Origin of the sequence: Pontixanthobacter gangjinensis (genome assembly GCF_009827545.1) — a bacterium.
Lineage (GTDB): Bacteria > Pseudomonadota > Alphaproteobacteria > Sphingomonadales > Sphingomonadaceae > Pontixanthobacter > Pontixanthobacter gangjinensis.
This window is the reverse complement of the sequence record NZ_WTYS01000001.1, coordinates 173,015-230,685: the sequence shown is the minus strand read 5'-3', so window position 1 is coordinate 230,685 and position 57,671 is coordinate 173,015. Positions and strand designations below refer to the sequence as shown.

Genomic DNA, 57,671 nt, shown 5'->3' with positions numbered 1-57,671 from the left:
CCCGATGCTTTGTCGAATTCATACTTCACCGGTTCGCCGCCAGTGGGTACTTCGATGATGACGTTAAGGCTCTCTGGCGGATTGTCGCCAATGCTGATTTTGCTGATATCCATAGGCGCGCCCTTAGCGGTCACTGACAGCATCGCCAAGAACGAAAATGCTGCAATGCGGCAAGGCGCAGATATTGCGGGGTGATTATTGCGAGTGTGGTCGCACTCGCCTAAGCGGCGATTATGAGCAGCAAGACACCACATGCGATACGCGGCACACAGGATATTTTCGGACCCGATGCAGAGGCATTTGCGTTCGTGGTCGAAACCTTCGAACGCGTGCGCAAGCTTTACCGTTTTCGGCGGGCAGAAATGCCGGTTTTCGAAAAGACCGAAGTTTTCGCGCGTTCGCTGGGCGAAACCACCGATGTTGTGTCGAAGGAAATGTACAGCTTCGATGATCGCGGCGGGGAATCGCTGACGCTGCGGCCAGAATTTACCGCCGGAATTGCGCGTGCCTACATCACCAATGGCTGGCAGCAACATGCGCCGCTCAAATTGGCAACGCACGGTCCTTTGTTCCGTTACGAGCGACCGCAGAAGGGCCGCTACCGCCAGTTCCATCAGATTGATGCCGAAATTATCGGAGCAGGTGAACCGCAAGCCGATGTCGAACTGCTCGCAATGGCCGACCAGATGTTGAAGGAGCTGGGTATTGAAGGCGTAACGCTGCACCTCAATACGCTCGGCGATGGCACCAGCCGCGAGGCGTGGCGCGCTGCGTTGATCGAATATTTCATGGCGGTCAAAGACCAGTTGAGCGAAGATTCGCAGGAGAGGCTTGAGAAAAACCCGCTGAGGATTCTCGATAGCAAGGACCGGCGCGACAAGCCGTTTTTGGCCAATGCACCCAAGATTGATGACTTTTTGTCAGACGAAGCACGGGCATTTTTCGGCGCTGTTACCAGCGGGCTGGATGCAGCAGGGGTAAAGTGGGTCCGCGCCGAAAGCCTGGTGCGCGGACTCGACTATTACCGTCACACAGCGTTCGAGTTCATCCCCGACGTAGGCAGTGCGGCGGCATCGGCTCTCGGCGCACAAAGTACAGTGCTGGGCGGCGGACGTTATGACGGATTGATGGAGGGCCTTGGCGGTCCGGCAACGCCTGCGGTCGGCTGGGCTGCGGGGATCGAGCGGCTGGCGATGCTGGTGGGGGAGAAGAATGAGCTTGTAGCAGATGTAATTGTAGTGGTCGAAAATGACGAGATGCTCTGCAAGGGAATTGCAGCTGTAAGCGAGTTAAGAAAACATGGGCTTGTATCCGAACTTTTTGCGAGCGGTTCTCCGCGCAAACGCTTTACCAAAGCTTCCAATGCGAGTCCGCGGGCGATATTGTCTTTAGGCGGTGAAGGAATGTCAGACGCCCCTGCCCGAGGAGAAGAAGGGATTGTTTACAAGGTCACTGAAATACTCCTCGCCGCCGAGATTTTGTCAAAATGACCATCACCGCTGACCGCCTCCGCCAGATCACAAATCGCTTCGCTGAACTTGAGGCGCGGATGGCTTCGGGTACCTTGGAGGGGGAGGAGTTCGTCAAGGCCAGCCGCGATTATGCCGAGCTTGAACCTGTTGCGAAACTCGCCATTGAAGTCAGCGAGATCCGAGCTGAAATCGCTGAGCTTGCGGTGATGACCGAAGATCCTGAAATGAAGGCGCTGGCGGATGAAGAGCTGGCTCAATTACGGCAGACATTGCCCGAAAAAGAACGCGCACTGTCCATCGCGATGCTGCCGCGTGACAGCGCCGACAGCCGCCCTGCCATGCTCGAAATCCGCGCAGGCACCGGCGGCGACGAAGCGGCCTTGTTCGCGGGCGACCTCTACCGGATGTACGAGAAATATGCTGGCGAAATGGGCTGGAAGGTTGAGCCAGTGAGCATGAGTGCGTCCGATGTGGGCGGCTTCAAAGAAATTGTCGCCAATATTCAGGGCACCGGCGTGTTCGCCAAACTGAAATTCGAAAGTGGTGTCCACCGTGTTCAGCGCGTTCCGGTCACTGAAAGTGGCGGGCGAATTCACACCTCGGCGGCGACCGTCGCGGTCCTGCCGGAACCGGACGAGGTCGATGTTCATATCGACGCAAATGATCTCAAAATCGACATCTACCGCGCCAGCGGAGCGGGCGGTCAGCACGTCAACACCACCGATTCCGCTGTGCGCCTGACTCACTTGCCGACCGGACTGGTTGTAATCCAACAGGATCAGCGCAGCCAGCACAAGAACAAAGACAAGGCGATGCAGGTCCTGCGCACGCGGCTGTACGATTTGAAGCGCGCCGAGGCACACGGGGCCGAGGCGGAAGCGCGCAAGGCCATGGTCGGCAGCGGCGACCGCAGCGAACGTATCCGGACGTATAATTTCCCGCAAGGGCGCGTGACCGACCACCGGATTGGTCTGACGCTGCACAAATTGACCGAAGTGCTCGAAGGATCAGGTCTGCCCGAATTGATCGACGCGTTGATCGCTGAAGACGAAGCTAAGCGGCTCGCCACGCTAGAATCATGAATTCGGTTGCCGCCACCTTGCGCGAAGCGGCCAATCAGCTTGGCGATATCTCTGACACAGCGAGGCTCGATGCCGAATTGTTGATGGCCCATGCGCTTGGCATTTCGCGTTCTCAAATGCTCTTGAGCGGGTCTGGCTTGGAAGTCCCGCGGCAATTCGCCGATTTGCTGCAGCGCCGTACAAATTATGAGCCTGTTGCCTATATCCTCGGTCATCAGGAGTTTTTCGGCCGCGAATTTTTAGTCACGCCCGATGTACTGATACCGCGCCCCGACAGCGAGACCATCATCGAAACCGCTTTGGCTAATTGTCAGCCGGATGCCCGGATTCTTGATCTCGGGACCGGGTCAGGGGTGTTGCTGCTGACTCTGCTGGCTGAACTGCCACAATCCACCGGGATAGGGATCGATGAATCGCTTGCCGCAGTCTCTGTTGCGGCGGCCAATGCGGCCAAGCTAGGTGTGGCGGATCGCGCGCATTTGATCCATGCCGATTGGACGGAAGATGGCTGGGCTGATGCGCTTGGCCGATTCGATCTGATTGTTGCCAATCCGCCCTATGTCGAAACGACAGTCGCGCTCGAAAAATCGGTCGCTGATTATGAGCCTGCAAAGGCGCTTTATGCCGGGCCAGACGGGCTCGATGATTACCGGATTCTGGTCCCACAATTGCGAAACCTACTCACCCAGCAAGGTGTCGCGGTGCTGGAGATCGGCTATCAGCAAGATGTGTCCGTTGCCCGGATCGCGCAGCAATCCGGTTTCCAGACTGAGCTTCATCGCGATCTTGCCCACAGGCCGCGCGCGCTATTGTTGCGATAAAGGCTTGGCAAAGGCGCAAACAGTGGTTACCTCCTACTTCAGATCAGTGGTTCGCAGTGTTTTCGTTCCGAACCCGGTCTAGCTCCAACATTTGCGATACGCGTGCACACGGGTGCTTTGGCGAACGGAACAGGCAAATTGCAGATGGGGCAGCGCGGTTCGCGATAATTCAATCGCGGCGAGGGCTCATTTGACCAGGCCGGCATATTTCACGCCGCCAATGGTCGCTACCGGGAAGAGAATTCCTTGAATAACAATCGTAACAATAACAGCAATCGCCGTGGCCGCGGTCGTCCAAATACCAATCGCGGTCCAGCAGGTGGTAATCAGGCCAACCGAATTGATAATCGTGCGCGCGGAAATGCGGCGCAGATGCTCGATAAATATAAAAAGCTGGCACAGGACGCGCAGCATAATGATGATCGCGTACAGGCAGAATATTATCTGCAATTCGCCGATCATTATTTTCGTGTGATTGCCGATAATAAGGCGCGGCAGGACGAATCGCGTGCGAAGCGTCAGGACGAACGCGGTGATAATGATGGCGACAATGCTGAAGGCGGCGACAATGAAGATCGCCGGCCTAACCAGCGGCGCCCCAATGACCGCAATACCAATGATCGGCCCCGTGAAGATCGGCCCCGTGAAGATCGGCAGCAACACGGCCGCGGACGTGGCCGAAGCAGGCGCGATGAAGGTGTCTCGGAGGGTGGTGATCGCAATGAAGGCCAAGCCAAGGACGAAGCTCAGCGCGACGACGCAATCGTAACTCGCGAAGTCAAGCGGCCTCGCAAGCCTAGAGTTGCCAAACCCAAAATGGATGCGGGCAGTGGCGAGATTGATGCAGCGGCGCTTCCGCCATCAATTGGCGCTCTATCCGAAGAAGCGCCGGAAAAACCCAAGCGTGCGCCGCGCAGGCGTAAGCCGGCCAGCGACGATAATGCGGCTGAAGCGGTTAGCTGAAGCTTGACCGTTTAGGTCGCCGGCGCGGAGGGGCGGAACATGACTGTCCTCGCAAAAGCGCTTGAATTCGTTTCCGATTGGCCGCGCCTTTTTGCGCTGGTGTTGGGCTTGCTTGCTGCAACTGGCTTTCCGCCGCTATCCGCTTGGCCATTGACCCTTTTCGCGATGGCGGGGCTTGGCTGGCTGGTTCTGCAGGCTGAAACACGCAAGCGGGCGGCTTTGCTTGGCTGGCTGTTTGGGGTTTCCCATTTCACTCTGGCGAACAATTGGATTGCCACCGCCTTCACCTACCAAGCGGAAATGCCCGCGGCTTTGGGCTGGCTTGCTGTACCTCTGTTGTCGCTTTATCTTGCTGTCTACCCGGCATTGGCATGCTGGTTGGCCAAATGGTTAGTGTCTGGCGATAGGCTTGGAATGTTCGCATTTGCGTTTGCGGGCAGTTGGACAATTTCCGAGTGGCTGCGCAGTTGGGTGTTTACCGGCTATGCTTGGGACCCTCTGGGCCTTGTTTTGCTGGGATCGTTTGATCGTCCCGGTGCTGCGGTTATTTTGCCTTGGCTTGGAACTTACGCGCTGTCAGGCTTGGTTGTATGCCTTGCCGCCGGTCTGTTGGCGTTGATCCAATCGCGCCGCTTTGTGGCCACGATTGGTGTGACAGCGGCCATGGCCGTAGCGATGTATTTCCCCGCTCCGGAACGCGAGGAAGGCACCCTCGCTTTTACCCTGATTCAGCCGGATGTACGGCAAGAAGTGCTCGACGATCCCGCGCAATTTGAAGGGCATTTTCTGCGATCAGCGTCGCTTTCAGTTAAGCAACGCGACGTTGGAAAACGTTTGCTTCTTTGGCCCGAATCGGGCGTTCCAGACTATCTTCGCGACGGCTATCCGCAACGATATTATGACCAAATGACGGCAGCAGGGGACCCCCTCTTTGCGCGCCTTCGGTTAGGAAAAGTCGCTGGTGACGGTGGTTTAATGCTGACCGGAGCTGTCGATCTCGAATTCGAGGATGGCAAGGTGTCGGGCGCACGCAACGCAGTCACTGCGATAAATTCAAATGGCCGGATTGTCGCCGGTTATGACAAAGCGCATCTGGTCCCTTACGGCGAATATCTGGCTTTGCGCTGGTTGTTGGAACCGCTTGGCGCAACGCGCCTGGTCGCAGGCGCAATCGACTTCATTCCCGGGCCTGGCCCGCAGACGCTTGAACTGGGTGAATGGGGCAAAGCCGGCGTTCAGATTTGCTACGAAATCATTTTTTCCGGTCAAGTTGTCGATGCGGAGAACCGACCTGATTATATATTCAATCCCTCTAATGACGGTTGGTTTGGCGCGTGGGGTCCACCGCAGCATCTGGCGCAGGCCAGAATGCGGGCAATCGAAGAAGGGCTTCCAGTCTTGCGCTCGACCACCACCGGCATAAGCGCTGTCATTGATGCCAATGGCGTGGTGCGGAAATATATCTCGAAGCATGAAGCGGCTCGGATTGATGGGATTGTGCCACCGGCCAAAGAGCCAACGCTGTTTTCTCGGTTTGGCAATATATTGCCGCTTTCCTGGGCAATTCTCTCAATCATCGCATCGATGGTTGCAACACGCTTCCGGCGCAGCTAGGACCCGCGCAAGACATAAAGATTTCTTTATATGGTGCATCATGCGTAACAGTTTTCTCTTCACTTCAGAAAGCGTTTCCGAAGGCCATCCGGACAAGGTTTCGGACCAAATCTCGGACGCTATCGTCGACCTATTCCTCGGCATTGATCCCGAGGCTCGGATTGCTTGCGAAACGATGACGACAACCCAATTGGTTGTACTGGCTGGTGAAATTCGAGGTCAGGGTATCTATCAAGACGGTCAATGGGCCGATGGAATTCCCGAGAAAATCGAAGCAGCAGTTCGCCAGACCGTCCGCGAGATCGGCTATGAGCAAGTTGGCTTCCACTGGAAAACCCTCAAGTTCGAGAACAATTTGCACGGTCAATCGGTCGATATCGCGCAAGGCGTTGATGCTGCCGATGACAAGGATGAAGGCGCAGGCGATCAGGGCATAATGTTTGGCTATGCGTCGGACGAGACCCCTGACTTGATGCCAGCAACACTCGATTACAGCCACAAGATTCTTGAACAGATGGCGGCCGATCGCAAATCGGGCAAAGCGCCATTCTTAGAGCCTGACACCAAGAGCCAAGTGACATTGCGTTACGCCAATGAGCGTCCTGTTGAAGCAACTGCAATCGTCGTTTCAACCCAGCACGCGCCGGGATACTACTTCCATAACGGCGAAGGCGATGAGGCAAAATATGCCGAGCTTCGTGATTATGTGAAGGGCGTGATTGCTGACGTGCTTCCGGCGGAACTGCTGACCGACAACACGGTCTATCACATAAATCCGACCGGAAAATTCGAAATTGGCGGACCAGACGGGGACGCCGGATTGACCGGACGCAAGATTATCGTCGACACCTATGGCGGCGCAGCCCCACATGGCGGTGGCGCATTCAGTGGTAAAGATCCGACCAAGGTGGATCGTTCGGCAGCCTACATCACGCGCTATCTGGCAAAAAACATTGTTGCGGCCGGTTTGGCTCGGCGCTGCACGATCCAGCTGTCTTACGCGATTGGTGTGGCAGAGCCTTTGTCGATTTACGTCGATCTGCATGGCACTGGCAGCGTTGACGAAAGCCGGATTGAGGCGGCCATCCCCGGGCTGGTCAAACTTACGCCTAGGGGTATCCGCACGCATCTCGGTCTTAATAAGCCGATCTATCGCGGTACGGCTGCATATGGTCATTTCGGCCGCAAGGCTGAGGGCGATTTGTTCCCATGGGAGCGGACTGATTTGGTTGAGAAGCTGAAAGCCGCACTGGCCTAGTCCGGTTGGATTGCTTGCAATAAAGGCGATCGGTCCTGTCGGAACGATCGCCTTTATTATTTGCCTAAGGCTAAGCGGGGTGCGCTGGCTCAGCAGGCTGTCCGTGCATGGCCGCATCAGCCCATTGGCCTTCGCGGAACCAGGTTCCGACTTTCCGGCCAAATTTGGCAATCGCATTCATGTTGAAGAAGTGCATTGCACCGAGCACCAGCACAGACAGGCCGATTTTGCTGGAGAGGAAGCGAATGGCACCTGCAGCATCGTCCGGCGGATGGCCGAATTGAAGAGCCAGCAGGATGAATCCCAAATTGACCAGATAGAACCCGACCACGAGTAAATGGTTGGTCGACCGCGCCAGTTTCTCGTCATGCCCGAAACAGTCGATCAAGAAGATCTCTCCATTTTTGGATAGGGTGCCAGCGACCCAAATGGTTAGTCCGATGCTGATCACCAAATAGGCGACGTAAATTACAATTGCAGTCATCATAAACTCCTGTTCTTTCTGTAATTAGAGAAATACGTGTTTCTAAGTTTGCCTGGTCTGGTTTGCTCCTTTTAGTTTGTGTGGATTTTAGTCTTTCGACTTACCGGGTAGGAAGCGCGAAACTTTCGAGCCGAGCTTCATGAGTGTGACCAACGTAGATTTAGGCAGGCGCCGGACATCGTCATACCAATGGCCGAGCGTGCCGATAAATTCATGCATCCGCTGGATACGCTGGGTCACGTGTTCGGGTACATCGGTGCGGCCTTCTAGTTGCTCTGCCAATCCGCCGAGCATCTGGATGGTAGGGTCAATTTCACGCTTTTTCCGCTCGCTGACGATTTTCATCAGCATGTCCCATAAATCGGTCTCGGCAATGAAGTGGTCGCGCCGATCGGCCTCGACATGCACCCGCCGGACGATTGCGTAAGATTGGAGTTCTTTGAGCGCAGTGGAAACATTAGACCGCGCTAGCCCTAGGCCGATGGTGATCTCTTCAGCATGCAGTGGACGGTCTGAGAGATAAAGCAGCGCATGAACCTGCGCGACAGACCGGTTCACGCCCCAATGATTGCCCATCTCCCCCCAGTGAAGGATAAAAGACCGGACTTCAGGGATTTCGAGCAATTGCTCCATGATTCATCCATTTCTGTTGGAACAGAAATACCCGAAACATATTCGCGGTCAATGTGATTTTAGGCTGGGTAGTGTTGCGTTTCGTTCAACTGTCCCAACTGGACCAGATCGACACATTTTCCTCGCCGAGCTTCGGTGACGCGCGGCCAAACGCGAGATCGGCGCCCGAAAAGACGAACGGGCTGCGCACCCCAGGCACACCGTCGGTTTCGATTTTCATCCCGCGGGCGGCAACTTGGGGTTCGTCAAAGACCTCATCGATCCGGTTAATAGGGCCTGCTGGCACGCCCGCCAGTTTGCATGCGGCCATTAATTCAGCTGAATTCCATGTACGGACCTCATCAGCGATCTCTTTGTCCATCCAGCCCCTGTTTTCGATCCGCCCGGGGTTGTCTGCTAACCGTATGTCTCCGGCCAGATCATCTCGCTTCAAAACGTGCATCATTTTCACAAAGAGCCGGTCATTGGCGGGCGCAAGAATCACATGACCGTCTGCAGTGGCGAATACCCCATAGGGTACAACCTGCGCATGAGCATTACCCATGCGTGGCGGGTTAGCCCCGGTGGCAAATTGGCTGAGCGCCTGACTCGCCAGGAGCGCGATCGAGCAATCGAGCAGCGACATATCGATATGCTGGCCGGTGCCAGTCCGCTCGCGCATCATCAAAGCGGATTGGATGGCAATTGTGGAATACAGACCGCAGGTCAGATCTGAAATTGAAATACCCATTTTCATCGGATTGCCGTCAGGCTCTCCTGTTAGCGACATAAAGCCACTCATCCCCTGCACGACAAAATCATATCCTGCTTCATGAGCGCGGGGTCCGGTTTGTCCGAAGCCAGTGATGGAACAATAGACTAGACGCGGATTAGCAGGCTGGAGGCTTCGGTAATCGAGCCCGAACTTCGCCAATGTTCCGGTCTTGAAATTCTCCACCACGACATCGGCTCTGCTACACAAATGACGAACGCTATCCAGATCGGCTGGGTCATTGAAATCGGCCACAACGCTTCGCTTGCCGCGATTGCAGGCGTGGTAATAGGCTGCCTCTGGTGCCTCGGCCCCCCTATCAATCCAAGGTGGGCCCCATTGGCGGGTTCCGTCACCGTCAGGGCTTTCGACCTTGATCACATCCGCACCAAGGTCCGCCAAAGTCTGCCCGACCCAAGGGCCAGCCAAGACTCGCGCAAGTTCGACAACTTTCAGGCCGCTTAGCGGAAAGCGGTCATCGTTCATGCCCAATTAGGTGACATAATGTGCGGTTGTCTTTGAAGCGACTTCTTTTGCGGTCACTTCGGGAGCGAGTTCGATAAGCTTGAACGGGCTAGCGTGATCATCGCGTCTGAACACGGCAAGGTCGGTCACGATCATATCAACCACATTGGTCCCGGTGAGCGGTAGTGTGCAAGCGGGAATGAACTTTGGATCACCGTTCTTGCTGGTGTGCTCCATCACAACGATGATTTTCTTAACCCCCGCCACCAGATCCATCGCGCCGCCCATACCTTTGATCATTTTGCCGGGGATCATCCAGTTGGCAATATCGCCGTTCTCCGCGACTTCCATCGCGCCAAGAACTGTCAAGTCGATATGCCCGCCACGGATCATGGCAAAGCTAGCCGCGCTGTCAAAATAGGCCGAATGCGGAAGCTCGCTGATCGTCTGCTTGCCAGCGTTAATCAAATCGGCGTCCTCTTCGCCCGCGAAGGGAAAAGGACCAATGCCGAGCATGCCGTTTTCGGATTGCAATGTTACTTGCATCCCTGCGGGGATATGGTTGGCGACCAGCGTCGGGATACCAATGCCCAGATTGACGTAATAACCGTCCTGCAATTCCTGCGCTGCTCGGGCAGCCATTTGATCACGGGTCCAACTCATTGCGGTCTATCCTTCGGGATTTTGATTTGGTGTGATGAGCGGAAGCGGCGTTATGAACCAGCCAGCTCCAATCAACGATTCAAGTGGTTGCGCAGTGTTGGCGTCTTTCAGATAAAGATACAGCTCGTCAAAATCGGCTCGTGTATCTCCAGCAATCGCCAATAAGCAGTGCGTTTCGGCCAGTTCTTTGCGCCGCGCTTGTTTGCGGTCCTCGATCCGGCGCATCAGCAACAATCCGTCACGCCCGACGGGGTCCATGCTGCTTGCTACCAAAGCCTTGCGCACGGCACCTGCCTGAATCGCAGACAGCTCGGAAATCCAGAAAACCTCAATCTCTTGCGCTCGCAGCGATGCCAGCAATTGTGAAAGCGCGGGGTTGGGCTGTGCCTCAACACCTGGGTCAAAAACGGCATTCTCTGGATCCAGATCAATTAAGACTGCTGGTGGCCGGATGCTGCAATCGGTCCGTATCGGGCTGAGCGTGCCTGGGGCTGCAAGCAATGCCGATTGCCGTGAACTTTGCACAGGATCACGCCTCGCTTGCGAATCGACATAACTATACAGTGCGTCATATGCCCTGAAATCTGTCGGCCCGTATGTTGGTGCGGACTGCGTCACACCTGCGGTTATCGGCGGCGTGCTGGTTGTTGTTGTTGTTGCAACGATCGGCATGGAAACCGCTTGGACGGGCGCAAATGCTTCTTCAAAACGGGGTTCCGCAGTAGGTGCTCCTGCGACCGATGGCTCTTTGTACCCAGTTGTTTTCGGCAACCTGGCGGGAAGTTCGGTGGTCTTTGAAGGTTGGCTCTTCACGGCCACTGCATTTGGGGCTGATTCTGCAAAAGCCCCGGCAATTGTAGGATTTTCTGCTAGCAGCTCGGCAGCGGGCAGAGGATCGGCAACCGTTTCTTCGGAGGTTGCTTCAGCCAATCCTTTCGCAGCAATGGCTGCCTCGACAATCACAGTTGGATCTGCCTGAACAGGATCATCGCTGCTGTCGCCCAATCCGATTTTATCCTTGCCAAACATTGCCCCGCCAGCGGCAACAGGAATCAGCGCCGCGACGCAGCCGCCGAGCAATGGTAACAATGCCAGAGAGGCGGCAAGACGAAGAGAGGCTGGTTTCACGGTTAAGCCTTCCGGTTAGGCATCGGCACGTTCGCGTGTGGTGACGAATTCGATCTTCTTGTCATAGGGCGCGCCCACCACCATTCGTTGCACATACACACCGGGCAGATGGATGCAGTCGGGATCAAGCGAGCCTACCGGCACGATTTCTTCGACTTCAACCACACAAATTTTGCCGCAGGTTGCGGCAGGCAGATTGAAATTGCGCGCAGTCTTGCGGAACACCAGATTGCCGGTCTCGTCCGCCTTCCATGCCTTAACGATCGCAAGGTCCGCGAAGATTCCGCGCTCGAGGATATAATCCTGCGGACCGTCTGGCCCATCGAAGCTTTTGACTTCCTTGCCGTCGGCAACTTGGGTGCCGACTCCGGTCTTCGTATAAAAACCCGGGATGCCTGCGCCGCCAGCGCGCATTCGTTCGGCTAATGTACCTTGCGGGCAAAATTCGACTTCGAGCTCGCCAGCCAGGAACTGCCGCTCAAATTCCTTATTCTCGCCGACATAAGACGCGATCATTTTCTTGACCTGCTTAGTGCGGAGCAGCTTGCCGATGCCTTCATTGTCGATCCCGGCATTGTTGCTGGCAAAAGTAAGTCCAGACACGCCGCTGTCGCGAATCGCATCGAGAAAGCGCTCCGGAATGCCGCACAGTCCAAAGCCGCCGGATGCGATTAGCATGCCATCGCGCAATACGCCTTCGAGAGCAGTTGCAGCATCAGGAAAAATCTTGTTCATTCAGTCCTCCAGCGGGAATAACCTCCTTTAGAATGACGAATGGACGATGTCACCCCAGCCGAAAGGGGGATGGAATGCCGCTCCGCTCAACTTCCCTGCGCATGTTGCGACGCAACAATTAAAAATCGAAAGCGAATAATCTACGGGGGCATCACCGAGAAATTCGGATAAAGCCATTATTTCACAGCAGCTTACATTTTGTTGCACAAAATGCAACTGACCATGCTCTTTTCGCACTTGCACAAAAACCGCCTATCCGCCATTTAGATAGCGCCTTTCAGGCATCCTCTCCCAAACTTTTATAGCCCGGTCGGCAACGACCGGGCTTTTTTCTTGTCTGGCAAGTAAGGGTGCGTTTTCTTCAGTCCGCGCAGCAACATAGGCTGGCTGAGTTTGTGGGCTGCGCGGGGCTCTGGATTGCATCGTCATTTGCATCATTGCCATACGCTACCTAGCTAGAGCTTTCTATTTGTTCCGATATACAGAAAGCAGATGCCCGATGGCCAACGCTAAAGCGACTGAAGCAGAAAAGAAGAAAGACAAAAGCGTGCGGTTGCAAGTCGCAGCAGCGAGGCAGGAAGAAAGCGGTCAAGGTATTGCGCGAATGCCGCGCTCTGCGTTTCAGAAACTTGGCATTACTGAAGGTGACGTGGTCGAGATTACTGGCAAGCGAAGCACGGTAGCGATCGCAATGCCCGCCTATGACGAGGATCAGTCGCTCGACGTCGTCCGGCTCGACGGTCTGCAACGCGGCAATGCCGAAGCGGGATCTGGAGAGCATGTAAAGATTAGCGTGAGCAAATCGCAAGCAGCCACGCGAGTGGTTTTCGCACCGGCGCAGCGCGAAATGCGACTGCAAGGTCCGACCCAGGCGCTCAAGCGCAATTTCTTCCGCAAACCGATTGTCACAGGCGACTTAGTGGCCACCACGGGCCAGCAGCCGGTCCAGAACATGCCGCCACAAGTGCAGCGTATGTTCAATGCGCCAGCCTACGCGCTTACTCAAATACGTTTGAGCGTTGTTTCAACCACTCCCAAGGGTATCGTTCATATTGACGAGAACACCGAGGTCGAATTGCGGGCCGAATTCGAGGAGCCGCGCGATCCGCGTGCGGGCGTCAATTATGATGATGTCGGCGGCATCGGTGACACGATCCAGCAATTGCGCGAAATGGTCGAATTGCCGCTGCGATATCCTGAATTATTCACTCGCCTTGGTGTTGATCCGCCCAAGGGCGTGCTGCTGCACGGCCCTCCTGGCACCGGTAAGACTCGGCTTGCGCAAGCGGTCGCCAACGAAAGCGACGCGGAATTTTTCACCATTAACGGCCCAGAGATCATGGGATCGGGCTATGGCGAGAGCGAGAAAAAGCTGCGCGAAGTGTTCGAGGAAGCCACTCGGGTTGCTCCGTCAATCATCTTTATTGATGAAATCGATTCGATCGCACCCAAGCGCACGCAAGTACCGGGCGAGGCCGAGAAGCGGCTAGTTGCTCAATTGCTGACGCTGATGGACGGGTTGGAAGCTAGGTCTAATCTGGTGGTTATTGCCGCAACCAACCGACCCGATGCAATGGACGAAGCGCTCCGCCGTCCTGGCCGTTTCGACCGCGAAATCATCATCGGCGTGCCTGATGAGAAGGGGCGCCGCGAAATTCTAGCGATTCATACCCGTGGAATGCCGCTCGGCGATAAGGTCAATTTGGACGAGCTTGCCAAGACAACGCATGGTTTTGTCGGCGCCGACATTGCGGCGCTCGCCAGAGAAGCGGCGATTGATGCGGTGCGCGGAATTATGCCGCGTTTGGATTTGGATGAACGCACGGTCCCGCAAGATGTGCTCGACGATCTGTGTGTGACGCGGGAAGATTTCCTGTCGGCGCTCAAGCGTGTGCAACCATCCGCGATGCGTGAAGTAATGGTGCAAATGCCCAATGTCGGCTGGGCTGACATTGGCGGCGTTGATGATGCTATAGACAAGCTCAAAGAGGGCATTGAACTCCCGCTTAAGAACCCTGAAGCATTCGAGCGGCTCGGTATTCGCGCAGCCAAGGGCTTCCTGCTCTATGGTCCTCCCGGCACTGGCAAGACCTTGCTAGCGAAAGCGGTGGCGAAGGAGGCCGAAGCCAATTTCATCTCGATGAAAAGCTCCGATTTGCTGTCGAAATGGTATGGCGAAAGCGAACAGCAGATTGCCCGGATGTTCCAGCGTGCTCGCTCGGTTGCGCCGTGCGTTGTGTTTATCGACGAAATTGACAGTCTGGTTCCCGCTCGCGGTAGTGGGCAAGGGGAACCGCAAGTCACCGGAAGAGTGGTCAACACCATCCTTGCTGAAATGGACGGGCTGGAGGAATTGCAATCGGTGATTGTCATCGGGGCAACCAATCGCCCTGCTTTGGTCGACCCTGCCTTGCTGAGACCAGGCCGGTTCGATGAGTTGGTCTATGTTGGAACGCCCGATGAAAAGGGGCGCGAGCGAATTTTATCTATTCATTCCGCTGACATGCCTCTCGCCAAGGATGTGAAGTTGGCTGATGTAGCAAGCAAAACCGCGCGCTTCACAGGGGCTGATCTGGAAGATGTCGTGCGCCGTGCCGGTCTCAACGCTCTGCGCCGTGCTGGCGGTGACGTGAAACAAGTCACCGCAGCTGATTTTTCCGAGGCGCTTAAAGATTCGCGCGCCACAGTCACGCAAAAGATGGAGGACGAATATAAAAAGATGCGGGGCGAGCTGAAAACGCGCGCTGCGCAGGTTCAGCCCATCGGCTTCGTTCATGACGGGATGTTCGAACCGACCCGTGATAAGAAGCACGGCAATATTGAAGACTAATTTGCAGGTAGATTAATTACCCATAGCACGCTGGTTCGCCGCCTCGACTTCAAGCCGGTGGCGGATCAGCGCATGCGGCATTTCCCTGCGTAGCCAATCGATCATATGTTCGCGCACTGCGCAGCGAAGCGCAAACAATTCGCCAATTGTCTTGGCGCTCATCGAGAGGCGCAATTCAATGCTTTCTGGGTAGGCTTCGGTCATCAGCAGCGCGACCGTGCGGCCATCCCAATTCTCTTGCTCTTCGACAAAGCGGGTAAATTCGGCGCGGATCGGTTCGATTTCTGCCGCTGGATCGAGATGGAGAAAGACCGGACCAGTCAACATCTCGCTCTTGCGAGACCAGTTTTCAAAACTGCTTTCGAGCACTTGCGTTGTGGGCACGATAATCGCCCGCTCATCCCATGTGCGCACGGTAATGAAGCTCATGCGGATTTCCTCGACGCGCCCCGTATGGCCATCGACCACCACCAAATCGCCGATCCGCAGTGGCTCGGTGATTGCCATTTGCAGGCCGCCTATCAGCGACTTGAGCGCAGGCTGAGCGGCTGCACCAATGGCCAATGCGGCAAGGCCGGCTGATGCAAGCAGCGTTGCTCCGATTTCGCTGACACCGGGAATCCCCAGCAGCATTAGCCCGACGGTGATAAAAATGATTGCGAACGTCGCCGTGCGGGACAGTATCGAAATACGCGTCCGGCGGCTGCGGACAGCAACAGGATCCTCCGATGCCTCAAGCTTGATTTCCATCGCAGCAGTGAAGGATTTGACCAAAGTATAGGCGATCCAGCCGAGCAAAGCTGGGCGAACGAATTTGGCAAGCGGTTCCCATACAAATGCGAGCGATGCGTTCGCCTGCGCCACCAGCGTTATGGCGATTGCAATCAGCGACCATTTTATCGGTCTGCGAATGCTTTCAATAATAAGATCATCAGCGGAGCTTTCCGATGCCGCAGTTATCCGCCGCAATATCGCAAAGACAATGCGGTAAATGAAATAGGCGGCACATACAGAAAGCACCAATGCGGCGGCTGCGATGGCCACATCTTCCCAGATTATGGTCCAATTGGTCGGGTTTAACTGGTCGAGCATCGAGCGGCCTTAATTTTCTTCAGGGATTTTTAGAGAGAGCGTAGCCTATCAATGCGCTGCGCCCCAACTTGTGCCCGAACCGATTTCGATTCCCAGCGGCACATCCAGCTTTACCGCCGGCTCTGCAGCCTTTGCCATAACGTTTCTGATAATTGATGTCGCCGCCTCAACATCGCCTTCTGGCAGTTCAAACACCAATTCATCGTGGACTTGCAGCAGCATCCGCACATGGCCGAGGCCAGCAGTGTCGAGCGCCGGCATCATCCGCACCATGGCACGCTTGATAATATCGGCGCAGGTTCCTTGGATCGGTGCATTGATCGCGGCGCGTTCGCTGCCTTGGCGTTCGGCCTGATTTTTGGAGTTGATCCGCGGGAACCAGGTTTTGCGGCCAAACAGAGTTTCCGAATACCCGCGCTCGCGCACCGTCTCCAGCGTTTCAGCGATATAGCGCTGGATGCCTGGGAACCGTTCGAAATACCGGTCAATCATCGCCTGCGCCTCATCGGCTTCGACTCCGAGCCGCCCTGCAAGCCCCCAACGCGATATGCCGTAGAGGATGGCGAAATTGATCGTCTTGGCTTGCGCGCGGGTTTCGCGATTGACCTCGCCATACATTTCGCGTGCGGTGCGCGAGTGGATATCCTCGCCCTGTTCGAAGGCCTCTTTCAGCGAAGGGACGTCCGCCATATGCGCCGCCAGCCGCAACTCAATTTGCGAATAATCGGCGGCGAGCAATACATTACCCTCGTCCGCAACAAATGCTTCGCGGATTTGCCGGCCGATTTCGGTCCGAATCGGAATGTTCTGCAAATTTGGATCGGTGGAGGACAGCCGGCCTGTCTGTGCACCAACTAAGCTGTAGCTTGTGTGCACGCGGCCAGTGTTGGGATTGATCGCGGCTTGCAACGCATCGGTATAGGTCGATTTAAGCTTCGCCAGCTGCCGCCATTCGAGCACCCGTGTGGCAATTCCCGCGCCCTGTTCAGCGAGCTTTTCTAGCATGGTCAGATCGGTCGAATATTGCCCGCTTTTGCCTTTGCGTCCGCCCTTATAGCCAAGCTTGTCGAACAGAATTTCCCCCAATTGCTTGGGGCTTCCGATGGAAAATTCCTGTCCTGCATCTTCGTGAATTTGCGTTTCTAGCGTCCCCATGGTGGTCGCAAATTCTTCAGACAGCCGCGACAGTTGGGCGCGATCAACTTTGATGCCATGCCGCTCCATCTGCGCCACTACGGGCACTAAGGGCCGGTCGACCCGCTCGTATACTTTGGTGCCTCCCTCTATCGGTAATCTCGGTTTGAGCAGCGAGTGGAGGCGCCAGGTCACATCGGCATCTTCTGCCGCATATTCGGTTGCCCGGTCCAGCGGCACTTCGCCAAAAGGGATCTGCTTTTTGCCGGTGCCGCAAACGTCCTTGAAGCTAAGCGGCGAGTGGCCAAGATGCCGGACGGACAATTCATCCATTCCGTGACCGCCGCCGATGCCTGCTTCCCCGCGGCCTGCGTCCAGATCGAAACTGATGATCATCGTGTCATCAATTGGCGAAATCGGGGTGTTGTAACGTGCCAGCACGTTGAGGTCATATTTGATATTCTGGCCGATTTTCAGAACGGCATCGCTGGCCAACAGCGGGCGGAGCGCCTCCAAAGCTTCCTCGCGGTCGATCTGCTTCGGCTTCTCGGTGAACATATCGCTACCGCCATGCGCCAGCGGGATATAGCAGGCCTCATTTGGTCCTGTCGCAAGGCTGATTCCAACTAGATCGGCTTGCATTGCGTCGAGCGCGCTGGTTTCAGTGTCGACCGCAATGACACGAGCCGCGAAACATTTGGAGATCCAGCGGTCCAGCGTTTCGCGATCCTGAACGCATTCATAGGCGCTCCGGTCAATCGGCGTCATTTCGGGCGAAGCTTGGCGGTTGCCCTTTTCTGTGCCTGCTACGCCTGCGGTAATTGCCTTGGCCGGGTTAAGATTGGTTGTGCGCTCTGGACTGCCGCTACCCGTATCCAAACGGCGCAGCAGACTGGTGAATCCATGCTTGGTGAGGAATGTCGCGAGCGGTTCGGGCGGCACCCCGTCTAACTTGAATGATTCGATCGGCACTGGCAGATCGCAATCTTCCTTCAACGTTACCAAAATGCGGCTGAGTTCTGCGTCGGCGCGGTGTTCTAGTAGGCGCTCTTTCAGCTTGGATTTCTTCATATCCGCTGCCGAATCGAGCGCGGCGGTAAGACTGCCATGCTCCTGGATCAGCTTGGTCGCGGTTTTCGGACCGACGCCATAGATACCTGGAATATTATCGACCGAATCGCCCATCAGCGCGAGCACATCGCCAACCAGTTCAGGTGCAACGCCGAATTTCTCAGCCACTTCGGGGATCGAAATGCGCTGATTCTTCATTGTATCAAGCATGTCGATCTTGCCAATCGATTCGCTGCCTTCACCGATTAGCTGCATCAAATCCTTGTCGGATGAAACGATGGTGACATCCCAGTTCTGTGCGGCTGCCGCCCGGGCATAGGATGCAATCAGGTCATCGGCCTCCAACCCCTGCTCTTCGATACATTCGAGGCTAAAGGCGCGCGTCGCATCGCGAATTAACGGGAATTGCGGCACCAGATCTTCGGGCGGGGGCGGGCGATTCGCTTTGTATTCAGGAAAAATATCATTGCGGAAGGAATGACTCGATTTGTCGAGAATCACCCCGAGGTGTGTTGGCCCTTCTGCCTTGTCCAAATCCTCCGCCAGCTTCCAGAGCATGGTCGTGTATCCGTAAACCGCGCCAACGGGCGTCCCCTCAGGGTCAGTTAGCGGCGGCAACCGGTGGTAAGCACGGAAAATATATGCGGAACCATCGACGAGATAGAGGTGCTGTTTTTCGGCCATAGACGCTATCTAGCAGTGCGGAGCCGCTTGGTCAGCTTACTTGCAGAAAGTTTTGCGCAGGGAAAATATAGCGGGATTATAACGCTTTATCAAAAATAAGGCAGAAAAAAGGCAGAAAATGGTCGATGCCTATTGCGCTGACACATTTCTGCCATTATTTAGCACTCACGAAGTCTGTCCACGTGGGAGATTTCGCGTATGGCCAGAACCGGCCGTGCGATATCCACTCGCTGTTTTAAGGAATTTATACATGCGTAAGATCGTATTTGCTGCCGCAGCTGCCGGCGCCGCTTTGACTCTCGCTGCTTGCTCGGAAACTGCCGATCAAGCTGGTGAAACTGTAGACGCAATGGCTGCTGACACAGAAGCAAACGTAGAAGCTGCTGGCGACGCTGTTGAAGGCGCTGCTGAAGCAACTGCTGAAGGCGCTGAAGAAGCTGCTGTTGAAGCAGAAGCTGCTGTTGAAGGCGAAACTGAAGCTGAAGCAGCTGCTGAATAAGCGCTCGCTTTAGAATTACGAAAGGGCGGTACCGCAAGGTGCCGCCCTTTTTGTTTGCCCAATTGGCGGAAAAGCTAGTCCGCCGCCCTGTTGCTAACCGCCATTGCGGTATTCTGCGTTTGTCCAGTTCCGGCTGCTGCCGTCCGAATATCCGTCATACAGTGCCTTAGCGATCTGTGCGATGCGCGCTTCCCGCTTGAGGCGGGCGCCTTGGCCGGTGACATAAATCGCGACTGCAATCGTCCGTCCGTCTGGCGTAATGAAAGTCCCGATATCGCTCGACGTGTTGTTCAGTGAACCCGTCTTATGCGCTACGTTTGCCGAATCGGGCAGCAGAGCGGGTATCCGGCGCTTACCGGTACGGCATCGCTCCATTGCCCCGATGATCACGCTGCGCGAACTGGCCGATAAAAAACGGCCTTGATACAATCCGGTCAGAAACTGAACCATTACCTTCGGTGTGGCACTGTCGCGTTCGTCGATATGCGCAACCGGATCAAATTCTCCATCATCGCGCACCAAAGTGGCGATGTCGCGCGTCAACTGGAATTCGTCCATCCCGTTGCGGCGCATCCAAGCGTTCACGGCGCTAGGGCCGCCTACAACATTAAGCAGCGCATCGGTGGCCGAATTGCTGCTGCGGGTGATCATAATTTCAATCAGATCGCTTGCGGGCAAATAATTCCCTTTTCGCACGGGCGCCTTGAGCGATGAATATTTCGCGGAACGTACGGGAACCAGCAAAGGAAATTCGCTCGAAAGGCTCCATCTGCCCCGCTCGACCCCTTCTAGGAAAGTTGCTGCGATTGCCAACTTGCTGGTGCTGGCCATCGGGAAGCGCTGGTCGCCCAGAATCGATATCGCCTGACCAGTCGACAAATCAACCGCGGCCACGCCGATCCTGCCCTCATCGCCATCAGCGATCTGGGCAATTCGTCGTTCAAAACCGCTGTCGTAGACAGCATCGAAGCTTTGCGGAGTGCGTTGCTCGGTTCCGAATGATCGGTCGAACGCCGCCTGAAAATCGGTTGATTGGGCCTGTGCCGGCGCAATCGCTGCAATGCCAAGCGCAAACGCAGCACTAAGCTGCCCGAACATCTTTGATCCTAATCGCATGACCGCGTGAATACCCCTAGGATGGTTTGTAAATTCTTAACGCGGATCCTAACGACGCAAGAATCCGCGATGCAACCATGATAGCGGTGAGAAGTGTTATCGGGGCGACCAAATCATGCGTCAGGCCGCAATAATCGCTTTCTCAATTCGGTCCGTCGGCTCGCCAGTCATGGTTTTGGCGATCTCGCCGACCAAACGCTTCTCCAATTCGGAGTGATAATGCCGGCGCATTTCGCCCAGTGTCTTTGGGTCAGCGATCACCAACAGGTCCGAGATATCACCGCTGAGCGCTTTCGAATTAAGCCATTCGGCAGCCGCCGTTCCATGCGCCAATTCAGTCAGGTCAGTCGCGCCTGTTTTCTGACCGCCATCGTCTTGATGCTTCACCCCGGCGCTGAAATTGGTCGCGTCCAGATCAGGCTTAGCTACCTGCTTCAATTTTGGCTCGAAGATCTGGCCCGTGTTCTGCATGACTATGAAATTTTCACCATCGACGATTGCAACATGGGCATTATTCGGCAGTTTCATTAAATTCTCCTGATTGTATAATGCTCTAACGTTCGAGAGCCCAATTCGTTGCCGGGTTTTCGAGGTTTTCTGATCCGCTGCGGAATGATAGTATCATTGTATGAAAACAAATTGGACCATCGGTATTATCGGAGGCAGCGGCCTCTACCAGATTGATGCGCTGGAAGATGCGCAGTGGATCAGGGTGAATTCCCCCTTTGGCGAGGCATCGGACGAAATCCTGTGCGGCCGGATTGGCGATGTGCAGGTGCGTTTCCTTCCGCGCCATGGTCGCGGACACAAGATACCGCCGAGCGAAGTGAATGCGCGCGCCAATATTGATGCGCTGAAGCGGGCCGGATGCACCGACATCCTCGCCATATCGTCGGTCGGCAGCCTGCAGGAAGAATTACCGCCCGGCCATTTCGTGGTGGCGGACCAATTTATCGACCGGACAAAGACACGCGCCTCCAGCTTCTTTGGCACAGGCATGGTCGCCCATGTCAGCATGGCTGAACCCGTATGCGAACGGATCAGCACTTTTGCTGCGGCGGCAGCGACCCGGGCAGATGCCAAAGTCGCCCATGGGGGCACCTATCTGGCGATGGAGGGACCACAGTTCTCGAGCCGCGCCGAAAGCCATCTTTACCGAAGCTGGGGCGCCGATATTATCGGTATGACTGCAATGCCCGAGGCGAAACTAAGCCGCGAGGCGGAGATGCCTTACGCGCTGGTCGGCATGGTCACCGATTATGATTGCTGGCGTGAAGATGCGGCCTTTGTCGAGGTCAGCGAAGTGATCGCGCAAATGAATGCCAATGGCGAAACTGCAAGGCGGACAGTCGAGGAGTTTATCGGTGCGCTGCCTGCAGAACGCGAGGCGTCACCGCTCGACACAGTCCTCGATTTTGCGGTGATCACTGCACCAGATGCGCGCGATCCAGCATTGCTGGCGAAGCTGGATGCTGTGGCTGGGCGGATTTTGTGAGTGCTTTTCTGCCTTCATAGCCCCGGATCATGTCCGGAGTTGACGGTGGGTGAGTTAGCCAAGGAGCTAAGCCGAGCAGCTGGCCCCGCCCAGTACGCAGAACCGCGCACAATGCGGGTGGTTGAGCGACACGTCACGTGACGCCTCTGCCAACGTCGCACCCATATCGAAGCCGGCATCATAGGGAATTAGCGTGCAAGCCGCGACGCGCGGGGCGGCTTCGCCCTTGCGGTGGACGACCATGCGGCTGGTGGCGCACATGATGTCGGCCGGTGATTGGCCAAGGATGCTCCAGCACTCAGTGGTAATCTCGGCAATGTCTTTGGTCTCGTCCATTTCGGGGAACAGGACCATTCGTGCCGGGTCATGCGCATCGATCCGGATATTATGCGCCGTGAACAATTCTGCATAGCCAGAACGGGCCTGTTCCATAGTCTCGCCGGGAAGCAATCGGCCCGCGACCGCGATGGAAAAGCCATTGTCCGACAGCCATTTCAGGCCGTTAATGGCTGCATCCCAACTGCGCGGCCCGCGTTCGCCTTCATGGCCAGCCTGCGTATGATGATCGAGGCTGACGCGGATTGTCAGCTTGCCGCCGAAGCGTTCTTTCAGATCGAGCAGCGCTGCTTCATGCCGGCGCATCGGCTTCATCGCATTGCTGAGTACCAGCGCGTCAAAGTCGCGCTCCAAAGTATCGGTCAACATTGCGACAAATTCTGGATTCATGAACGGCTCGCCGCCAGTGTAGCCGATTTCGGAAGTCGGCAGGCCAGTCGCGGCAATCTCGTCCAGATAGGCTGCAACATGATCGCGGCTGATAAAGACCAGCGCATCATTGGTCGGGCTGCTTTCAATATAACAGGTGGCGCAGGCAAGGTTGCACAAAGTGCCGGTGTTGAACCACAGCGTTTCCAGCTTGGTCATGGGAACCGACGCGCGCAGTTCGCCCTTCGCGGTCCGCACGGGATCGGAGAATTTGGCCTCTGGCAGCGCCTCGGCCTCAACCCGAAAAGGGGAGGGACCGGTAGGCGCGTTGCGGCCTTTTGTGCGGGCGTCGGACATTCGGATACTCTCGCTCAGCTAAAGGTGCGGCGCATCTTGGCGACGAAACCGGCATATTTCTTGGGCAGCGAACCGAACACGGTCGGCTCCCAGGCAGAAAACGCTGCGGCCTTCGATATCTCGCTGCGGGTAGGGTAGGAAATGATTGCGGAACCAAGCGCAAAGCTGCTGCTTTTGCCGGTGATCGCTTGGGTGAAGGGCAACAGCAATTCGCCGGCATTCTTGCCGCAAATGCTCGCGCCGACCACCTTCTTGCCTTTGAACATTACTTTCAGATGGCCCTTGGTCGAATCCTCGGCGATGGCGCGTTCATTGTCGGCAAAGGCTTCTTTCACCACTGTGATTTTGTCGCCGAATTCCTTACGTGCCTCTTCCTCGGTCATGCCAATTTGCGCGACTTCGGGTTCGGTATAGGTGCACCACGGCAACGCCTTCCAATCGACCTTGGTTGGAATGCCGGTGGTTATTTCCAGCGCAACGTTGGAACCTTCATAGCCCGAGACATGCGTCAGGCGCGGCCCCTCGCGGCAATCTCCGATGGCGTATATGCCCTTGACCGAAGTGCGGCGGCGGGCGTCAACCTTGATGCCGTTACGGCCCAGCTCCATGCCCAATTCCTCCAAGCCGTAACCTGAAACCCGCGCGCTACGGCCAACCGCGATCAGTAGATGCGATCCGGTTATTGTTTCGCCGCCATCGGTATGAACGCTGATGCTACCTTCGCTACCTTCTACCTTCATGCCTTTGCCCGCGACGAAGCGGACGCCTTCGTCCTTCATCACATCAACCACGACTTGAACCGATTCGCGGTCATCACGGCTCATCGGCGTACCCGGTTCGATCACTGTGACTTCACAGCCGAGGCGGCGGAAGCTTTGCGCCATTTCCATGCCGATCACGCCGCCACCAATAATAACGAGGTGTTTCGGTTGCTCGGTCAGTTCGAACAGGTTTTCGTTGGTCAGATAGGAAACGCTATCAAGGCCCTCGATTGGCGGAACAAAAGGTTCTGAGCCGGTCGCAATAACAATACGCGGGGCCTTCAACGTGCGTCCGCCAACTTCGACGGTTTGTTTGCCGGTCACTGTGGCGCGCCCCAACATAACCTCGCAGCCCATTTCCTCGAATGTTTCTACCGAATCATGCGGCTCGATATGGGCGATGGCGTCGTGAATATGCTTGTGGACACCGGCCCATTCGACCTTAGGCGCAGCGAGTTGAACACCGTAACGCTTCTCCTCGCGGGCTTCCTGTGCGCGCTTGGCTGCCGTTATGATTGCCTTGGAGGGGACGCAGCCATTATTCAGGCATTCGCCGCCCATCTTGTTGCCTTCGATCAAGGCAACCTTCAGTCCAAATAGTGCGCAGCCACCCGCTGCGGTTAGGCCAGCGGCTCCGCCGCCGATTACGATAACATCATGGGTAAATTTCATTGTGGTCCCTCTGTAACGGGCTATGGCGCGCAAACGAACCCTTTTGTGAAGCTCGCGTCATTGGTAATGGCCTGGCATTCGCCGGAACGGGACTGGAAGTTACATGAATATCGAAAATAGCCGCGACTATTATGGCAAGGTTCTAGGCGGATCGGATGATCTGAAAACCGATGCCTGCTGCACCACAGAAGCGCCGCCGCCAGCCATTATGGACGCAATGATGAACGTTCATGAGGAAGTGCGAGCGCGTTACTACGGCTGCGGCCTCGTCAGCCCGCAAGCGATTGAGGGCGCGCATATTCTCGATCTGGGGTCTGGCAGCGGTCAGGATGCCTATATTCTCGCGCAGATTGTCGGCGAAGCGGGCACTGTCACCGGAGTGGACACCACACCCGAGCAGCTGGCCGTGGCGAATGATCATCTGGAATGGCACCGCGAGAAATTCGGCTACGCCAAATCGAATGTGATGTTTGTCGAAGGCGATATCGAAAAGCTCGACCAGCTCGATCTGCCCGCAAATCACTATGATGTGATCGTGTCGAATTGCGTGATCAATCTCGTTGCCGACAAACATGCAGTGTTTTCGGCCGCTTACCGTTTGCTGAAACCGGGCGGCGAGCTGTATTTCTCCGACGTTTATTCCGACCGCCGCGTTCCTACGCATTTGCAAAGCGATCCGGTGTTGCACGGCGAATGCCTTTCGGGCGCTCTGTATTGGGGCGACTTTATCGACCACGCCAAGAAAGCAGGCTTCCTCGATCCGCGCCTCGTTTTTAGCCGGCCATTGGCAATTGGTGACAAGGATGTCGCGGCCAAATTGGATGGGATCAATTTTCATTCGGCTACTTACCGCCTGTTCAAATTGCCCGATCTGGAAACGCAATGCGAAGATTACGGCCAGGCAGTAATTTATAGGGGCACCATTCGCGGACAGGAACGCGTGTTCGAACTGGATGAGCACCACCATATTGAGGCAGGCAAAATCTTCCCGATTTGCGGCAACAGCTGGAAGATGCTCGCAGACTCGCGCTTTGCCGAGCATTTCACCTTTATTGGCGATTTCAGCACTCATTACGGCATTTTTCCCGATTGCGGCATTGCCGCGCCGTTTGCTGATGGTGCCGGCGAAAGTTCTGCTTCCGCTCCGGCTGCTTGCTGTTGAAGATATTTCTGACAGGGGCCGCCGGATTGATCGGCGGAGAGGTCGCTGCGCGCCTGCTTTCCGCGGGGCACAGCGTAACTGCGCTCGTTCACAATAATCGGGATATTCGCGCCAACGACAGCATCGAAATTTCGCCGCAGGAAGTTGTCGCGGGAGATGTCTCCGCGCCTTTGTTCGGCTGGGAAAAGGCCGAGTGGGACCGGCTGACCGGAAGCCACGATCTGCTGATCCACTGCGCGGCAACCGTGCGGTTTGATCTCGATGACGAGACTTATCGCAAGGTTAATACAGGTGGCGCGGCCAATGCCGTGGAATTCGCACGGTCGGGCGATATGCCAATCCTCCATGTGAGTACCGCTTATGTTTGCGGCACTCGCAACGGACCCATCCTCGAGAGCGACCGGCTACCGGAAAGCGGCTTTGCCAACGGGTATGAGGCCAGCAAGGCGTCGGCAGAAAAGCTGGTTCGGGCCAGTGGAGTGCCGTTTGCAATTGCGCGCCCCAGTATTGTTGTGGGTGAAAGCGTAACTGGCCGCATTCGCCAGTTCGACACAACCTATGCCGCGTTCAAATTGATTGCAGAAGGGCGCGTACGGCACATGCCGGCGCGCGCGTATGCGACGCTGGATTTTGTTCCGCTTGACCATGTCGCGGCAGGGATCGTTGCGCTGGCGCAGAATATGCGCCGCGCAGACGGTGCCATCTGTCATCTGGTTTCAGGGCGCCCCATTCCCGTGGGCATGTTCACCGATGGGATCGCGGCTTTTCCGCAGTTTCACCGACCAGAATTGGTCGAACCAGAGAGCTTCGACCCGGCAGCATTGCCTGCGCTGGAGCGACGCCTCTACAAACGCGTGGCCGGTCTCTATGCGAGCTATTTTCAGCGCGATCCGCATTTCGATGATCGCGTGGCGCAGGAAATGACAGGTTTGGTCTGTCCGCCAACGGGCGCGGAATATTTACACCGGCTGATCAGCTATTGCATCGATGCTAGGTTCTTGAAGGGGGCTCAGGAAGAGGCGGCGGAGTGAGCACTAGCGAATGTCTGGATAATCCTTCGCCATCCGGCTGCGTGCTCCCACAGCCCATAAGATCCCGACCTTGAAGTAAATCCAGTTGGCTTTGAGCGGCCCCCAAGCTGCGATGCGCCTATCCGAAGTTTCGACCCAGCGGCGGACCAGCTTTATTTTGCCAAGCCGTGCGAATTTAACGCATAAATCGGCTTCCTCCATCACAATGTCCCCCGGCGTGCAGCCACCAATTGCGAGGAATTGGGCGCGGCGGAAAAACATCGCGTGATCGCCAAACAGCAGCCGTACCCCGCGCACAAACAAATGCGGGCGGGTGATGAGCGGTGCGTACCAAGTCTTGATCCAATTGTGGAACGTTGTGAACCAGCGGGTCTTCTGTGGACCTTTGATCAGCGGCGTGAAGCTGGCGAGAGCAATCTTGGGATAGGCCAGCGTGTCGCTGATCACTTGGACCATGTCGGCAGGCGGAACCGTATCGGCATGAAGAACGCAGATCTGTGTGGCCGTGCTCGCCTCAACGCCGGCGTTGATCTGGACCGCTCGCCCGGGCTCGGTTTCGAGCAGTTGGTGCCCGGCTCCTCGGATCAAATCACAAGTTGCATCGCCGCTGCCGCCGTCGACAAACAGAATTTCGGCAGGTTTCGGGTTAAGGCCGTCAAGGACCTTGAACATCGCCGGCAGAGCGGCTTCCTCGTTCAGCACAGGAAGGACAATACCGACATCGGTCACGGCAAGAATTCCGGCCATTGTTCGAGGTCTGCTGCAGTGTCTACATCGCTCAATTCGGGCAGGACGGCTGGCCGGATGCCTTGCGCGACAAACCTCTTCAGGGTCTCGGCAAAGACGGTGTCAGTGCTCCATTCCATATCGGTAAAGGCAAAGTCAGCGGATTCTTTGTAGCCGAGCAAATAATAACCGCCATCGCTCGCCGGACCAATCACCATTGGGTCGGTCTGAAGCGTGTCGCGCGCTGCGATCAGAACTTGCGGGATAAGGCCGGGACAATCGCTGCCGATCACGATAGCCGGGGCGGAAACTCGGCTGAGCTTAGCGGTCAGATCGCCATCGCCTTGTTCCACAACGCGCAAATCCTGGCCCAGCGCTTCGCGGAAATGCGTGGGCGGCGCGCCGGTTACACGCAGTTCAAACGCAATACCGCTGGCGCGTGCGACCTCGACAGTGTGCGCGAGCAATTTGGTGTAGATCGCCGCTGCTCCCTCAGGACCAAATCCAGGTATCAGCCGTGTTTTGGCTTCGCCCGGAGTGGGCCAACGGCAGAAGATTGAAATCAGCGGTTCGGTCATATTAAGGGTTCTAACGGCTCGACTGGACCTGCGCCATGGGGCATTGAGATGGTATGAAATTTGGCAAACTGGCAATGCTGATCGGCGCTGGCGCAGTAGTGGGCGGGATTCTGCTTGCCGAACGTAAAGTGCCCTTACGTGAACAGAAGAAGCCAGCGATCCCACGCAATATCCGCAATCTGGCAATGGGTGCTGGCTGCGCTGTGATAGTGGCGGCGGTTGAGGAACCGCTGACCAAGGCGATCGCCGAGAAAAATCTGGCTGGAAAGCGCGGTTTTGCCCAGCATCTGCCGCGCCCCTTACGGCTGCTTGGCGGGATTGCTGCGATGGATTACGGGTTTTATTGGTGGCACGTTGCCACGCATAAGCTGCCGTTCTTGTGGCGTTTTCACCGTGTCCATCACATCGACCCTGATATGGATGCGAGCACAGCGGTGCGTTTTCACCCGGTGGATATGCTGGTGTCGCTACCATGGCGGCTGGTGCAGGTGCGCCTTTCGGGGGTCAGCCCGAAATCGCTGCGTTACTGGCGCAATTTCTTCAATTTTTCGATCCTGTTCCACCATTCGAATATAAAGCTGCCGGATGGCGTTGATGAAAAGCTGTCAGCCGTTCTGACCACGCCCAAAATGCACGGCATCCACCATTCGAATGTGGTGGCTGAAAGCGATAGCAATTTCACCAGCGGGCTGAGCTTCTGGGACCGGCTGCACGGCACTTTCCTGTCTCAGCCGCCTCAGGACGGGATTACTATCGGTGTTGACGACCCGGAAGCTGCCGAAGATGTCGCGATCGACCGGGCATTAGGCGCGCCCTTCCGGCAGATTTCCGCGCCGCGCCTACCGGAGGGTTAAGCCTATTTCCCGACAGACTTTCGGACATCGCCCACAAAGCTTGAATGCCTGATCGCGTGATAAAGGGCGCGTGAGGCGAGATGGCCTGCCAGACGCATTTGCCGCTGCACTTGCAACAGCAGCACGACACGCGGCTCTCCCGACTGGTTCCACACTTCGTGCGGATAGGTCTCGTCGAACACCAACCATTCGCCTTTGCGCCACTGGACGATCTTGTCGTTAATCGCAATCTCGCAGCGGCCATCGTCGTCAGGCAGCATCAGGGGTAAGTGACAATTGAGCCATGACTTGGTCAGCCCCCTGTGGCGGGGCACATGGGTACCAGGTTCCATTATTGAAAGAAACGCTACGACCACACCGGGGATGCGACTGATTGCTTCAACAATGGTGGGGCAACGGGCCTCATTCTGTTCCACATGATAGCCATAGCCCTGGAAGAAGAAGCTCTTCCAAGCTGGGGTCGAAGCGATGCGCCGGTGGTCAGGGGAAATCCTGCCGAGCGGAGGAATAGCCTCTCGTTCTCGCATTAATGGTGCAATTTCGGCGCGCATTGCTGCCCATTGGTGCGCGACTTCGTTCAGTCCCGGTACCAACGCTGGGTCAATTATCGGGGCGTCACCAACTTTTGATTGTCCGGCGAGCAAGCGGTTGACCGGATCGCGCAACCGCTTGCCAAGCCTGATCAACCGCTTTTGCTTGGGGCGAATGTACCGCTCCGCGTCAGGCGGATTATGTGCGACCTTACTCTGGCGAGCAGGTTGGTTCATTCACAAATGATAGCATTTGCACGGCAAGGATGGATTGTAAAAACCCGACGAATGTAAAAATCCTCAGCCTACGCGTTACGAAGCCTCTGAAAAGTATCGCCAATTGCAAAAATATCAGCCGCCTTTCACTTCTGCGATCCATTGGTCCACCCGTGTTTCAAGCAGATTGAGCGGCACCGAACCACCACCAAGCACGGTGTCGTGGAACCCGCGAATATCGAAATCATCGCCAAGATCTGCCTCGGCCTTTGCGCGCAATTCAAGTATTTTGAGCATGCCGATTTTGTAAGCAGTCGCTTGGCCAGGCATCACGATGTAGCGGCGGACCTCTGACTTTACTGCTGCTTCGGGGATTGGTGAATTGGCGAGGAAGTAATCGACCGCTTGCTGTTCAGTCCACCCTTTGGAGTGGATGCCCGTGTCAACCACCAGCCGGATTGCGCGCCACATTTCGGTCGTTAGACGGCCAAAGTCGGAATAGGGGTCTTTGTATGCGCCCATTTCCTTGGCGAGAAGCTCCGAATAGAGGCCCCAGCCTTCGCCAAAGGCGGAAAGATAGAAGCCTTGCGAGCGGAATTTCGGGATGCCAGTCAGTTCTTGCGCGATGGACAGCTGCATATGGTGACCGGGATTGCCTTCGTGATACGCGATCACTTCCAGCGCCGGAATCGACATCGCACGCATATCGGATAAATGCGCGTAATAGATACCAGGTCGCGATCCGTCTGGCGTGCCTGTGCGGTAATGCTGCGCTGCACCGTCCTGTTCGCGGAACGGTTCTACGCGGCGGACTTCTAGCGGAGCCTTGGGCAGAATTCCGAAATATTCAGGCAGTTTGGTGTCGATGAAGGCGAGGTGACCCTTCGCAGCGTCGATATAATCCTGTGCGCCCTTATCATCATTCGAAAAGTAGAATTGATCATCTTCGCGCATGAATGTGAAGAAGGATTGTAAGTCGCCATCATACTCGACCTGCTTGGTGATAGCTTCCATTTCAGTCCGGATGCGGGCGACTTCTGACAGGCCGATATCGTGGATTTCGTCTGCCGTCAGATCGGTGGTGGTCATGGCATTGAGGCGGTAATTATAGAAATCAGCACCATCGTTCAGCGCGCTTACGCCGCGTGCTTGGGCATCTGCGTTTTCACGGTCTTTGGTAAACCAGTCGATTACGCGGGTGTAAGCAGGAGCAAAATTATCGGTTAGCGCGGTCCGTGCCTCTTCGCGCAATTCGCTCGCGCGTTCTGCTGTGATGACCCCATCTTTGGTCAGGGTATCAAGGTGCCCCTCGCTCGCGGTCCATAGCGCTGATGGTTCGCCGCTTTCATCGAATGGCGTGCCGCTGGTGATTTTCTTTGATTCGGCAATCACCGCATCATAGGAAAATTGCGGAGGGCGGGTGCCAGCCTTGGCATTGTCCTGCGCCCGAACCAGTGATTGATCGATTGCGGTCCCGATACCGCCGATGCGTGCGATAAATGCCACCATGTCGTCTTCGCTTTCAACCCGGTGCTGGCTGATCAGGAAACTGGGCAGGCCCGAATGCGTGCCATTCATCTGATGAAGAATATATTGCTGGCCGCGGAATTCGGCGCCCGCTTCTGCCTGATCCGTGCGGAACTGCCACATGTCCCATGACAGTTTGGCATCATCTGACAGCGCGTCATAGTCGAAATTGGCTTCCATCTCGGCAGTTGTCTGCTGCCACCATTCGAGCTGCTTCTGCTCGGCCTCTACGCTTAAATCGTCGATTTTGTCGTAATCGGTTTTCATGCCGAGCGCTGTCTGTTGCAGCGGGCTGAAAGCGACCAGTTCGTCAAACTTATCGTCGAACCAAATGTTGATGCATTCGGTTTGCGTGGTGGCGCATTCAATCGTGGCGACTTGCGCGCCGATGGGGCTGCAGCTGGTGATGGCGGCCGAAGCGAGCAAAAGGGCGGCAAAGCGTTTCATGATCGGCGAATCCTCAAATGGTGTTCAAGATTCCCGGTACGATGCGTCAGCTTTGCATGAAAAGAAAGGCCCGGGGAATCTCTCCCCCGGGCCTCCTTGTTAGCTTTGCGAGAATTGAGCGCTTTAGAAGCCGCCCATTCCTCCCATACCGCCCATGCCGCCCATGTCGGGCATGCCGCCGCCAGCGCCTTTTTCTTCAGGCGTGTCAGCAATGGCTGCTTCGGTGGTGATCAGCAGGCCAGCAACCGATGCCGCATCCTGCAGAGCAACGCGAACGACCTTTGTCGGGTCGATTACGCCAGCAGCTACGAGGTTCTCGTAAGTGTCGGTTGCTGCGTTGAAGCCCATTGTCTCGTCATCTTCACGAAGAAGATTGCCGGAGATTACAGCGCCATCATGGCCAGCGTTTGTGGCGATCTGACGGACAGGTGCGATAATCGCCTTGCGGACGATGTCGATACCACGGGTCTGGTCGTCATTTTCGCCCTTCATTCCGGCGAGAGCTTTGGTTGCGTAAAGAAGCGCAGTACCGCCGCCAGGGACGATGCCTTCTTCAACCGCAGCGCGGGTTGCGTGGAGCGCGTCATCAACACGGTCCTTGCGTTCCTTCACTTCAACTTCAGAAGCACCGCCGACTTTGATCACTGCAACACCGCCAGCAAGTTTCGCCAGACGTTCTTGCAGCTTTTCCTTGTCGTAGTCGGAAGTGGTGGCTTCCATTTGTGCTTTGATTTCACCGACGCGTGCCTTGATATCGTCAGCCGAACCAGCGCCATCAACGATGACAGTGTTGTCCTTGTCGATGGTTACGCGCTTGGCTTCACCCAGCATGCCCAGCGTGACGTTCTCGAGCTTGATGCCGAGATCTTCGCTGATCATTTCACCCTTGGTCAGGATAGCGATATCCTGCAGCATTGCTTTGCGTCGATCGCCGAAACCAGGTGCCTTGACCGCAGCAACCTTCAGGCCGCCGCGCAGCTTGTTGACTACGAGTGTCGCGAGAGCTTCGCCTTCGATGTCTTCCGCGATAATCAGCAAAGGACGACCCGACTGCATGGCCGCTTCGAGAACGGGAAGCATGTCTTTGAGGCTCGAAAGCTTCTTCTCGTGGATGAGAATATAAGGATTTTCGAGTTCCACTGACATTTTGTCGGGGTTCGTGATGAAGTAAGGCGACAGATAACCGCGGTCGAACTGCATACCTTCGACAACGTCGAGCTCGAATTCGAGGCCCTTGGCTTCTTCGACGGTGATGACACCTTCTTTGCCGACTTTTTCCATTGCTTCTGCGATTTTCTCGCCGACTTCCTTGTCGCCATTGGCGGAAATAACGCCAACCTGTGCGATTTCGGAAGTGCCAGCGACGTCTTTCGAACGGCTGACAAGGTTTTCGACAACCTTGGTCACAGCCAGATCGATGCCGCGCTTCAGATCCATCGGGTTCATGCCAGCAGCAACCGACTTCATGCCCTCGCGAACAATCGCTTGGCCCAGTACGGTTGCAGTGGTGGTGCCGTCACCGGCAAGGTCGTTGGTCTTGGACGCAACTTCCTTGAGCATTTGCGCACCCATATTTTCGAACTTGTCAGCAAGTTCGATTTCCTTGGCGACGGTTACGCCGTCCTTGGTGATACGCGGTGCGCCGAAGCTTTTGTCGATGACGACGTTCCGGCCCTTGGGGCCGAGTGTTACTTTGACTGCATTGGCGAGAATATCTACGCCTTTGAGGATGCCTTCGCGTGCGTCACGCGAGAACTTTACGTCCTTGGCTGCCATGTTGGTTTCTCCTGAATTGGTTTGTATGAATTAAAGCGTTAGCGATGACGGATCAGGTAACGATCCCCATGATGTCGCTTTCTTTCATGATAATCAGATCTTCATTGTCGACCCGGACTTCGGTGCCCGACCATTTGCCGAACAACACGCGGTCGCCAGCCTTAACGTCAAGCGGGGTGACAGTGCCGTCTTCTGCTTTGGAACCTGAACCGACCGAGACGATCTCGCCTTCGCTGGGTTTTTCCTGAGCGCTGTCGGGAATAATAATCCCGCCAGCAGTTTTTTGATCGGCTTCGATGCGGCGAACGAGCACGCGGTCGTGAAGCGGACGAAATGCCATAGTGATGACCTCTTCGTTTAAATGGTTAAAACATCTTGGCACTCTCAGGGTGAGAGTGCCAACGAGAGGGAAATGGGTATCCCGATGCCACGAGTCAACAGGTTGGCGCGGGAAAAAATTCAGCACAGACAATCATTCTGTCAGACATCTCCAGTTTGGCAGAGTTTATCTGTGGGTCAGGCCAATCCGGTCCCGCAAGATCCATCTCCAAGTTAGGAAAATAGCGGAAAATGACAAGCCCGTTGCAAGGCCGATCCAAACGCCCGTTCCTTCGAGCGGCGTAAAGAAACCGAGACCAACGGCAAGCCCAAAGCCGGGCACCCAATAGCTGAAAATTGCGATCCACATCGGGACGCGCGTATCCTGCAATCCGCGCAGGGCACCAGCCGCAACCGCTTGCACACCGTCAACCAGCTGGAATGCCGCGGCAAGGACCAGGAATTGCAAGGCAAAACGGACCAGATCGGCATTGGCAGGATCGGAGGGGTCAACAAATATCTGCAATAATGTCTCAGGCACCAGAACCATTGCGGCAGCCGTTAAAGCCATGAACCCGGTGCCGATTGCAAGTGACAGCCATCCCGCAAGTTTGATCCCCTTGGGATCACGCGCACCATAGAAATATCCGACACGAATTGTGGCTGCCTGTCCCACGCCAAAAGGAACCTGGAATGCCAGCGCGGCGATATTGAGCGCCACTATGTGACCGGCGAGTTCCGCTGCGCCTATCCGGCCCATCAAAAATGCCGCCGCGCTGAACACGCCCGCTTCTGCCATTACAGTAAGCGCGATTGGGGTTCCTATCCGCAAGATTAACCAGAAACGCTGCCAGTCAGGTCGCCAAAACCTGTAGAAAATCCGGTAGCGTGCAAGGGGCGCGCTGAGCAAAATGATTGCGACATACGCTCCGAGCGTCACGAAGGCGGTGATGATGGTGGCGACTGCCGCGCCGGTAATACCAAGCTCCGGCGCGCCGAGATTCCCAAAGATGAATGCGTAATTGGCCAGCGCGTTGACCGGTATTCCCAGCGCTGTGATTGCCGTAGCGAAAACCGGGCGGCCCAAGGCAGAGACATAATTGCGCAACACCGATGCGAGTAGCATGGGGATCATCGAGAATATAATCACGTAATTATACTCATTGGCGAGCGCGATGATCGCAGTCTCTTGCCCTGTCAGTTGCATAACCGGGCCGAGCAACAGGCTGAGGCCCATCCCCGCGATACCAGCTAGCAAAGCCAGCCATAGCGCCATTCGTGTCGCCCGGCGGACCGGACGAAATGAAGGGGAGCGCGAGCCGATTGCTTCAGCGATCAGCGGGGCGACAGCGCCTGTTAACGACGCCAGGGTCCAAACTACCAGCCCAAATAAGCCAGCAGCAAGGCCCGACGCTGCAAGCGGTTCCTCGCCGAGCCGCGCGATAAATATCACATCGACGATATAGATCGACATCTGCAGTAGATTGGCAAGCGCCAGCGGCCAGGAAAGCCGCAAAGTGGCTCCTAGCTCTGTGCGCCAAAGTGCCCGTTCGATTTTACGGGGGTCAGCGCTTAGGTCATGCGAATGCGCCATCACAACGGTGTCGGATAGGGAAGCGGCGGCGCGCGACAAAGAGGCAAATTCGAGCTGGGCCTATTTCACGCTGGGGTAGCGTCTATGCCGCCACAGCACGGTGCTTGATTTAGCCTAATCGCGGCGGCAAGAGGGCGGCAACTTTCTGGGAGCATAATTGTGAAATCGATCCGTCTGGCACTATTGGGAATTGCGGTTTTCACGTTAACCGGATGCGGACAATCTGGCGTTTCAGAAGATGAGGCTGAATTTGCGATGGGTGACAGGCCCAAAGCATTCAACCAGTGTGCGTCATGCCACGGTATCGCGCCCGGTGCGAAGCTGATCGGCCCGTCGCTGGCTGGGGTGGTGGGGGCCAAGGCCGGTCATGTCGGCGATTATGCCTACAGCTCTGCCATACGCGAATCCGGCTTGGTTTGGGACGAGGCCTCGCTCGATGCCTATCTGACAAACCCCCAAGCTGCGGTGCCCGGCACAAAGATGAGTTTCGGCGGCCTGAAAGATGCACAAAAGCGCGCCGAGATAATCGGCTATCTGAAGACGCTATGAGGGCTGCCTGAATAGAGGCAGCCCTATCAATACGAGCGTATTATCCGCCTTTGCGGCTGTTCTCTACCTTGGACACAATTTCAGCGGACCAGGTGACCGGGAATTGCGTTTGCGGGTTGAACGTATCGCCTTGATTGGCGGATTCAGCTGCGGCGATTTCTTCTGCGCTCAAAAATTCGCTTGGCTCCAGCGCGAACACGTCCAGACCGCGCGTGATTTCGGTGCCGTAAATGCGGCCCTTATACCAATAGGCTGACCAGTACCCGCCTGTGACCAGCTGGTCTTTATCAATCGGTCCGCGATCAAAATAGGCGATTTCAAACGGGTTGGTCGCGTCGGTGAAATCGATCACACTGATGCCACCCTGATACCATGCCTGAACAAAAATATCGCGGCCCGGAACGGGGATGATTGACCCATTATGCGCCACGCAGTTTTCCTTGTCGCCTTGCGGCGCGGGCAGTTTGTAGAGGCTGCGGAATTCCAGTTTCTGATCGACGATTTCATAGATGGCGTTGGCGCCCCAATTGCGTGGGTCGGTTGCCTGGCAGCGGGGCCGTACGCCGCCGCCCCATTCGTCGGTGAACATCACTTTGGTGCCGTCATTGTTGAATGTGGCGGAATGCCAATAGGCGAAGCCCTTGTCGGTCACTTCATCGATCCGCTTGGGGGCAAGGGGGTCGCTGATGTCGAATATAATGCCATTGCCCGAGCAGGCGCCAGCAGCCAGTTTCAGGGAGGGAAATACGGTAATGTCATGGCAGTGATTGGTGGAATTGGTTTCCTGTGTCTCGTCGCCATGGTCGCCGCCTTGCCATAGCCCGGCGAGCCGGCCAGTTGCCGGATCGGCAAACACAGCCGGGCTATCGACAATGCGCGATTTGGATGGATCAGCCAGCGGAATTTCAATCACGTCGATACGGAACAGCGCGGTCCGGTCATCACCGGGAACATCTCCGATGCAGCCTGCCAACTCCTTCTCGTCACGAATGCGCGAAGTGCCCGAATTGTAGACGATTAACGCGTCGTCCGATTGCGACACTACCGAGTGGGTATGCGACCCGCGGCATGTCTGAACCTGTCCGACTTGCAGCGGATTGGCCCAATCGGACACGTCGAAAATGCGCAAGCCCCGGAAGCGTTCATCGCTAATCGTCTCTGGCACGCCTTGCAGGCCGCAATCTTTGCGAGCCCTTGTATCCTGAACGCTCATGATCAGCAGGTCGCCAATAATCGAAACGTCACCTTGTCCGCCGGGGCAAACCACCGAGCTCAAAAGGTTCGGCATACCGTCATCGCCTAGCCGATACGCATTGAAACCGTGATAGCTACCTGCAACCAGAATATCGCCGCTGAAAGCCATGTCGGTATTGGCAAAATCGAGCAGCGGTCCGCGTTTTGCGAATTCCGGTTTCTTTGGCTTATCGGGCTCACCGACTTTGAGGGCATCGGCAATTACAGCAACCGCTGCCACCACTTTGCCAAGCTCGCTTTTTTCATCATCGTCTTTCGCGGCGACAATCGGACGCAGTTCGGCCGGATTTGTTGGATCGAAAAAGCCTGTCGGTTTGGGCAGCGATGCCACTTTACGAAGGTTGCTAATCGCTTCACCGGCATTGGTCAGGCCTGCGGTCAAGGTCGCACGCGGATCATCCGATAGGCTGGCAAGGACTGCATTCATGCGTTCGATTTCGGCATTCTGGTCGTTCTTCACTTCGTCGGTGAATTCGAGGAACACCGGATCGGAAGCCGTGCCCGGCTGGCCGATCAGGTCATCGACCATATCAATCGCGCCGGTGTGGTGACGAACCATCAGTTCTAGGAACAGACGGTCAAAATTGGTGCCACGCGATGCTGCCAATTGCTCCATTTGGGCGGGCGTTGCCATGCCCATCATGCCCATATGGGATGCGTGGCCCATGCCGTCCATTTTCAGCGGCTCGCCCTTTTCGGTCAGCCAGTCGGTCATGAATTTGATTTCATCAGCTTGCGAAGAATTGATCCGGCCCGCAACCGCGAGAATTTCTTCCTTATTGGTCCGTTCTCCCACCAACGCGGCCATATCGACAGCCTGCTGGTGGTGAACAATCATGCCCTGCATGAACATTGCATCTGCCGGAGCGTAGGACGCTGAAGCTAGCGCAGTCGCTTCATCCGCGGTCAGCACCTTGACCGGCTGCCCTACTGCGCCCGGTTGAACAATCGGCGCTGTCTGGGCGAGTGTGGGTGCGCTGACCAATATGGCAGCGGTTGCAACGGTTGCGAATAGGCGTGATTTGGCCAGCATGAAGTTCAATCCCTTGTTTTTCGTCGGACGTTGCTGGCGGAGTTTGAGGCCTGTGCCAAGCCCTGTTTGTCGGATGGCCTCAGCCGCTAATCGGAAATGTCTGGCGACAGGCGAAACCGAATATGCCCAATGGAAAAGGCCCAATGGAAAAGGCCCAATGGAAAAGGCCCAATGAAAAAGGGCGGCACCTTGCGGTACCGCCCTCCCATCTGCGGGCGCTTCAAGACACCCACAAAACTCTTAAGCTAGATCACTTGAGCGTACCCAAGCAGTCCGCCAAACTCAATTACTTGAGTTCAACAGTACCGCCGGCTGCTTCGATCTTGCCTTTGATTTCTTCGGCTTCAGCTTTGTTCACGCCTTCTTTGACCGCTTTAGGAGCGGACTCGACGAGTGACTTAGCTTCGGTGAGGCCCAGGCCAGTGATGGCGCGGACTTCTTTAATCACTTGGATTTTCTTGCCGCCGTCGCCGGTAAGAATGACGTCAAATTCGTCCTTCTCTTCAACAGCTTCTGCAGCAGCAGCAGGACCGGCAACTGCAACAGCAGCAGCGGCGCTAACGCCCCATGTATCTTCCAATGCAGTGGCAAGTTCAGCCGCTTCAAGGACGGTCAGTTTCGAAAGTTCTTCAACTAATTTGGCGATATCTGCCATGATTTAATACTCCAAAAAATGCTTGGCGGGAGCGGGTGTACCGCAGCCCGAAATGTTCAAAGAAAAACCGCTTACGCCGCTTCTTTGGTGCTGTACGCACCGAAGACACGGGCAAGTTTGGCAGCGGGTGCATTGACGACCTGAGCGATTTTCGTCGCCGGTGCGTTGATGAGCCCAACCAATTTGCCGCGAAGCTCGTCGAGGCTCGGCATAGAGGCAAGAGCCTTCACACCAGCTTCATCGAGCATCTGCCCGCCCATTGATCCGCCGACGATTTCGAGCCTGTCGTTCGTCTTGGCGAATTCCACAGCAGCCTTGGCAGCAGCGACAGGGTCGCTTGATGTTGCCAGTGCAGTCGGGCCGGTGAGCAAGTCACTGAGGCCTTCATATGCCGTGTCTTTCAGGGCGAGGTTGGCAAGACGGTTCTTCGCAACCTTATACGATGCGCCGGCTTCCCGCATTTTCGTACGCAATTCGGTGGATTGCGCCACCGAAAGGCCCAGATTGCGAGTGACAACTACGACACCGCTCTCTGTGAAAGTTGCGTTAAGTGCAGCGACCGCGTCGGATTTTTGCGAACGATCCATGCCTTACTCCTTCACTATGGCCGTGTGGCAGTAACGCCAAACGGCCGGCTACATTTGTCCAATCCGCCGGAGCGAAAAGGGCGAGTCCGTTGTTGGGGAAGGAGGTGCGCTGCCAATTATTGGAGCAAGCGCGGTACGAAGGCCTTGTGGGCGCTTCGTGAAAATCTCTGTCCCCGTCTCGGCTGGAGATTAAGAAGGCCAGATTGCCTTCGCCAACTGTCTCGGACGGATGTCCACTGAGCCCGTCAGCCCAGTGAACGAGGGCGCGTCTAGCGGACCCGGTGCAGGAGTCAACCGATTTGACGACACTGCCCTGGCCCTGAAACACAAAAGGCCCACCGCGTTCGCGGCAGGCCTCTTGCTGTAATAAGATTAGGCGGAACTACATTCCGTCAGCTTTGTCGTCCATTGTTTCTGCTTGAGCTTCGAGCTCCGCGGCTTCGCCGGTGTTACCAGCTTCCTCTGCGATTTCAGCTTGCGCTTCAAGAACGTCAGACTTTTCGTCGATCACTTCAGCTTGTGCTTCTGTTACGTCGTCCATTTCTTCGCCGAGGTCTTCCTTTGCGCCATCACAGGCAGTGAGAGCAAAAGCAAAAGGGAGAGCGACCATCATAATTTTCTTCATAATCAATTCCTTCTGTTGATTCGAAGGCCAACTAGCAGTCCTCGAAGCTCATGGCGAGTCTGCGTGGTAGCCAAGCAAATCACCCGGCTGGCAATCCAGTTCGCGGCAGATTGCCTCTAGCGTAGAGAAACGTATAGCCTTGGCTTTACCAGTTTTAAGGATCGACAGGTTGGCAAGGGTTAAACCCACGCGTTCAGCCAATTGCGTCAGGGTCATCCGGCGTTCGTGGAGCAAATCGTCGAGTTTCACGGTAATTCTCCCGGTTTCATTATCCTCTGGCATCAGACGGTTCCTTCCAAATCGTCACGCAACGCGGTTCCGTGGCGGAAGACCCGGGCGAGAATGAACAGAAGGAGGGCAAGCAGCAATCCTGTCAGCGAGAATTCGAAATCCAATTGCAAATTATCGATTTGCGTCTGAATCCAGCCGGCCACAGCTGTCGCTGGGAAAGCGGCGAGTTGCATGGTCAAGGTAATCCAACCCATCCGCGCCAAGCGGTCGGCATTGACCGGGATAAACGGGTCGCCTTGGGCAACGCTGCCAATGATCCGGCGCAAATTCACCAGCCAGGTTATCGCCAAACAGAACAAAGCGATGACTACGAGCATAAGCACTATAATCGGCCCGATCAGGCTCGATCCCGCGGCTTCAGGATGCTCTGCCACGATTTCGGCAACAACTTTGCCTTGATTGAAGAGCAAAATTGGAATGGCGATCAGCAATAACGATGCTGCGAAGGCCATGACGGCCATGATGAAATTAACGATCCAACGAGCGGCTGTTAGCAGCGGATCTCTTTTTACTAAGGGCATGGGGTCTCTCCGCTTCTAGCTTCAGGCTGCGACGCTAAGGGTCACTATCTCGCTAACCTGGGCCCCGCTAACCTGGGCCTCGCTAGCCTGAGCAGGTGGTACGGTGACGACTGGCATCATGGTTGCAGATGCAATGAGAAGCGCAGCAAAGGCCGCAAGCGAATTTTGGAACAGATTTGTCATTTGTTGATCTCCAATATGGTTGATATCGGTAATCAATAAGGGCGATTCGATTTATTGTCAATCAATAATATCGAAAAACAATATGCCGAGGGTTGTTTTTCGATAATAACCGTAAGGGCAGCTTAGTCGATAAGGGGCCAAATCGCCAATTTTTCTGCATTGTGCCATCCGCCAATCCTGAGGTCATTACGGATTGGGTTGGTGTGCGGGCCCAGCGGGGTAAAGCGCACCGGCCAATGAGTGGCGCGGGCCGATCCGGGGCGGTTTTCATACACAATCCCTTCCGCCAATGTGAATCTGATCCATTGCGCCAGCCCATTGGTTGCCGCGGTTGGGATTCCCAAATCTATCTCATTCTCTCGGCTGAGCGCAGGATAATCTGCGGCGTTAAAATCGAACCGGAACAATGTCCGCGGATCACTGCTTAGCGCTATGTTGGCACTGGCGGGATTGAATGTTCGAACGGGCCCGAGGTGACGTTCGAACAGCGACAAATCGAATCCTTCCACCTCGCCCAAAGCCATCGAAGATCCTGAAAATTCGACTGCCGCGACAAGGATTTCTGCACTATCGGGAATGAAGATGGCGCCGGGCGCGCACAGTTCCTGTCTTGCGTGTTTTAAAGCGGGGAGCACACTTTCTCCGAGCAAATCATCTGAAAATATCTCCGAGATGACCAGGTCGGCGCCGCCATCCAGATCGCCATTCCGGTCAAGCATCCCCGAATGCCGACCGATTACCGTGATTTTCTCGGACAAGCCATTTGCGGCGACTATCTCTCTGGCAGTAGCCGCCAGCATCGGATTGAGTTCGCATGCTATCACTTTTTCCGCGCCGGCTCGTGCAGCGATCATCGCCAGCAGACCCGACCCAGTCCCGATATCAAGCACTTTTCGGCCAGGAGCGAGCCGTTCAATAGCCTTACGGTAGAGCTGGTTGCGCTGCGTATCGCGCAGCATGCCATGGTGGAATTTGGGCACCTGATGGCTGCTTACCAATCGTCCGAACGCCGCCATGCGCGGGTCTCCGGGCACCTCGGCCAATGCCTTTGCAGCCAAGGAGAGGGCAAGTTCCCCCCTGTCGCTGGTTGCCAACTCCATCCCCGTTCGCAAGAATGCTTCAACGTCTCGATGGAGCGGCGGCTTGGCGGGTTTGTTCATTGCGGTTTTCTGACGGAATGCCGCTAAAATGCAAGTCGCAGGATTGGACCGCAGTTTGGGGCCAAAGTTTGGGACCAAAGTATGGGACCAAAGTATGGCCCCAAAGTATGGTGGAGCCTATTTCTATCAGATGATCGCCCTGCAATCGTTTGACAGTTGGCACCCCAAATCCTATATGACCGTCAATCGCTTACTTCGAGCGCGAGCGGCCTTTACGCGAGGGCCGGTCCAAGAACGGAAGTGGCGTTTCCATAGTCGCGACGTTTTCAAGCTGCAGCAGTGCCTAATCGGGTGCGATTCGCTGCGGCTATTTTGCGTTTTCGATAATGGCGTGTTCCGCGCGCAGACACATATTTACCGCTGGCTACCAAGTGCCAGCCTTACTGATAAAGAGGCGACTTACCTCCATGGCGACCAAGGCAAAACCAATTCGTAAGACCGGGGCGAACACCGGTACTGCGAAAAAACGCATCCGTAAGATTTTTGGCGATGTTCACGAAGTTGTGAAAATGCCAAACCTGATCGAAGTCCAGCGCGAGAGCTACGAACAGTTCCTCCGCAGCGACCCTTCGATTGATTATGTTTCAGGTCTCGAAAAGACGCTTCGCAGCGTGTTCCCGATTCGCGATTTCGCCGGCACTGCCGAGCTTGATTTCGTGCATTACGAACTTGAGCCGCCAAAATACGACACAACCGAATGCCGCCAGCGCGGTATTACTTACGCGGCGCCGATGAAGGTGACGCTGCGTTTGATCGTGTTCGAGGTCGACCAAGAAACCGAAACCCGTTCTGTACTCGATATTAAAGAGCAGGATGTTTACATGGGCGATATGCCGCTCATGACCGGCAACGGCACGTTTATCATCAATGGCACAGAGCGCGTTATTGTCAGCCAGATGCACCGTTCGCCGGGTGTGTTGTTTGACCACGATCGCGGCAAAACCCACTCGTCGGGTAAGCTTCTGTTCGCCGCACGCGTAATTCCTTATCGCGGTTCGTGGCTCGATTTTGAATTCGACGCCAAGGACATTGTCAATGTTCGTATCGACCGTAAGCGCAAGCTGCCGGTAACCAGCCTGCTGTTCGCGCTGGGCCTCGATCACGAAGGTATCCTCGACCACTTCTACGACACTGTTACTTGGGAACGTGTCGCCGGGAAGGGCGGCGCAGAGGGTGGCTGGAAAATGCCATTCGTTGCCGATGCATGGCGTAATGCCAAGCCGGCATTCCCGCTGGTCGATGCCAAAACTGGCGAAGAAATCTTTGCCGCCAATCAGAAGATTAGCCCGCGTGCGGCCAACAAAGCTGCCAAGGATGGTCTTGAAACGCTGCTGATCCCGACAGAAGAAGTCTTTGCGCGCTATGCCGCTCGCGATCTGATCGACGAGAAAACGGGCCGCATTTACATCGAAGCGGGTGATGAAGTTTCGGCCGAGAACCTCGAAATTCTCGACAATGCCGGGATCGACCATCTCGAACTGCTCGACATCGATGAAATCAACACCGGCCCGTGGATCCGCAACACACTTGCAGTCGACAAGGCCGAAAATCGCGACGAAGGCCTCGAAGCGATTTACAAAGTCATGCGTCCGGGTGAACCGCCAACCAAGGAAACCGCAGAAGCTCTGTTCGAAGGCCTGTTCTTCGATGGTGAGCGTTATGACCTTTCTGCTGTTGGCCGTGTGAAGCTCAACATGCGTCTTGAACTGGACGCCGAAGACACCGTGACCACCCTGCGTAAGGAAGACATCCTCGCCGTGGTCAAGGAAATGGTCGATTTGAAAGACGGCAAAGGCGAGGTCGATGACATCGACAACCTCGGCAATCGCCGTGTTCGTTCGGTTGGCGAGCTGCTGGAAAACCAGTACCGCGTTGGTCTGCTTCGTATGGAGCGCGCCGTTAAAGAGCGGATGAGCAGCGTCGATGTTTCGACTGTTATGCCGAACGATCTGATCAATGCGAAGCCGGCGGTTGCTGCGGTTCGTGAATTCTTCGGCTCGTCGCAGCTGTCGCAATTTATGGATCAGACTAACCCGCTGTCCGAAGTCACCCACAAACGCCGTGTGTCGGCGCTTGGGCCGGGTGGTCTTACACGAGAGCGTGCCGGCTTCGAAGTCCGCGACGTCCACCCAACCCACTATGGCCGTATCTGCCCGATTGAAACGCCGGAAGGCCCGAACATTGGTCTGATCAACAGCCTCGCATCGTTCAGCCGCGTCAACAAATACGGTTTCATCGAAACGCCTTACCGTTCTGTCAAAGACGGCAAGGTTACCGGTGAAGTGAACTATCTGTCGGCGATGGAAGAGCAGAAGCATGCGGTTGCGCAAGCTTCGGCTGCCCTCAACGACGATGGTACTTTTGTTGAAGAGCTCGTTTCGGCCCGTCAGGCTGGCGAGTTTGTAATGCTGCCCAACAATCAGATCACGCTAATGGACGTTTCGCCCAAGCAGTTGGTTTCGGTTGCGGCCTCGCTCATTCCATTCCTGGAAAATGATGACGCCAACCGCGCATTGATGGGTTCGAACATGCAACGTCAGGCTGTGCCTTTGGTGAAAGCCGAAGCGCCGTTTGTCGGCACCGGCATGGAAGAAACTGTGGCGCGCGATTCGGGTGCTGCGATTTCGGCTCGCCGCGGCGGTATCGTCGACCAAGTCGATGCAACGCGTATCGTTATCCGTGCGATTGGCGATGTCGAAGCTGGCCAGTCCGGCGTCGACATTTACACTCTGCAGAAGTTCCAACGTTCCAACCAGAACACTTGCATCAACCAGCGCCCGCTGGTGAAGGTCAATGATGTGATCGAAGAAGGCGATATTATCGCCGACGGTCCGTCAACCGATCTGGGTGAACTGGCGCTTGGCAAGAACAGCCTCGTCGCGTTTATGCCGTGGAACGGTTACAACTACGAAGATAGTATCCTCATTTCCGAGCGCATCGTGAAGGATGATGTCTTCACCTCGATTCACATCGAGGAATTCGAAGTCATGGCCCGCGATACCAAGCTTGGGCCGGAAGATATCACACGTGATATTCCCAACGTCGGCGAGGAGGCACTTCGCAACCTCGATGAAGCCGGCATCGTCTATATCGGCGCGGAAGTGCACCCTGGTGACATTCTGGCCGGTAAGATTACACCGAAGGGCGAAAGCCCGATGACACCGGAAGAAAAACTTCTCCGCGCCATCTTTGGTGAGAAAGCTTCGGACGTCCGCGACACATCCATGCGCCTCCCGCCAGGTGTGGCGGGCACAGTTGTCGAAGTGCGTGTGTTTAACCGTCACGGTATCGAAATCGATGACCGTACGCGGGCAATCCAGAACGAGGAAATCGAACGTCTGCGTAAAGATAGCGCCGATGAACGTGCGATCCTCAACCGCGCGACTTATAACCGCTTGCACGACATGCTGCTCGAAGGAACGGCCTCGGCTACTCCGAAGGGCGTCAAGAAAGGCGTCACAATCGACGCGGAAATTCTTGACTCGGTTGATAAGCACGAATGGTTCAAATTTGCGGTTGCCGACGACACTCGTCAGCAGCAGCTGGAAGCCATCAAGTCGCAATATGACGATGCTGTGAAGATCATCGACGACAAATTCCGAGACCGTAAGGAAAAGTTGGAGCGCGGCGATGAACTCGCTCCGGGTGTCCTCAAAATGGTCAAGGTATTCGTTGCGGTAAAGCGCAAGCTCCAACCGGGCGATAAAATGGCCGGACGTCACGGGAACAAGGGTGTCATTTCGCGGATCCTTCCGCAAGAAGACATGCCGTTCCTAGAAGACGGTTCGCCAGTCGACATCGTGCTCAATCCGCTGGGTGTGCCTTCGCGGATGAACGTGGGGCAGATCTTCGAAACTCACTTGGGCATGGCCGCACGTGGTCTTGGCCAGCAGGTTACCGAAGCCTTGCAAGAGTGGAAGCGCGAAAACCCGAACGCGGCTGAAGATTACGCCAAGGCGACTCCGCCAGAAGCAGTAATTGAACGCCTCAAGCACGCTTACGGTGATGATTATCACGGTGAAATCGATGCACGTTCAACTGCGGAAATCGTCGAACTGGCCGGTAATCTGACCAATGGTGTGCCAATGGGTACGCCAGTGTTCGATGGTGCCCGCGAAGGCGATGTCACCACCATGCTTGAAAGAGCTGGCTTGCCCGGTTCGGGGCAGGTTGATTTGTTTGATGGCCGCACCGGTGATTGCTTCGACCGTAAGGTGACAGTGGGCTATATTTACATGCTCAAATTGCACCACTTGGTCGATGACAAGATCCACGCCCGTTCGATTGGCCCCTACTCGCTTGTTACCCAGCAGCCGCTGGGCGGTAAGGCGCAGTTCGGTGGTCAACGCTTCGGTGAGATGGAGGTCTGGGCACTCCAGGCCTACGGCGCAGCTTACACGCTGCAGGAAATGCTCACTGTGAAGTCGGATGACGTGATCGGACGGACCAAGGTTTACGAAGCTATCGTCAAGGGTGACGATACCTTCGAAGCGGGTATTCCAGAGAGCTTCAACGTTCTCGTCAAGGAAATGCGCAGCCTGGGTCTCAATGTCGAATTGTCCTCGATCACCGATGGTGACGATGATGATGGCATCAAGATCGCAGCCGAATAAACCGCACGAATATTGATCCCACCCCTCCCGAGCCGGGAGGGGAGACGGAGCTAAATTATGAATGATCTAACCAAATTCACCAACCAGCTCGCAAAGCCGGATACTTTTGACCAAATCCAGATCGGTCTGGCCTCGCCAGAGCGCATTCGCAGCTGGTCCTTCGGCGAAATTAAGAAGCCGGAAACCATCAACTACCGCACGTTCAAGCCTGAGCGTGACGGCCTGTTCTGCGCCCGCATCTTTGGTCCGGTGAAGGATTACGAATGCCTGTGCGGCAAGTACAAGCGGATGAAGTATAAGGGCGTCGTCTGCGAGAAATGCGGCGTTGAAGTGACCGTGACCAAGGTCCGCCGCGAGCGGATGGGCCACATCGAACTGGCCGCGCCAGTTGCGCACATCTGGTTCCTGAAATCGCTGCCTTCGCGCATCGGCCTGTTGCTCGATATGCAATTGAAGCAGCTTGAGCGAGTTCTCTATTTCGAGAGCTACATCGTCACCGAGCCGGGCCTTACGCCGCTGGAGAAATTCCAGCTGATGACCGAAGACGAATTGCTCGAAGCGCAAGACGAATACGGCGAAGACGCGTTCTCCGCCGGCATCGGCGCCGAAGCAGTCAAATTCATGCTTATGGATCTCGATCTCGAGCAAGAACGCGACGATCTGATGGAAGAGCTGCGGGTTACCAAATCCAAGTTGAAACCAGCCAAGATCATCAAGCGTCTGAAAGTCGTCGAAAGCTTCATCGGTTCGGGCAACCGCCCTGAATGGATGATCCTTGAGGTGGTTCCGGTTATTCCGCCGGAATTGCGCCCGCTGGTGCCTTTGGATGGCGGCCGTTTCGCAACGTCCGATCTTAATGATCTGTATCGCCGGGTTATCAACCGTAACAACCGTCTGAAGCGCCTGATTGAACTGCGCGCACCGGACATCATCGTGCGCAACGAGAAGCGCATGCTTCAAGAAGCCGTCGATGCGCTGTTTGACAACGGCCGCCGTGGCCGCGTGATCACTGGTGCCAACAAGCGTCCGCTGAAATCTTTGAGCGATATGCTCAAGGGTAAGCAGGGCCGTTTCCGCCAGAACCTTCTTGGTAAGCGTGTCGATTACTCGGGCCGTTCGGTTATTGTGACCGGTCCGGAATTGAAGCTTCACCAGTGCGGTCTGCCAAAGAAGATGGCGCTCGAGCTGTTCAAGCCGTTCATCTATGCCCGTCTGGATGCCAAAGGTCTTTCGATGACCTTGAAGCAAGCCAAAAAATGGGTCGAGAAAGAGCGTAAGGAAGTCTGGGATATTCTGGATGAAGTCATCCGCGAACACCCCGTCATGCTCAACCGCGCACCAACGCTTCACCGTCTTGGCATTCAGGCGTTCGAACCCGTATTGATCGAAGGTAAGGCTATCCAGCTTCACCCGCTGGTCTGTTCGGCCTTTAACGCCGATTTCGATGGTGACCAAATGGCAGTTCACGTGCCGCTTTCGCTGGAAGCCCAGCTCGAAGCACGCGTGCTGATGATGTCGACCAATAACATCCTCTCTCCTGCCAATGGTAAGCCTATCATCGTTCCTTCGCAGGATATGGTTCTCGGCATCTATTATCTTTCGATGGACCGTCAGGAACATACTCCTGAATTCGCCGAAGAAAATGGTGAGAAGATCGAGAAGCTGCCACGCTTTGCCGATATGGCCGAAGTGCATCACGCTTTGGAAGTCGGCGCAGTTACGCTCCACTCCAAGATCATCACCCGCGTCCCGCAGGCTGACGAGAAGGGCAAGATTGTCCTTACTCGCTTCACCACCACGCCGGGCCGTTTGCTGATTGGCGAATGTCTGCCGAAGAACCACAAGGTACCTTTCGACATCATCAACCGTCTTCTGACAAAGAAGGAAATCGGTGACGTTATCGACCAAGTTTACCGTCACACCGGCCAGAAGGACACTGTCCTGTTCGCCGATGCGATCATGACGCTGGGCTTCAGCCACGCGTTTAAGGCTGGTATTTCGTTTGGTAAGGACGACATGATCATCCCTGACAGCAAGGATGGCATGATCGCCGATGCGAAAGCACTGGTTGCTGATTACGAACAGCAATATCAGGACGGCCTGATCACGCAGCAGGAAAAATACAACAAAGTCATCGACGCTTGGTCGCGTTGTGGTGACACTGTTGCTGACGCGATGATGGACGAGATTAAAGCTCAACCAATCGACAGCGATGGCCGCCAAGCGAACATCAACTCGATCTATATGATGGCCCACTCCGGTGCGCGTGGCTCGCCTGCCCAGATGAAGCAGCTGGCGGGTATGCGCGGTCTGATGGCCAAACCGTCGGGCGAGATTATCGAAACACCGATCATCTCGAACTTTAAAGAGGGTCTGACCGTTCTCGAATACTTCAACTCCACCCACGGTGCCCGTAAGGGTCTCGCGGATACGGCGCTGAAAACCGCTAACTCGGGTTACCTCACACGCCGTCTGGTCGATGTGTCGCAAGATTGCGTCATCGTCGAGGAAGATTGTAAGACCGATCACGCGCTGGAAATGCGTGCGATTGTTCAGGGTGGTTCGGTTATCGCATCGCTCGGTGAGCGTATTCTGGGCCGGACAACCGCCGAAGATCTGATCAACGCGAAGACTGAAGAAGTCATCGTGAAATCAGGCACCTTGCTTGACGAGCCAATGGTTGCGGAAATCGAAGCGGCTGAAGTTCAATCGGCCAAGATCCGTTCACCGCTGGTTTGCGAAGCAAAGCAAGGTGTTTGCGGCAAATGTTACGGACGTGACCTTGCTCGCGGTACTCCGGTCAACATCGGTGAAGCTGTCGGCGTTATCGCTGCACAGTCCATCGGCGAGCCGGGCACCCAGCTGACGATGCGGACATTCCACATTGGCGGCGCGGCGCAGGTTAACGAAACCAGCCATCTTGAAGCTATCTCCGATGGTACTGTCGAATATCGCGATATGCCCACCATTACCGACAAGAACGGCCGTATGCTGTCCTTGGCCCGTAACGGCGAAATCGTGGTTATCGATGCCGAGGGCCGTGAGCGTGAAATGCACAAGGTTCCTTACGGCACCATGCTTCTCAACAAAGGCGGCGCGAAGATCAAGGAAGGCGACCGTTTGGCGGAATGGGATCCCTTCACTCTGCCAATCATCACCGAGCAATCGGGCGTGGTGCGATTCCAGGATCTGCTCGACGGCACGACCATGGAAGAACGCGTCGACGATGCCACAGGTATCGCCCAACGTGTTGTTACCGAAAACCGTGCAACTGGCCGTAAGAAGAAGGAAGACATGCGTCCGCGTCTGACCCTGCTGGGTAAAGGCGAGGAAATAAGCGAAGACGGCGAAACCGATGCTCAGCGCTATATGCTGGCACCGGGCACCTCGCTGTCGGTTGATGATGGTCAAGAAGTGCAAGCGGGCGACATTCTTGCCCGTGCATCGCGTGAGGCATCGAAAACCCGCGACATCACCGGCGGTCTGCCGCGTGTTGCCGAGCTGTTCGAAGCGCGTATTCCGAAAGACAATGCGATCATCGCCAAAATCTCCGGCAAGATCGAATTCGTCCGCGAATATAAGGCCAAGCGCAAGATTGCGATTGTTCCCGAGGAAGGGGATCGCGTCGAATATCTGATCGCCAAGACCAAGGTGATCGACGTTCAAGAGGGCGATTTCGTGAAGAAGGGCGATACGCTCATCTCGGGCAGCCCGAACCCGCATGACATCCTTGATGTCCTCGGTGTCGAACCGCTTGCCGAATATCTGGTCGACGAGATTCAGGAAGTGTACCGTCTGCAAGGCGTGAAAATCAACGATAAGCACATCGAAACGATCGTTCGTCAGATGTTGCAGAAAGTTGAAATCACCAATGGCGGCGACACGACTTTGCTGGCCGGCGAGCAGGTCGATTTCGAAGAGATGGAAGAATACAACGCCAAGCTCGACAAGAAGCAGGAGAAAGCGACAGGCAAGCCTATCCTTCTCGGCATCACCAAAGCTTCGTTGCAAACACGTTCGTTCATCTCGGCGGCTTCGTTCCAGGAAACCACTCGCGTGCTGACGCAGGCGGCGGTTGAAGGGAAGAAGGATACGCTGATCGGTCTGAAGGAAAACGTGATCGTTGGCCGTCTTATCCCTGCCGGTACCGGCGCGGGTATGAACCGGATGCGGGTAACGGCTTCCAGCCGCGATGCGGCGCTTCGTGCACAGTGGAAGAAGCAGCAAGACGCGCTTGCCGCTGCCGAAGCTGCTGGCGAAGTCACCGAAGAGCCGGAAACAGAAATGCCGGTTGATGCACCGATGGATGAGGCCGCAATGGCCGCGGCCATGGGCGCTGTTGCCGATACGCCGGAAACTCCTGAAGCCGAATAGATTTCAGGCTTTCCGAACAAAATCACCCCGCTGGAGCTTAGGTTCTGGCGGGGTTTTTTGTGCCGAAGAGCGGCATGATCTAATGGTGTGAGCCACATCACAGGGCCCGGTGATAATCCCTGTCACAAGCCCTACGGATCTAGGGGAGATCCCACGCAACTCTCGTTTCAGGGAACGATCACATGAAAAAACTACTCGCAATCGCCGCCGCGCTTGGAGCGCTTTCACCCGCGACACCGGCCTTCGCCGGTGGTGCAGCAGTGTGCATCGATCTGTCTGACAACAGAACCAATGAGCAGTATGATGGAGAGTATTTTATGCGTTGGGGCGCGCAGCCGAGCGTCGATGGCGATGACGCGATAAAGGCGGCGCGGGCTGACCATCGAAAGAACTATCCGGACAGGACACCATATTGCCGCCGTAACCCCACGCATCTCGATACCGGCACGGCATATTTCGTGCTGATCAAGACCAAGCGGACAAAGACCCGGAGTGGCGGTCACTTCAACAGATGGGCGCTTGGCTTTGGCCGGAACCGCGCAGCAGCGCTGGCCGATGCCAAATCAGAAATGCGCCAGAGGGACAGGCTTTGGACAGAATCTGGCCACGGTTACACGATTGACGACGAAGACAACTTCTAAGCGGCCCTGAACCGCTTGGGTGCCCGCCGGATAGACGACCCCGTCCGGCGGGCTAAAATGTTACAATCACCTGAATTTTCGGTGCCTCATTGTAACGGCCGACTCTAATTGTTCAGATAAACTCTGCGTTCGGACCTGACCGGGATCGAGCCGAGGTCGGTGAATACAAGATTCATGCGAACGGAATAGGCTGCGGTCAGTGTCATGTAATCGACGCCCGATGCGGTGGCTCCCTTCGCAATTGTGAAGTTGATCGTGCCAGTCTTTTCGCCTTTCAAAATCGCCTCGTTGAACACAGTGGTCAAGGCAGTGTCGCTGGGCGTGGGATAGACCGTAGCCTTTCGCGCGGCTTCGTCGATTGCATTGTCGATGGAATTCTGAGCAAAATAGTAGATGCCGAGATTCATCGTGGCGAGCAGCATGACGATCAGCAGAGGCGCGACCAATGCGAATTCGATTATCGCGCCACCACGTGCATCCTTGCGTAATATACTGGTGAACGCTCGCATCATGGCAACCTCACCACAACAGACCCGGTCAGCTTGGAACTTTGGACAAAATCAGCAATCCCCGAAACATCCAGAATCGGGTCGTAAGTATCTGCGACATCGATTTGTATATACCGCGCCCGCACGTCCGATGATCCTGGACAGAGCCCCAATATGTCTAAGGTCTTTTTTGCGTTGCACTCGGTCCATTTTGCTATGGTAATCTTTGACGTACTCAATCCGCTGAGGGAGGCAATTTCATCTTTAATGTCAGTATCAGTTGGCAGCGTAGCGCCGCTGGCGACGACATAATCCGCGCCCGATTGTGCATATTGCTGCAAATTCATCTTGTAGCCAAAACCCATCACGAAATCGGCAGAGGCGAGTGTGATCATGGCCAAGACCGGCAAGATGATGCCCAGCTCAATTGCGGCTGTGCCTGCACTGTCGCGGCGGAGGATGGAAAGTAGGCGCATCATCATTCCACCAACCTGACCGCGCCGCCGCCGCCGAAAGACGAAGCCCCGGAACCCGAAGGACATTTGTTAGTGATATCGGTGTTGCCCTCAAACGCGGCATAGAGCGCCACAATCTGTAAGCAATCGGTGACCATACTGCTGTTGCCTGTAAACTTCACCCCGACGCTGGGCGCATAGATTGATCCCTGAAACGACGAGGAGGAATTACCGGTTACGTTCAGATAATTGCGCGCTGTATCGGGCGTGCGTGGATCCTGATACATCAACACACCCGCATAGGTGCCTGTCGTTGGTGCGGACAATTGCACCGTTGCCCCACCCGCTGCATCGAATGTGCCGACTTTCCTATCGTTGAACGGACTTGCGGTGCTGGTGAAAATCAGCGTGACGCCGGTGCCCTTTAACGTAGCCCCTGCCGCGATACTGATGCCTTTTTCTCCGATCAGATAGACACCAGGCATCAAAGTTGTGGTGCCGCCAGTGATCTGCAGTCCAAGAAAACAATTTCCGCTCGTTGCCGGATTGATAGTCGTGGAGGCTTTGATCAGCGGCCAGCTGTTAGGTGAGCAACTGCTTTGCGCGTTCGGCAGGGGCAGTTTGCCTGCATAGGGGTCGGCTACGGCATCAATTCCGTCATTCACTTTGGTATCAGCCGACACGGCTCCGCCAGTGTTGACTATGCCGACGGCGGACAATGCGCCAACGTCGATATAGTCCGAAGTGGTCGCATCGAAATTTGAATTCGAAGCGAGACCGCAGCTCATCACCACCCGCGAACTGCCCGATATGGTAACGCCGGTCGACGAGGTATCTAGCGTAATCACGCAGTTGGGAACTTCTTGAGCGTTCAAAGCGACTGCAGACGCCCTGATTGTTGGGGCAGTAGAAAGGAAAAGGCTAGAGAATGGCAACGCCTGCTTGGTGCTCAGTACGACCCGCACCGCATTAGTATCATCTTTATATTTGCCGACTGATGGTGGGGATTGGACCGCATCGGTAGTGAAGCTGCGCAAGGCATTATGCGCGAGCGATTCTTGGGTTGCTTTGTCCGGGTTGTGCTTGTCGGCAAGCGCACGTGCGCCAGCCAAGGCACCCAGATCAGCGGCCGAGTGAAGCTGGCGCTTCCAGACCACCCATTGGGCAATATCAATCCCGATTCCGACCGTGCCAAGCAAAGGTAGCAAAGACAGTCCGAAAACAGCCAAAGTATTACCCCTCACATCCTTGAGGAGCGATTGCAGGCTTCTGCGACTCTTTTGCGATGCATTCATGCCGACGCTCTTTTTAATTATTCTTCTTGCAAGCGCCGACATACAAGCCCGCATGTTCTTTATTCGTGAAAGAGCATGGTAAATTGGCTGTTAAGAAAGCCATCAACTATTTCAAAAACCTGTTAAATTACAAATGGTTATTAGCAAATCCAACATGATTCCAAATGTAAACTGTTGTATCGCGCGATCAGGCGTAAGCCATTTTCTCCAACGCGGAGAAGGCTTCGAGCGCGCCCGCATCCCCGAACGGGCTCAACTGGCTGATGAACACTCCCGCAATCCCCGCTTCGGGATCGATCCAGTAATAGGAATTGAATATTCCGGCCCACGCGAGGCTTCCTGCAGAGCGCCCGCCCGCGACCGGATCGGGATTAATCATGAATCCAAGCCCCCAGCCGGTGTGCTGGTCGGGCATTGCGTCAAATGGCGGGGCGAGGTCAGGCATGGCCGATCCCATATAACCAGCGCGCAAGTTGCCTATCTGGTTGCGCGACATTTCAGCGATGGTTTCTTCGCTGACAATACGATTGCCGTTCAGTTCGCCGCCGCGGAGGATCATTTGCAGGAATTTACCATAATCGGGTGCAGTGGAGGACAGTCCGCCGCCGCCGCTGTTAAACTCGCCGCCGCCCAGATTCATTGGTGAATGCGCCCAGCCACCGCCAGGCTGGCGAGTGTGAACTTTCGCCGCATCTTCGGGTAATTGTGGCCGGAATGCAGTGTCCTTCATACCGAGCGGCCCGAGAATATACTGAGAGAGATAGTCACCAAGTGTCATGCCCGATGCTGCCTCCACGGCAAGCCCGACCCAATCGGTTCCGACGCTATATTCCCATTTGTCTCCCGGATCGAACATCAGCGGCATCGTAATGCTCGCCTTGGTGCCGGGCGCAGGCATGGCGGTAGCCGCGAAATATTGGAGGACTTCTGGGTGGACGAAGAAATATCCGAGGCCCGAAGTGTGGGTGAGAAGGTGGCGCAAAGTAATCGGACGCGCAGCAGCGCGCAATTGCGGTTTTCCGTCCTCGCCAAAACCGGTCAGCACCTGCGGGTTGGCCAATTCGGGCAGAACATCGCCTATCGGCCCGTCGAGCGTTAGTTTGCCCTGCTCCACCAATTGCATAGCGGCGATGGATACCAGCGCCTTGGTCATGCTCGCGATCTGGCAAATAGTATCCAGCTTCATCGGGGTTCTGGCGATAGCATCTGCCTCTCCCCAGGCTCCGCTGAACCGGACCGAATCGCGGTCAACAATCATGGCGGTGGCACCGGGTAATCCGGCGGATGAAATCGCTTCGGCGATAATTGTGTCAGATGTCATGCTCGCAATGCTAGCTGTGCATTTTGGCAATGGGAAGCCCGATGCGCGTCGCAGCTTGTTCAGTCCGGCTGCACAGGCTAATCGCGCCAGCATGACTGAAACCATAACCCGCTTTGCCCCATCGCCCACTGGCCGCCTTCATGTCGGCAACATTCGCACCGCGCTGCACAATTGGATGCTCGCCAAGAAATTGGGCGGAAAATTCATGCTGCGGATCGACGATACCGATCCCGAACGGAGCAAAGAAGAATATGTCGACGCAATCCGCGCCGATCTGGCGTGGCTCGGCATTCATCCGGACGGCGAAGAACGCCAGTCTGCGCGGCTTTCCATTTATGAAGATGCGTTTGAAAAGCTGCGTGACGCGGGGCGAATCTACCGCTGCTATGAAACGTCGCAAGAGCTGGATTTGAAGCGCAAAGTCCAGCTTGGCCGCGGCAAGCCGCCTATTTATGACCGTGCTGGTCTGGAATTATCTGACGCCGATCACGCAGCCATGGAGGCTGAGGGCAAAGCTCCGCACTGGCGGTTTAAGCTTGATCACGATGATCCCATCGCTTGGGAAGATTTGGTGCGCGGCCCGCAGAAGTTTGACCCAGCAACGCTTTCCGACCCCGTGATCCGCCGCGAAGATGGCTCATGGCTGTATATGTTGCCTAGCGCTGCCGACGATATTGAAATGGGCATCACCGATGTGCTGCGGGGCGAGGACCATGTGTCGAACACGGCCGTGCAGCTCCAAATGTTCACCGCGCTGCGAGATGCCGGATTCGGGCCGATTGATTGTCCGATAGCCACTCGCTGGCCTCACTTTGCACATGAGGCGCTGCTGGTGGGCAAGGAAGGCAAATTGTCGAAGCGGCTTGGCTCGTTAGGCTGTGACGCATTTCGTGAACGGGACATAGAACCGCAGGCGATTATCGCCCTGCTGGCGCGGCTTGGCACCTCTCAGCCAGTTGAACCGATTGCCAATGTCGCTGCATTGATTGACAGCTTTGCGCTGGAAACATTCGGCCGCGCTCCCGCGAAGTTTGACGATACCGAACTCGACCGGATCAACACCGCGATTGTTCACCAGATGGAATATGAAGTGGTGAAAGACCGCCTGCCGGAGGGGATGGGCGAAGAAGCATGGCACGCCATCCGCCCTAATCTTGAAACCGTGAGCGGGGCGCAGGATTACTGGAAGATCGTCACTGGCCCGATTGAGCTACCCGAATTTTCCGATGATGACCGCACCTATCTGGCAGCGGCGGCGGCGGCGCTGGACTTTACTGCAGGCGACCCGTGGCACGCGCTGACCGGCACGCTCAAGGAAAGCACAGGCCGCAAGGGCAAGGAATTGTTCATGCCGCTGCGCCAGGCGCTGACCGGCCAGAACCACGGCCCCGATATGGGCGAGTTGCTGCCGGTTTTGGGCGAAGATGTTGCACGGCGGCGGCTAGAGAGGGCTGCTGCGTAGCGGCTGTTTTTAGAGGGGAAAGCGGACATTACGCTGACCTGTTTTCTAGTGGCTCGTTATTGCTCAGAAGTCGCTCGCAACGTTAACCCACTAATCTCGTTCCTCATCTTCAGATCCATTACCGGGGCGGATCCTGCTGGACAACCATTGGTATATCCCAAGACAAATCAAACTAAACATTGCCACGAAGAATATGGCGGCTGCATAGACCGCATTCGAAACGTTGAGCCTCGTTGCAGAAAAGATCATCACCAATGCCTCAAGGCTCGATGCGATGACGATGATCGTGACGAACCCCGTTAGAGATTGCCGAGATTCGGACGAAGACCGCAGCTCTCGTTTGCTGAAAATCTCTTCTTCCGCGATAAACGCGGCGGTTTCGACGATCGCGAACCCGATGATGAGTAGCCCGACGCTTTGAAGCGCAGCCGTTGAAATAGCTTCATAAGTGGCCAGTGCGTTCACGACATCTATAATCGCAATCACGAGCATGAGCATGGCAAGCAGCAGCAGACTGATAGTCGCCGCGATAAAATAGATTCGCGAAACGGCATCATATACTGGCTTGAGCTTCAGCTTCATTTTCTCCTCCTGCGCTCTTTCCGCATTTGCGGGATGCACGGAGAAAGCGTCACAGCCCGCCTACGGACCGAGGGTTTTGCGACTGTGGCGGCGTGCAGTCGCGTCTATCGACCTTTCTCCCAGGCTATGCAAAGCGCCCAGAACGCATCTTTCACCAGCGTTCAAAAATATCAAATGCGGTCATTACCAAGGTTGATCTTCATCAATCAGCTAGGAAGAAAACAGGTCTGAAATTGGATCGCTAGCACCCGTTATACAATTTGGGTTCGTCGACTTCTCTGATTGTAGCGCGAGCAGACAAGCTGATTTCGAATTCGCGTCCCACGCGGTCTCCGAGC

51 protein-coding genes (1 of these 51 cut by a window edge) are annotated in these 57,671 nt (G+C 55.7%); 18 read left to right on the top strand and 33 right to left on the bottom strand.

What is annotated here, in order from left to right; all coding sequences use genetic code 11:
• Positions 1-113, bottom strand: the beginning of a protein-coding gene (gene ppa / locus GRI36_RS01065; protein WP_160596782.1) for an inorganic diphosphatase. Its footprint begins 415 nt before the window's first position; only the first 113 of its 528 coding nucleotides appear in the window; its start codon is at positions 111-113; its stop codon lies beyond the left edge, outside the window.
• Positions 114-233: 120 nt separating this feature from the next.
• Between ppa and hisS the strand changes: the two genes are divergently transcribed.
• The 6 genes from hisS to metK all read left to right on the top strand — a co-directional run bounded on the left by hisS (position 234) and on the right by metK (position 7,210).
• The gene (gene hisS / locus GRI36_RS01060; RefSeq protein ID WP_160596781.1) at positions 234-1,490 is read left to right on the top strand and encodes a histidine--tRNA ligase; all 1,257 of its coding nucleotides are present in this window, start codon (positions 234-236) and stop codon (positions 1,488-1,490) included.
• The gene (gene prfA / locus GRI36_RS01055) at positions 1,487-2,554 is read left to right on the top strand and encodes a peptide chain release factor 1 (protein ID WP_160596780.1); all 1,068 of its coding nucleotides are present in this window, start codon (positions 1,487-1,489) and stop codon (positions 2,552-2,554) included. The genes hisS and prfA overlap by 4 nt, the downstream gene beginning before the upstream one ends.
• Complete coding sequence (gene prmC, locus GRI36_RS01050; RefSeq protein ID WP_160596779.1) at positions 2,551-3,375, top strand: peptide chain release factor N(5)-glutamine methyltransferase; 825 nt, start codon at positions 2,551-2,553, stop codon at positions 3,373-3,375. Before prfA ends, prmC begins: the two co-directional genes overlap by 4 nt.
• A 246-nt stretch (positions 3,376-3,621) precedes the next feature.
• Positions 3,622-4,338: a DUF4167 domain-containing protein gene (locus GRI36_RS01045; RefSeq protein WP_160596778.1), complete on the top strand. Its 717-nt coding sequence runs from the start codon at positions 3,622-3,624 to the stop codon at positions 4,336-4,338.
• A 39-nt stretch (positions 4,339-4,377) separates the two neighbouring features.
• Entirely contained in the window at positions 4,378-5,952 is a 1,575-nt protein-coding gene (gene lnt / locus GRI36_RS01040; protein ID WP_160596777.1) for an apolipoprotein N-acyltransferase, read from the top strand.
• Between the two features lie 40 nt (positions 5,953-5,992).
• Positions 5,993-7,210: a methionine adenosyltransferase gene (gene metK, locus GRI36_RS01035; RefSeq protein WP_160596776.1), complete on the top strand. Its 1,218-nt coding sequence runs from the start codon at positions 5,993-5,995 to the stop codon at positions 7,208-7,210.
• Positions 7,211-7,280: 70 nt separating this feature from the next.
• On the opposite strand, the gene GRI36_RS01030 is transcribed toward metK, so the two are convergent.
• The 6 genes from GRI36_RS01030 to GRI36_RS01005 all read right to left on the bottom strand — a co-directional run bounded on the left by GRI36_RS01030 (position 7,281) and on the right by GRI36_RS01005 (position 12,069).
• Positions 7,281-7,697: a hypothetical protein gene (locus GRI36_RS01030; RefSeq protein ID WP_235902128.1), complete on the bottom strand. Its 417-nt coding sequence runs from the start codon at positions 7,695-7,697 to the stop codon at positions 7,281-7,283.
• A gap of 84 nt (positions 7,698-7,781) precedes the next feature.
• Positions 7,782-8,327 (bottom strand): GbsR/MarR family transcriptional regulator, encoded by a 546-nt coding sequence (locus tag GRI36_RS01025; protein WP_160596775.1) that lies wholly within the window; start codon positions 8,325-8,327, stop codon positions 7,782-7,784.
• 85 nt (positions 8,328-8,412) lie between these two features.
• A complete protein-coding gene (locus GRI36_RS01020) occupies positions 8,413-9,564 on the bottom strand; it encodes a CaiB/BaiF CoA transferase family protein (protein ID WP_160596774.1) in 1,152 nt (383 codons plus the stop codon).
• 6 nt (positions 9,565-9,570) lie between these two features.
• Positions 9,571-10,206 (bottom strand): CoA transferase subunit B, encoded by a 636-nt coding sequence (locus tag GRI36_RS01015; RefSeq protein ID WP_160596773.1) that lies wholly within the window; start codon positions 10,204-10,206, stop codon positions 9,571-9,573.
• Positions 10,207-10,212: 6 nt separating this feature from the next.
• Positions 10,213-11,334, bottom strand: a complete 1,122-nt coding sequence (locus tag GRI36_RS01010) for a ribonuclease E domain-containing protein (protein ID WP_160596772.1) — start codon at positions 11,332-11,334, stop codon at positions 10,213-10,215.
• 15 nt (positions 11,335-11,349) lie between these two features.
• Positions 11,350-12,069, bottom strand: coding sequence for a CoA transferase subunit A (locus GRI36_RS01005; RefSeq protein WP_160596771.1), 720 nt, complete (start codon positions 12,067-12,069; stop codon positions 11,350-11,352).
• 499 nt (positions 12,070-12,568) lie between these two features.
• Between GRI36_RS01005 and GRI36_RS01000 the strand changes: the two genes are divergently transcribed.
• Positions 12,569-14,899: a CDC48 family AAA ATPase gene (locus GRI36_RS01000; RefSeq protein WP_160596770.1), complete on the top strand. Its 2,331-nt coding sequence runs from the start codon at positions 12,569-12,571 to the stop codon at positions 14,897-14,899.
• A 12-nt stretch (positions 14,900-14,911) separates the two neighbouring features.
• Here GRI36_RS01000 and GRI36_RS00995 read toward each other — a convergent pair whose 3' ends face one another.
• Both GRI36_RS00995 and polA read right to left on the bottom strand, forming a co-directional pair.
• A complete protein-coding gene (locus GRI36_RS00995; RefSeq protein WP_160596769.1) occupies positions 14,912-15,991 on the bottom strand; it encodes a mechanosensitive ion channel family protein in 1,080 nt (359 codons plus the stop codon).
• Positions 15,992-16,039: 48 nt separating this feature from the next.
• Complete coding sequence (gene polA / locus GRI36_RS00990; protein ID WP_160596768.1) at positions 16,040-18,880, bottom strand: DNA polymerase I; 2,841 nt, start codon at positions 18,878-18,880, stop codon at positions 16,040-16,042.
• Between the two features lie 250 nt (positions 18,881-19,130).
• Between polA and GRI36_RS00985 the strand changes: the two genes are divergently transcribed.
• Positions 19,131-19,379: a hypothetical protein gene (locus GRI36_RS00985; RefSeq protein ID WP_160596767.1), complete on the top strand. Its 249-nt coding sequence runs from the start codon at positions 19,131-19,133 to the stop codon at positions 19,377-19,379.
• Positions 19,380-19,472: 93 nt separating this feature from the next.
• Here GRI36_RS00985 and GRI36_RS00980 read toward each other — a convergent pair whose 3' ends face one another.
• Both GRI36_RS00980 and GRI36_RS00975 read right to left on the bottom strand, forming a co-directional pair.
• Positions 19,473-20,495, bottom strand: coding sequence for a serine hydrolase (locus GRI36_RS00980; RefSeq protein ID WP_235902127.1), 1,023 nt, complete (start codon positions 20,493-20,495; stop codon positions 19,473-19,475).
• Positions 20,496-20,615: 120 nt separating this feature from the next.
• A complete protein-coding gene (locus GRI36_RS00975) occupies positions 20,616-21,023 on the bottom strand; it encodes a baeRF12 domain-containing protein (RefSeq protein WP_160596766.1) in 408 nt (135 codons plus the stop codon).
• 100 nt (positions 21,024-21,123) lie between these two features.
• Here GRI36_RS00975 and mtnP point away from each other — a divergent pair, with 100 nt between their 5' ends.
• A complete protein-coding gene (gene mtnP, locus GRI36_RS00970) occupies positions 21,124-21,990 on the top strand; it encodes an S-methyl-5'-thioadenosine phosphorylase (RefSeq protein WP_160596765.1) in 867 nt (288 codons plus the stop codon).
• 66 nt (positions 21,991-22,056) lie between these two features.
• Here mtnP and GRI36_RS00965 read toward each other — a convergent pair whose 3' ends face one another.
• Together GRI36_RS00965 and GRI36_RS00960 are read right to left on the bottom strand one after the other, a co-directional pair.
• Complete coding sequence (locus GRI36_RS00965) at positions 22,057-23,052, bottom strand: radical SAM protein (RefSeq protein ID WP_160596764.1); 996 nt, start codon at positions 23,050-23,052, stop codon at positions 22,057-22,059.
• 14 nt (positions 23,053-23,066) lie between these two features.
• Entirely contained in the window at positions 23,067-24,485 is a 1,419-nt protein-coding gene (locus tag GRI36_RS00960) for a dihydrolipoyl dehydrogenase family protein (protein WP_160596763.1), read from the bottom strand.
• A 103-nt stretch (positions 24,486-24,588) separates the two neighbouring features.
• Between GRI36_RS00960 and GRI36_RS00955 the strand changes: the two genes are divergently transcribed.
• Both GRI36_RS00955 and GRI36_RS00950 read left to right on the top strand, forming a co-directional pair.
• Entirely contained in the window at positions 24,589-25,647 is a 1,059-nt protein-coding gene (locus GRI36_RS00955) for a methyltransferase domain-containing protein (protein ID WP_160596762.1), read from the top strand.
• A complete protein-coding gene (locus GRI36_RS00950; RefSeq protein ID WP_235902126.1) occupies positions 25,644-26,678 on the top strand; it encodes an SDR family oxidoreductase in 1,035 nt (344 codons plus the stop codon). The genes GRI36_RS00955 and GRI36_RS00950 overlap by 4 nt, the downstream gene beginning before the upstream one ends.
• Before the next feature lie 3 nt (positions 26,679-26,681).
• On the opposite strand, the gene GRI36_RS00945 is transcribed toward GRI36_RS00950, so the two are convergent.
• Positions 26,682-27,425 carry a glycosyltransferase gene (locus GRI36_RS00945; RefSeq protein WP_160596761.1) on the bottom strand — a complete coding sequence of 248 codons (744 nt, stop codon included), beginning with the start codon at positions 27,423-27,425 and terminating at the stop codon, positions 26,682-26,684.
• The gene (locus tag GRI36_RS00940) at positions 27,404-27,982 is read right to left on the bottom strand and encodes a TIGR04282 family arsenosugar biosynthesis glycosyltransferase (protein WP_160596760.1); all 579 of its coding nucleotides are present in this window, start codon (positions 27,980-27,982) and stop codon (positions 27,404-27,406) included. The genes GRI36_RS00945 and GRI36_RS00940 overlap by 22 nt, the downstream gene beginning before the upstream one ends.
• A gap of 53 nt (positions 27,983-28,035) precedes the next feature.
• Here GRI36_RS00940 and GRI36_RS00935 point away from each other — a divergent pair, with 53 nt between their 5' ends.
• Complete coding sequence (locus GRI36_RS00935) at positions 28,036-28,836, top strand: sterol desaturase family protein (protein ID WP_160596759.1); 801 nt, start codon at positions 28,036-28,038, stop codon at positions 28,834-28,836.
• Positions 28,837-28,838: 2 nt separating this feature from the next.
• On the opposite strand, the gene GRI36_RS00930 is transcribed toward GRI36_RS00935, so the two are convergent.
• The 5 genes from GRI36_RS00930 to GRI36_RS00910 form a co-directional block, all read right to left on the bottom strand.
• The gene (locus tag GRI36_RS00930) at positions 28,839-29,603 is read right to left on the bottom strand and encodes an aspartyl/asparaginyl beta-hydroxylase domain-containing protein (RefSeq protein ID WP_160596758.1); all 765 of its coding nucleotides are present in this window, start codon (positions 29,601-29,603) and stop codon (positions 28,839-28,841) included.
• 114 nt (positions 29,604-29,717) lie between these two features.
• Complete coding sequence (locus GRI36_RS00925) at positions 29,718-31,556, bottom strand: DUF885 domain-containing protein (RefSeq protein WP_160596757.1); 1,839 nt, start codon at positions 31,554-31,556, stop codon at positions 29,718-29,720.
• 123 nt (positions 31,557-31,679) lie between these two features.
• On the bottom strand, positions 31,680-33,332 hold the full coding sequence (groL, locus tag GRI36_RS00920; protein WP_160596756.1) for a chaperonin GroEL: 1,653 nt from the start codon (positions 33,330-33,332) through the stop codon (positions 31,680-31,682).
• 52 nt (positions 33,333-33,384) lie between these two features.
• On the bottom strand, positions 33,385-33,672 hold the full coding sequence (locus tag GRI36_RS00915) for a co-chaperone GroES (RefSeq protein WP_160596755.1): 288 nt from the start codon (positions 33,670-33,672) through the stop codon (positions 33,385-33,387).
• Between the two features lie 165 nt (positions 33,673-33,837).
• Positions 33,838-35,244, bottom strand: coding sequence for an MATE family efflux transporter (locus GRI36_RS00910; protein WP_160596754.1), 1,407 nt, complete (start codon positions 35,242-35,244; stop codon positions 33,838-33,840).
• A gap of 159 nt (positions 35,245-35,403) precedes the next feature.
• On the opposite strand from GRI36_RS00910, the gene GRI36_RS00905 reads away from it, so the two are divergent.
• A complete protein-coding gene (locus tag GRI36_RS00905) occupies positions 35,404-35,793 on the top strand; it encodes a c-type cytochrome (protein ID WP_160596753.1) in 390 nt (129 codons plus the stop codon).
• A 40-nt stretch (positions 35,794-35,833) separates the two neighbouring features.
• Here the strand turns inward: GRI36_RS00905 and GRI36_RS00900 are convergent, their stop codons facing one another.
• From GRI36_RS00900 to GRI36_RS00865, 8 genes are all read right to left on the bottom strand, one after another.
• Complete coding sequence (locus GRI36_RS00900) at positions 35,834-38,080, bottom strand: DUF305 domain-containing protein (protein ID WP_160596752.1); 2,247 nt, start codon at positions 38,078-38,080, stop codon at positions 35,834-35,836.
• Between the two features lie 286 nt (positions 38,081-38,366).
• Complete coding sequence (gene rplL / locus GRI36_RS00895; protein WP_160596751.1) at positions 38,367-38,735, bottom strand: 50S ribosomal protein L7/L12; 369 nt, start codon at positions 38,733-38,735, stop codon at positions 38,367-38,369.
• Between the two features lie 71 nt (positions 38,736-38,806).
• The gene (gene rplJ, locus GRI36_RS00890; protein ID WP_160596750.1) at positions 38,807-39,322 is read right to left on the bottom strand and encodes a 50S ribosomal protein L10; all 516 of its coding nucleotides are present in this window, start codon (positions 39,320-39,322) and stop codon (positions 38,807-38,809) included.
• 382 nt (positions 39,323-39,704) lie between these two features.
• The gene (locus GRI36_RS00885) at positions 39,705-39,947 is read right to left on the bottom strand and encodes a hypothetical protein (protein ID WP_160596749.1); all 243 of its coding nucleotides are present in this window, start codon (positions 39,945-39,947) and stop codon (positions 39,705-39,707) included.
• 48 nt (positions 39,948-39,995) lie between these two features.
• Positions 39,996-40,229: a helix-turn-helix domain-containing protein gene (locus GRI36_RS00880; protein ID WP_160596748.1), complete on the bottom strand. Its 234-nt coding sequence runs from the start codon at positions 40,227-40,229 to the stop codon at positions 39,996-39,998.
• Positions 40,229-40,759, bottom strand: a complete 531-nt coding sequence (locus GRI36_RS00875; protein WP_160596747.1) for a DUF2975 domain-containing protein — start codon at positions 40,757-40,759, stop codon at positions 40,229-40,231. The genes GRI36_RS00880 and GRI36_RS00875 overlap by 1 nt, the downstream gene beginning before the upstream one ends.
• 21 nt (positions 40,760-40,780) lie before the next feature.
• Positions 40,781-40,942: a hypothetical protein gene (locus tag GRI36_RS00870; RefSeq protein ID WP_160596746.1), complete on the bottom strand. Its 162-nt coding sequence runs from the start codon at positions 40,940-40,942 to the stop codon at positions 40,781-40,783.
• 122 nt (positions 40,943-41,064) lie between these two features.
• Positions 41,065-42,102 (bottom strand): 50S ribosomal protein L11 methyltransferase, encoded by a 1,038-nt coding sequence (locus tag GRI36_RS00865; protein ID WP_160596745.1) that lies wholly within the window; start codon positions 42,100-42,102, stop codon positions 41,065-41,067.
• A gap of 94 nt (positions 42,103-42,196) precedes the next feature.
• Here GRI36_RS00865 and GRI36_RS00860 point away from each other — a divergent pair, with 94 nt between their 5' ends.
• From GRI36_RS00860 to GRI36_RS00845, 4 genes are all read left to right on the top strand, one after another.
• Positions 42,197-42,538, top strand: coding sequence for a hypothetical protein (locus GRI36_RS00860; protein ID WP_160596744.1), 342 nt, complete (start codon positions 42,197-42,199; stop codon positions 42,536-42,538).
• The gene (gene rpoB, locus GRI36_RS00855) at positions 42,510-46,715 is read left to right on the top strand and encodes a DNA-directed RNA polymerase subunit beta (RefSeq protein ID WP_160596743.1); all 4,206 of its coding nucleotides are present in this window, start codon (positions 42,510-42,512) and stop codon (positions 46,713-46,715) included. The genes GRI36_RS00860 and rpoB overlap by 29 nt, the downstream gene beginning before the upstream one ends.
• A 57-nt stretch (positions 46,716-46,772) precedes the next feature.
• Positions 46,773-51,089 (top strand): DNA-directed RNA polymerase subunit beta', encoded by a 4,317-nt coding sequence (gene rpoC / locus GRI36_RS00850; RefSeq protein WP_160596742.1) that lies wholly within the window; start codon positions 46,773-46,775, stop codon positions 51,087-51,089.
• A gap of 182 nt (positions 51,090-51,271) precedes the next feature.
• Positions 51,272-51,730, top strand: a complete 459-nt coding sequence (locus GRI36_RS00845) for a hypothetical protein (protein WP_160596741.1) — start codon at positions 51,272-51,274, stop codon at positions 51,728-51,730.
• Positions 51,731-51,834: 104 nt separating this feature from the next.
• On the opposite strand, the gene GRI36_RS00840 is transcribed toward GRI36_RS00845, so the two are convergent.
• From GRI36_RS00840 to GRI36_RS00825, 4 genes are all read right to left on the bottom strand, one after another.
• The gene (locus GRI36_RS00840; protein ID WP_160596740.1) at positions 51,835-52,242 is read right to left on the bottom strand and encodes a TadE/TadG family type IV pilus assembly protein; all 408 of its coding nucleotides are present in this window, start codon (positions 52,240-52,242) and stop codon (positions 51,835-51,837) included.
• Positions 52,239-52,700 carry a TadE/TadG family type IV pilus assembly protein gene (locus GRI36_RS00835; RefSeq protein WP_160596739.1) on the bottom strand — a complete coding sequence of 154 codons (462 nt, stop codon included), beginning with the start codon at positions 52,698-52,700 and terminating at the stop codon, positions 52,239-52,241. Before GRI36_RS00835 ends, GRI36_RS00840 begins: the two co-directional genes overlap by 4 nt.
• Positions 52,697-53,968 carry a pilus assembly protein TadG-related protein gene (locus GRI36_RS00830; RefSeq protein WP_160596738.1) on the bottom strand — a complete coding sequence of 424 codons (1,272 nt, stop codon included), beginning with the start codon at positions 53,966-53,968 and terminating at the stop codon, positions 52,697-52,699. The genes GRI36_RS00835 and GRI36_RS00830 overlap by 4 nt, the downstream gene beginning before the upstream one ends.
• A 187-nt stretch (positions 53,969-54,155) precedes the next feature.
• Positions 54,156-55,289, bottom strand: a complete 1,134-nt coding sequence (locus tag GRI36_RS00825; protein ID WP_160596737.1) for a serine hydrolase domain-containing protein — start codon at positions 55,287-55,289, stop codon at positions 54,156-54,158.
• Positions 55,290-55,380: 91 nt separating this feature from the next.
• On the opposite strand from GRI36_RS00825, the gene gltX reads away from it, so the two are divergent.
• A complete protein-coding gene (gene gltX, locus GRI36_RS00820; RefSeq protein WP_160598970.1) occupies positions 55,381-56,751 on the top strand; it encodes a glutamate--tRNA ligase in 1,371 nt (456 codons plus the stop codon).
• A gap of 90 nt (positions 56,752-56,841) precedes the next feature.
• Here the strand turns inward: gltX and GRI36_RS00815 are convergent, their stop codons facing one another.
• Positions 56,842-57,333 (bottom strand): hypothetical protein, encoded by a 492-nt coding sequence (locus GRI36_RS00815; protein WP_160596736.1) that lies wholly within the window; start codon positions 57,331-57,333, stop codon positions 56,842-56,844.
• Positions 57,334-57,671: the final 338 nt, after the last annotated feature.

What these genes read in the sequence shown, in the direction of transcription:
- GRI36_RS00915 (WP_160596755.1), bottom strand. Translation starts at nt 33,672, where the DNA reads ATGGCATTTCGTCCGCTTCACGACCGCGTGCTCGTTCGCCGCATCGAA.
- GRI36_RS00995 (WP_160596769.1), bottom strand. Translation starts at nt 15,991, where the DNA reads ATGCTCGACCAGTTAAACCCGACCAATTGGACCATAATCTGGGAAGAT.
- GRI36_RS01030 (WP_235902128.1), bottom strand. Translation starts at nt 7,697, where the DNA reads ATGATGACTGCAATTGTAATTTACGTCGCCTATTTGGTGATCAGCATC.
- GRI36_RS00825 (WP_160596737.1), bottom strand. Translation starts at nt 55,289, where the DNA reads ATGACATCTGACACAATTATCGCCGAAGCGATTTCATCCGCCGGATTA.
- GRI36_RS00975 (WP_160596766.1), bottom strand. Translation starts at nt 21,023, where the DNA reads ATGAAACTGCCGAATAATGCCCATGTTGCAATCGTCGATGGTGAAAAT.
- GRI36_RS01020 (WP_160596774.1), bottom strand. Translation starts at nt 9,564, where the DNA reads ATGAACGATGACCGCTTTCCGCTAAGCGGCCTGAAAGTTGTCGAACTT.
- GRI36_RS00880 (WP_160596748.1), bottom strand. Translation starts at nt 40,229, where the DNA reads ATGCCAGAGGATAATGAAACCGGGAGAATTACCGTGAAACTCGACGAT.
- GRI36_RS00980 (WP_235902127.1), bottom strand. Translation starts at nt 20,495, where the DNA reads ATGCGATTAGGATCAAAGATGTTCGGGCAGCTTAGTGCTGCGTTTGCG.
- GRI36_RS00930 (WP_160596758.1), bottom strand. Translation starts at nt 29,603, where the DNA reads ATGAACCAACCTGCTCGCCAGAGTAAGGTCGCACATAATCCGCCTGAC.
- GRI36_RS00840 (WP_160596740.1), bottom strand. Translation starts at nt 52,242, where the DNA reads ATGATGCGAGCGTTCACCAGTATATTACGCAAGGATGCACGTGGTGGC.
- mtnP (WP_160596765.1), top strand. Translation starts at nt 21,124, where the DNA reads ATGAAAACAAATTGGACCATCGGTATTATCGGAGGCAGCGGCCTCTAC.
- GRI36_RS01025 (WP_160596775.1), bottom strand. Translation starts at nt 8,327, where the DNA reads ATGGAGCAATTGCTCGAAATCCCTGAAGTCCGGTCTTTTATCCTTCAC.
- GRI36_RS00885 (WP_160596749.1), bottom strand. Translation starts at nt 39,947, where the DNA reads ATGAAGAAAATTATGATGGTCGCTCTCCCTTTTGCTTTTGCTCTCACT.
- GRI36_RS00845 (WP_160596741.1), top strand. Translation starts at nt 51,272, where the DNA reads ATGAAAAAACTACTCGCAATCGCCGCCGCGCTTGGAGCGCTTTCACCC.
- GRI36_RS00935 (WP_160596759.1), top strand. Translation starts at nt 28,036, where the DNA reads ATGAAATTTGGCAAACTGGCAATGCTGATCGGCGCTGGCGCAGTAGTG.
- polA (WP_160596768.1), bottom strand. Translation starts at nt 18,880, where the DNA reads ATGGCCGAAAAACAGCACCTCTATCTCGTCGATGGTTCCGCATATATT.
- rpoC (WP_160596742.1), top strand. Translation starts at nt 46,773, where the DNA reads ATGAATGATCTAACCAAATTCACCAACCAGCTCGCAAAGCCGGATACT.
- GRI36_RS01005 (WP_160596771.1), bottom strand. Translation starts at nt 12,069, where the DNA reads ATGAACAAGATTTTTCCTGATGCTGCAACTGCTCTCGAAGGCGTATTG.
- GRI36_RS00965 (WP_160596764.1), bottom strand. Translation starts at nt 23,052, where the DNA reads ATGTCCGACGCCCGCACAAAAGGCCGCAACGCGCCTACCGGTCCCTCC.
- GRI36_RS00870 (WP_160596746.1), bottom strand. Translation starts at nt 40,942, where the DNA reads ATGACAAATCTGTTCCAAAATTCGCTTGCGGCCTTTGCTGCGCTTCTC.
- GRI36_RS01015 (WP_160596773.1), bottom strand. Translation starts at nt 10,206, where the DNA reads ATGAGTTGGACCCGTGATCAAATGGCTGCCCGAGCAGCGCAGGAATTG.
- GRI36_RS01000 (WP_160596770.1), top strand. Translation starts at nt 12,569, where the DNA reads ATGGCCAACGCTAAAGCGACTGAAGCAGAAAAGAAGAAAGACAAAAGC.
- GRI36_RS00910 (WP_160596754.1), bottom strand. Translation starts at nt 35,244, where the DNA reads ATGGCGCATTCGCATGACCTAAGCGCTGACCCCCGTAAAATCGAACGG.
- prmC (WP_160596779.1), top strand. Translation starts at nt 2,551, where the DNA reads ATGAATTCGGTTGCCGCCACCTTGCGCGAAGCGGCCAATCAGCTTGGC.
- GRI36_RS00985 (WP_160596767.1), top strand. Translation starts at nt 19,131, where the DNA reads ATGCGTAAGATCGTATTTGCTGCCGCAGCTGCCGGCGCCGCTTTGACT.
- prfA (WP_160596780.1), top strand. Translation starts at nt 1,487, where the DNA reads ATGACCATCACCGCTGACCGCCTCCGCCAGATCACAAATCGCTTCGCT.
- GRI36_RS00830 (WP_160596738.1), bottom strand. Translation starts at nt 53,968, where the DNA reads ATGAATGCATCGCAAAAGAGTCGCAGAAGCCTGCAATCGCTCCTCAAG.
- rpoB (WP_160596743.1), top strand. Translation starts at nt 42,510, where the DNA reads ATGGCGACCAAGGCAAAACCAATTCGTAAGACCGGGGCGAACACCGGT.
- GRI36_RS00925 (WP_160596757.1), bottom strand. Translation starts at nt 31,556, where the DNA reads ATGAAACGCTTTGCCGCCCTTTTGCTCGCTTCGGCCGCCATCACCAGC.
- groL (WP_160596756.1), bottom strand. Translation starts at nt 33,332, where the DNA reads ATGGCAGCCAAGGACGTAAAGTTCTCGCGTGACGCACGCGAAGGCATC.
- GRI36_RS00875 (WP_160596747.1), bottom strand. Translation starts at nt 40,759, where the DNA reads ATGCCCTTAGTAAAAAGAGATCCGCTGCTAACAGCCGCTCGTTGGATC.
- GRI36_RS00815 (WP_160596736.1), bottom strand. Translation starts at nt 57,333, where the DNA reads ATGAAGCTGAAGCTCAAGCCAGTATATGATGCCGTTTCGCGAATCTAT.
- GRI36_RS00940 (WP_160596760.1), bottom strand. Translation starts at nt 27,982, where the DNA reads ATGACCGAACCGCTGATTTCAATCTTCTGCCGTTGGCCCACTCCGGGC.
- GRI36_RS00955 (WP_160596762.1), top strand. Translation starts at nt 24,589, where the DNA reads ATGAATATCGAAAATAGCCGCGACTATTATGGCAAGGTTCTAGGCGGA.
- GRI36_RS00945 (WP_160596761.1), bottom strand. Translation starts at nt 27,425, where the DNA reads ATGGCCGGAATTCTTGCCGTGACCGATGTCGGTATTGTCCTTCCTGTG.
- GRI36_RS00860 (WP_160596744.1), top strand. Translation starts at nt 42,197, where the DNA reads ATGGCCCCAAAGTATGGTGGAGCCTATTTCTATCAGATGATCGCCCTG.
- GRI36_RS00900 (WP_160596752.1), bottom strand. Translation starts at nt 38,080, where the DNA reads ATGCTGGCCAAATCACGCCTATTCGCAACCGTTGCAACCGCTGCCATA.
- GRI36_RS00835 (WP_160596739.1), bottom strand. Translation starts at nt 52,700, where the DNA reads ATGATGATGCGCCTACTTTCCATCCTCCGCCGCGACAGTGCAGGCACA.
- GRI36_RS00960 (WP_160596763.1), bottom strand. Translation starts at nt 24,485, where the DNA reads ATGAAATTTACCCATGATGTTATCGTAATCGGCGGCGGAGCCGCTGGC.
- GRI36_RS00865 (WP_160596745.1), bottom strand. Translation starts at nt 42,102, where the DNA reads ATGAACAAACCCGCCAAGCCGCCGCTCCATCGAGACGTTGAAGCATTC.
- rplJ (WP_160596750.1), bottom strand. Translation starts at nt 39,322, where the DNA reads ATGGATCGTTCGCAAAAATCCGACGCGGTCGCTGCACTTAACGCAACT.
- metK (WP_160596776.1), top strand. Translation starts at nt 5,993, where the DNA reads ATGCGTAACAGTTTTCTCTTCACTTCAGAAAGCGTTTCCGAAGGCCAT.
- lnt (WP_160596777.1), top strand. Translation starts at nt 4,378, where the DNA reads ATGACTGTCCTCGCAAAAGCGCTTGAATTCGTTTCCGATTGGCCGCGC.
- gltX (WP_160598970.1), top strand. Translation starts at nt 55,381, where the DNA reads ATGACTGAAACCATAACCCGCTTTGCCCCATCGCCCACTGGCCGCCTT.
- rplL (WP_160596751.1), bottom strand. Translation starts at nt 38,735, where the DNA reads ATGGCAGATATCGCCAAATTAGTTGAAGAACTTTCGAAACTGACCGTC.
- hisS (WP_160596781.1), top strand. Translation starts at nt 234, where the DNA reads ATGAGCAGCAAGACACCACATGCGATACGCGGCACACAGGATATTTTC.